The organism is Alphaproteobacteria bacterium, assembly GCA_040218575.1.
Classification (GTDB): Bacteria; Pseudomonadota; Alphaproteobacteria; order JAVJRE01; family JAVJRE01; genus JAVJRE01.
The window spans coordinates 1-57368 of sequence record JAVJRE010000006.1; the positions used below are offsets into that span (position 1 = coordinate 1).

Below are 57368 nucleotides of genomic sequence, written 5' to 3' on the forward strand. Positions count from 1 at the left end.
CGCGACCATCAACGTCAATCCGTCGTCGCAGTACTGGCCGAACTGGACCAAGTTCCCGTTCAGCCTGACCGGCTGGACCCATCGTCCGCTGGCGGTGATGCTGCTGGCCCTGGCCTACAAGTCCGGTGTGCCGTGGAACGAGTCGAACTACTCCAATGCGGAGTTCGACGAGATCCTGGCCCAGGCCGAAGGCGTCCTCGACGCCAAGGAGCGGTCGCTGCTGGTCAAGCGTATGGAAGAGATCATGCAGGAGGACGGACCGCTGGTTCAGTCCTGGTGGCGTGATGCCTATGCTGCCTATGACAAGCGGCTGCTTGGCTACCAACAGCATCCGACTAACTACTGGTCGCTGGAGGAATACGCTCTCGCCACCTAGGTTCGGAGCCGACCGATCGACAGGAAGGGCGTCACCGGCAGGTGGCGCCCTTTCCTTTTGTTCCTCTTTCCTTCTGCGACAATCCTGACCGGGCCCCGGCCAGCCGCCATTGCGGCGACGAGACCCCGGGCCGGCGCCGGCCTGTCGCGCTCACACTATCGCGATCTCGCGCCGCGTTAACCAGATGTTGAACGCCAGGAAACGAGCCGGGGTTGTGGTTGCTGGCCCGGCCCCATAGGCTTGCGGCCTGTGAAACGTGCAGGGGCCCGGCCGGGCCAACAGCAACAAGAATCACGCCGGCCGGATCAATCTTCTTTGCACATGAGGGGGATACCCGATGACAAAGGCTCTTCGTAAGGAGGGGGTTGATCATCCATATGTCGGCGAGCTGAAGCGTCAGCTTGCGGACAAGGAAATCGGCCGCCGCGACTTTCTTCAGACGGCAACCATGCTTGGCATGTCGGCGACGGCGGCCTACGCCTTTGCCGGCAAGGTCACAGGCGAGAAAATGGTGTCGCGCGCCAAGGCGGCGGACATGCCCATGGGCGGTACGCCAACCATCTCGGCCCGTGTGCAGGACTTCACCAATCCCCACGCCGATAGCTGGGGCAATGTGGCGACCCGCACCAACTACGACTATCTGGCCAAGACCCACGTGGACAACATCACCCGGCCCATGATGCTGGAAAGCTGGAGCGCCAGCGACGATCTCCGCACCTGGGAGTTCAAGCTGCGTCCGGGAATCAACTTCCACAACGGCCGTCAGTTCACGTCCGACGATGCCATCTGGAACATCGAGCATATGCTTGATGACTCCACCGGCTCATCGGTGCTGGGCCTGATGAAGGACTACATGCTGAACGAAGTGACCAAGACCGTCGATGGCGAGGAAGTCACCCGCCATGAGATCTGGGACGCCAACGCCTTCGAAAAGGTGGACGATCTCACTTTCCGCATGAACACCAAGGCGCCCAATGTGGGTATTCCGGAACACCTCTGGCACTACCCGGCGGTGATGATGGATCCGGAAGAGGGCGGCGTCATGAAGGCCGGCTCCAACGGCACCGGTCCGTTCCCGGTGGTCGATTTTGAACTCGGTCGCCGCATCCGTGTGGAGGCCAATGCCGACTACTGGGCCCGTGGCATGGACTTCGGCGGCGGCAAGATCGGCCCGTACTTCGATGCGGTGGAGTTTGTCGATCTGGGCGATGACACCTCGGCCTTCGTTGCCGCCATGGCATCGCGGCAGGTGATGGGTGGCGTTCTCACCGACAATGCGCAGATCGCCATTGTTGAGACCCTGCCCCATGTGGATCTCTATCAGAAGACCACATCCATTACGGTCATCGCCCGCGGTCACACGACCACCGCGCCGTTCGATGACCCGCGGGTGCGCAAGGCCCTGCGTCTGGCCACCGATCAGCAGGGCGTCCTCGCCCTGGGTGTCCAGGGTTATGGCAGCGTGGCTGAACATCACCACGTCAGCCCGGTCCATCCGGACTATTACAAGCTTCCCTTCTTCGGGCAGAACATCGAAGAGGCGAAGCGCCTGCTGGCCGAGGCCGGTCATCCCAACCTGGAAATGGTCATCGAAACACGGGCCAATCCGGCGTGGGAGATCAACAGCGCCCAGGCTCTGCAGGAGCAGTGGAAGGCGGTTGGCGTCAATGCCACGGTGAACGTCAATCCGTCCTCGCAGTACTGGCCGAACTGGACCAAGTTCCCGTTCAGCCTGACCGGCTGGAGCCATCGTCCGCTGGCGGTGATGCTGCTGGCCCTGGCTTACAAGTCAGGTGTGCCATGGAACGAGTCGAACTTCTCCAATGCGGAGTTCGACGAGATCCTGGCCCAGGCCGAAGGCATTCTCGACGCCAAGGAGCGGTCGCTGCTGGTCAAGCGTCTGGAAGAGATCATGCAGGAGGACGGACCGCTGGTTCAGTCGTTCTGGCGTGACTCCTTCGGTGCGATGGACAAGCGGGTCCTCGGCTACGCTCAGCATCCGCAGGCTTATTTCTCCCTGGAGGAATACGCCATCGCCGGCTGAGTGCAGGCGACAGACTGACAGGAAGGGGCGCCCCAAGGGGCGCCCCTTTTTTTCCCGGGCCGCCGGCGCCGCCCACCCGATCATGCCCGCCCCCCGCCCCGGAACGCCCCCGCCCCCGGAACGCCATGGCCGGTTTGACGCGGCGGCGCTTCCCGGTCAGACTTCCTCTCCAGACACACAATTCAGCTTCGCACCACCCGACCGGCCTGCACCGGATGACCGTGGTCGCGCGGCGGGAGGCAGAAATGGCAAAACTCAGGGTCGGTGATCTGGCGGCGGTGACGGTGGTGACGCCCACGCCCAAACGCCTCACCAACGAACAGGTGGCGGCCTGGAACCGCGACGGCATGCTCTACATGCCCGGCGTCTTTTCCGGCCATGAGATCGGCCTGCTCAAGGCCCTTGTGACGGAAGATGACGCAATCACCGCGAATATCGGCGGCCCGGTCGATTCAAAGGGCGAACAGGCGCAGCTTTTCAGCTTTGGCGGTCAGCCCGACGACGTCATGGGCGCCTTCGTCCGCATCGCCCGCCTGGTGGAAATGACCGAAGACCTTTTGGGCGGCCGCGAGGTCTATCACTGGCACTCCAAGTTTTCCTTCAAGCCGCCCCACTCCAAGGGCACCTGGGACTGGCATCAGGATTACGGCTCCTGGTATCTGGACGGCTGCCTGTGGCCGGATTCCCTGACCGCCATGATCGCCATGGACGTCATTGATGAAAGCAATGGCTGTGTGCAACTGGTTCGTGGTTCACACCTGGCCGGTCGCGTCGACCACATGCCCGTCGGCAAGGCCATGGGGGCGGACCCGGATCGCGTCGCCCGTATGCTGGAAGGCGGCGATCTGGTGATGTGCGAAATGCAGCCGGGCGACGTGGTTTTCTTCCACTCCAACACCCTGCATGCCTCCGGCCCGAACACGTCGCAGCGCTCGCGGGATGTCTTTCATATTTCCTACAACACCGCGCACAGCGCACCGCCCAAGGGCTTTGGCTATACCCGCCACCAGTACGAGCCACTGAAGATGCTGCCTGATGACGTGCTGACCTCCGGCCGCTATGCGCCGCGCGTGGACCGTGACGCCCTGGCGGCTGATCGCGCTCTTCGCGACAAGGACCGTGAGAGAGTAGGCAATCTCTACGGCTATACCCGCTCGGCACAGGAACAACAGGCATCCGGCAAGGCTGCCGCCAAGTAGCCGGGCCGCGTCTTTCGGGCGCGGCTTCGGTCATCGCTATGGCGCAGGGGTAAACACGCCGCCTGCCGGCCGGCGGCGGACGCCCGTAGCAACACGACGGTGTCCTGGTGTGCGGCCGGATATCGCCTGTATAGCCCTGCCGACGCCGGAGCGCCCTGATACGCCTTCGTCCGGTCAGCCAACCGCACGAAGGCGCAAGAGCAGCGGGCCACAAGCAATCAGAAAGCCCATAAAGGCGAGGGTCCAGGCGACCGCCGCTGCCGTCACCAGGCTGGCCGGGCCGGTCGGCCACAGCGCCGCCGTGACCCGCAGCAGGGCGGCGGCCGTTACCGCCACAAAGACCAACGTCAGCAGCGGCCCGGCCGTCAGTGGACTCCCGCTGTGACCGAGTGTCGCCCGGCTCATCATCGCCAGGGTCATGGTGGCGATGGCGCCGGCGCCCAGTCCGTGGATGGCCGCCGGCGCCGCTTCCGGTCGCGCCGCGCCCAGCGCAATCAAGGCCAACGCCAGAACCAGCCAGCCATATCCCAGATGCAGCACCCACAGCAGAGGCTCGCCGGCTGTCGCCGCGCCCCGCCAACGGGCCAGCCGGACGATGTTAAGACCGGCCGCCAGCGCCGCAAGGCCCATGGTCGATGCCGATGCCGGGACAATCACCCAGCCGGCAAGGGCCACACCGGTGGCCAGCAGGACCATCCGGTCATAGGGTCCGAACGGCCGGGGCAAGCCTGACGCTCCCCGTCCTTTAAGCCAGTTGGTGGTGAAACTCGGCACGATCCGACCGCCGATCAACGCGATCATCATGGCCGCCGCCGCCAGACCCAGGCGAAGCCCCACATTCGCCGGGACAGCGCCTGATGCCGCCGACCCATGCCACAACGCCAACGCCAGCAGCATAACCATCACCCCGGCCAGAACCGGCAGGTTGCGCCAGTTGCGCCCGGCCACCAGTTCGCGCCCCACCACCAGCACCAGCATCGTCAAGAAGGCCAGGTCGGCGGCCACCAGCGCCGCCGGCGGAATGGCCGCGCCCGGACCACTGCAGGCGCCGCCCGTCCATTCCCCCGCCCATCCGGCGACTCGACCGCCGAACCACAACCCCACCAGCAGCCACAACCGCCAGCCGGCCAGCGGCAGTCGCCCGGTCCAGTTGGGAATCGCCGTCAGCAGGAAACCGGCCATGACCGCGGGCACATAGCCGAACACCATTTCACGGCCATGCCAGGCGAAGGGATTCGCCGGCAATGCCTGCCCGGCCAAGGGCGAACCGGCCGCCGCCAGCGCGGTCAGCCCCACGACGCACAGGCCCCACACCGCCGCCAGAAAGAAAAAAGGCCTGAATCCCGTTGCGCGCATTCCTGCCCCCGGTTCTGTCGTCGCTGCGGCCTGTCCCATGCTGCCCCGCGCAAGTGGTCAGGCCAAGGGGACCGACTGCCGCAGCCCCCGCAGCCCGCTCCACCTGGCCCCGCTCTGCCTGCGCGCGCCGGGGCATGACACAGCCATGCCATGATTGACGGCTTCACTCATGGCCTTATCTCGAATCAGCAGTGCGGAGGAATCCCATGACACAGGCTGCGCTCAGGGCAGGGCCCGCCATGGTAGCCGCCGGTTTGTGTGCGGCGGCGCTGCTTGTATCGGCGTGTGTCGCCGCCGCCGTCGGTGGCGCCGGTCTCGGCGCATCGGCGGTCTATACTGCCAGCGAGACACGGACCGTGGACCAGGTGGCCACCGATAACCGCATCCAGATCCATATCAACCGTCAGATTTTTGATGAAAGCGCCGGCCTCTTTGTGGATGTGCGCACCGTGGTCTATCGCCGACGGGTTTTGCTGCTGGGCGCGGTGGAGGCGTCGGATGATCGCGACCTGGTGGCGCAGCTCTCCCGGCAGGTCGAAGGCGTGCGTGAGGTCATCAACGAAATCGACGTGGTGGGCGCGGGCCTGGTCGACGCCGCTGCGGACCGGGTTCTGGAAAAGTCCATCCAGGGCCGGTTGCTGACGGAGCGCGACATCGCCTCGGCCAACTATCGCGTCCGGGTGGCCGGCCGCAAGGTGTTGCTGATCGGCTGCGCCCTGGACAGTGCGGAACTGATCCGTGTCCGCCTGATCATCGCCGAAAAAGCGCCCGACCATGTGCTGCGGGACTATGTGAAAATCGGCGCCGCCTGCGCCTAGGCGGGCGGCGGCTGTCCCGACCTCTTGGGCGTCACGCTGTGCAGGAAGGCTTGCACCTGACGCGGCGAGCGCAGGAACCGTACCCTGGGCGCTACCGCCGGATCGGCCAGCCGGCGGAGGTGGCCTGGCCGGTTTTTCTTCGGCACATTCCAGACATGGCGCAGAAAGCCGAAGTCCAGCCGCTCCGGACAGCCCGCTGCCATATCCGGCCGCACCCGACCCGGATTGAGCACCATGCGTTTGATCACACGCCAGCGACACAGCCATTTTGACATGTCCAGATACAGAACGAGATCGGCCCGCGGCAGACGCAGATCCCAGGTGTTGGAGTAATTGCCATCCATCACCCAGCGCTCGGCCGCCGCCAGCTCGGCAACCTGTCGTCGCCACATTTCCTGCGCCGGCTCGCGCCAGCCCGACCGCCAGTAGTGCTGATCCAGATGAACACACGGCAGGCCGAGACGGCCGGCAAGCGCCCCCGCGACCGTGGACTTGCCGCTGCCCGGCGAGCCCAGAACCAGAATACGGTGCCCGTATGTGGTCATCTCATATGTGTTCATCGCACATGCGCCCGTCGCCAGCGCACCCATCACCTATGGGCTCGTCGCTTCATCCGGTTGTACGCCGCCCGGTCGGCCATCCGGTGACGGCCGCATCATCATGTCACCCTGGCGGGATCGTCAAATAATCAATGGCGTTGCGGCCGGCCGGACCGGCTCGCCTTTTTGGCGCTTTGCCTGCCGCTGGTCTATACTTTCCCGTGACCATCGAAAGCACGGGGCCATGGGACGACAATCAGTAGCGGACAGCCGCCGGGATGGTGTGTTTTCGCACTATGATCATGGTCCCTTTTTCTGCGAGATGTTTGGTCGCCGCGGCCTGTCCCATACCCGCCTGATTCGCCGGCGGCTGGACGAGTTGGACATCCCGACCCTGCGGCGTCGTGCCCGTGACGCGGCGCGCGAGCTGTTCAATCTCGGCATCACCTTCACGGTTTATTCCGAGCGTGAGGCCATTGATCGCATCCTGCCGTTCGACCTTATCCCGCGCGTCCTGTCGAAGGCCGACTGGGCGACTATCGAAAGCGGCGTGCAGCAGCGAGTCACCGCCATCAACCTGTTTCTGCATGATGTCTATCACGGCGAGAAAATCATCCGCGACAAAGTCGTGCCGGAAGAGCTGGTCAAGGGCAATGCCAATTACCGGCCGGAAATGCGCAATGTGGACCCGCCGCACGGCACCTATGTCCATATCTGCGGCACCGACATCGTGCGCGACGAGACCGGTCGCTTTCGTGTGCTGGAGGACAATGCGCGCACGCCGTCGGGTGTCTCCTATGTGATTGAGAACCGTCACCTGATGATGCGCGCTTTCGCTGACCTGGCGAACGGTATTCCCATTGCTGATGTGGATCAGTATGGCAGCCAGCTTGCCCGGACCATGGCCGACGTGGCGCCGGTCGGCGTCGATCAACCGACCATCGCCCTGCTGTCGCCCGGGGTCTTCAACTCCGCCTATTTCGAGCACGTCTTTCTCGCCCGCGAGATGGGCGCGGTTCTGGTTGAAGGCCAGGATCTGGTTGTGATTGACGATCATGTGTTCATGAAGACCACCGGCGGGCTGGAGGCGGTGCACGTCATCTACCGCCGCATCGACGATGATTTTCTCGATCCCAAAGTGTTCCGCGCCGACAGCCTGCTGGGGGTGCCCGGCCTGTTCGAGGCCTACCGCAAGGGCCATGTGACCCTGGCCAATGCCATCGGTACGGGCGTTGCTGACGATAAGGCCATCTATGCCTATATGCCGCGGATCATCCGCTACTACCTGGACCAGGAGCCGATCATCGCCAATGTGGACACTCACATCTGCCGTGAGGCGGAAGGGCTCGCCTATACGCTGGACAATCTGGCCAGCCTGGTGACCAAGCCGGTTGGTGAATCCGGCGGTTATGGCGTTGTGGTCGGCCCGGCCGCCAGCCGCCGCGAGCTGGCCGACCTCCGCGCCAAGCTGCGGCGCAAGCCCGAGAATTTCATCAGCCAGCCGGTTGTCCAGCTCTCGGTCAGCCCCACCTTCACCGGCCGGGCGGTGGAGCCGCGGCACGTGGATCTGCGGCCCTTTGCCCTGACCGGCCGCAAGACCTGGGTGCTGCCGGGCGGCCTCAGCCGGGTGGCCATGCGCCGCGGCTCGCTTATCGTCAACTCCTCGCAGGGCGGCGGATCGAAGGATACCTGGGTCCTTGCCTAGCCTGCTCTCACGCTTCGCCGGCAATGCCTTCTGGCTCGGCCGCTACATGGAGCGGGCCGAGAATCTGGCGCGCATTCTCGACACCAATGAGACCTATGCCCGCGAGGAGCCGACCGGGCCGGACTGGCGGCGGGTGCTGGACCTCTATGCCGATGGCGCGCGCTTCATGACCAGCCATGCCCGCGTCGAGGAGCGCGACGTTCTCCATTTCTATGTGCTGGACACCGCCAATCCGGGCTCCATTCTCAGTGCCGTCATGGCCGCGCGGCAGAACGCGCGAACCATTCGCCATCTCATCAGCACCGAGATGTGGACCCACCTCAACGTCTTTCACAGCCGCCTGTCGCGCCTCACCCGGCGTGATGTGCGGGCCGACAACCTGGCCCGCGTCTGCTGGGACACCAAGCTCGGCTGCCAGACTTTTGAAGGTATTGCCGAGGGCACCTTTCAGCGCGATGAACCGTGGTGCTTCTACCATCTCGGCAAGTATCTGGAGCGCGCCGACCAGACCACCCGGGTGCTCGACATGGGCTGCAAGTGGCTGGGCGAGGCGGCGGACGATGCGCTGGCGCCGGTCAAGCGCGATGTGCTGGTGCGCTCACTCAGCGGCTACCACGCCTTCCGCAGCCGCTACCCCACCGCCAGCGGCCTCGACGACATTGCCCGCTTCCTGCTGCATGATGAACAGTTTCCCCGCGCCGTGCGCCTGTGTATCAACCGCATGAGCGACCGCCTGCGCGACCTCGCCAACCGCCATGGCGCCGACGCGGTGGAGATCGCCGACAGCGCCCGCATGCATCTTCAGTTCACGCTGGAGACCGGCGCTGGTGGCCGCACCACGCCGGCCGCCCTGCATCGCTTCCTCGATGGCTTGCAGGCCAGGCTGGACGGCGTGTCGGACAGCATCGCCGTCGCCTTCTTCGCCCGCGCCTGATACACCACACGCCGTCCACACCCGTTTCCCTGCGAGGCCACGCCGTGCAGCAGCTCTCCGTGCGTCACCGCACCACCTATCGTTATCGTCGGCCGGTTGCTTTCGGCGAGCACCGCATGATGATGCGTCCGCGCGACAGCCATGACCTGCGCCTGCTCGACGCCACCCTCACCCTGCAGCCGCGAGCCAGCCGCGTGCGATGGCTGCATGACGTATTCGGCAATTCAGTGGCCATCGCCAGGTTCGATCAGCCGGCCGACACGCTGATTCTGGAATCGGCCATCACCATCGAACGCTATCCCTTCGTTCAGCCGGACTATCCCATTGAGGACTATGCGCGGACCCTGCCGTTCAGCTATCCCGCACGCGAGGTGCCGGACCTTGGCCGCACCATAGAGCGTCACTATGCCGATCCCGAGCGGCGGGTGACGGACTGGGCGCGGCGCCATATCAATCCGGTCGGCATGACCCAGACGGAAGATTTTCTCATCGCCATCACCCGCGCCATCCAGGCGGAGTTCCGCTATGAAGCGCGATCCGCGCCCGGCGTACAGAGTCCGGTCGAAACCCTCGATCAAGGCTCGGGCACCTGTCGCGACTTCGCCCTGTTCATGATGGAGGCGGCGCGCAGCGTCGGCCTGGCGGCACGCTTCGTCTCCGGCTATCTCTATGATCCGGCGCTCGACGCGCCCGGCCGGAAGAACGACGCCGCAAGCCCCGGTCCGACGGTCGGCGCCGGCGCCTCGCACGCCTGGGTCCAGGTCTATCTGCCTGGCGCCGGCTGGATCGAGTTCGACCCCACCAACGGCGCGCACGGCGGCCACAACCTGGTGCCCATCGCGGTGGCCCGCGAGCCTGGCCAGGCGCTGCCCGTGGTCGGCACCTATGACGGCACGGCCGACGACCTTCTGGGTATGGAGGTGGAGGTGAGTGTGCGCCGGCTTCAGGTGGCGCCGGCCGCCTAACAGTCCACAGCAAACCGGCCCATCGGCTATACTGGCCGCAATGATCGCTCCCGGCCGCCGACTCCTTCGCATGGGCTGCATAGACCGCTTGGGGCCCATGGGCCGCACGGCCCGGCGTCCCCCCGATCGCGCCCGCCGCCGCGCCCACCGCCCGGGGCGTCGCGCCGGACGCCTGGCCCGCATGGTCCTGGCGGCGCTGCTGCCGCTGGCCGGTCTGGCCGCGTGCAGCGGCGGCGATCCGGTCGGCGAGCTCGCCGCCCTGCTGGACTTCGGCCCGCTCAACGGCGGCGGCTATCAGGTGAGCATCAGCGGGCTCGACGATCTGCCGGACATCCACACCCTGGTGCGCGACTCCTCCGCCCTGGTGGAGCGCCGCCGCGAGGCGCCGCCAACGCCGGAAGGGCTGGCCCGCCGCGCCGACGCCGACGCCGAACTCATGCGCCGCATCCTGCGCAGCCAGGGATTCTACGGCGCCGTGGTGGAAACCCGCATCGATTCCTCGACCGATCCCGTGGCCGTCACTCTGGCGGTGACGCCGGGGCCGCCCTATCTGCTGTCGTCCTATGACATCATCTACGAGGATGGCGGGGACGGCCTGCCCGGCGGACCGGCGGCGGTGGACCTGACCCTTGGCGACTGGGCGCGCGCCGCCGACATAGAGGCGGCGGGGCCGACCCTGCTGCGGCGCATCGGCCGCCAGGGGCACCCCTTTGCCACCATCACCCGCCAGGTGGTGGTGGTCGACCATGACGCCATGGCCGTCGCCGTCGCCCTGCAGGTGGCGGAAGGTCCGCATCTGACCTATGGCCCGACCAGCGCCAGTGGCCTGGTGCGGGTGCGGCCCGACTATGTGGCCGGCTTCATCCCCTGGCAGCCGGGCGAGACGGTCAGCACCCGGCAAATGGATCAGGTGGAGGAAGAGCTGCGCCAGACCCGTCTGTTTGAGTTCGTCGCGGTCTCCGCCCAGAGACCGCCGGCCGCGCAAACCGTCCGGGCCGGCGCCGCCCCGCCGGTGCAGGCCGCGCCGATTCTCATTGAAACACTCGAGGCGCCACCGCGCTCCATCGGCCTCGGCGGCGACTACACAACAGAGACCGGCCCCGGCGCCACCGCCACATGGGAGCACCGCAACTTCTTCGGGCGCAACGAAACCCTCGCCTTTCGCGGCCGCCTGACCGGGCCGGAGCAACGGGCCGCGGCGGATTTCGCCAAGCCCCATTTCCGCCACCGCAACCAGTCGCTGCTGCTCAACAGCGAGACCCTGGTGGAGGACGGCGACGCCTTCGACGAAAAAACCATCTCCGGATTCGCCGGCCTGCAGCGGCCCATCGGCAATGACTGGTCGGTCCGCTGGGGCGGCGCCCTGGAATACACCGAGCAGGCCAATAGCGAAGGCGAGGCCGATTCCGTCATCGCCGGCCTGCCCGTGCGTTTTCTTCGCGATACCTCCGACGACCCGCTCGACCCGACCACCGGCAGCCGCGTCGCCTTCAGCCTCATTCCGGCGGTGTCGCTGGGCGATTCCAATGGGCGTTTCCTGACCCTGGAGGAAACCACCAGCCGCTACTGGCCGCTGACCGAAGACCGCTCGCTGGTGGCTGCCGGTCGCCTGCGTCTCGGCGTGGTCCTTGGCGCGGACCGGTTGGACCTGCCGCCCAGCCGCCGCTTCTATGGTGGCGGGGCCGGCTCGGTGCGCGGCTATGGCCAGGACTCGCTCGGTCGTCTCGACGCCAGCGGAGCGGCGGTGGGCGGCAGGTCCATTGTGGAGTTCGGTGGCGAGCTGCGCGCCCGTCTCAGCGAGACCATCGGCGTCGTGCCGTTTCTGGAGGCCGGCAACTCCTATGACCGGCTGGTGCCGCAGGCCAATGAGCGGCTGCAATGGGCCGCCGGTGTGGGCCTGCGCTATTTCACCGTGATCGGCCCGCTGCGCCTCGACCTGGCCTTTCCGCTCAATCGCCGGCGCGAGCTGGACAGCACCTACGAACTCTATTTCAGCATCGGCCAGGCCTTCTGATGAGTCGCCGCCGCCCGTGGTTGTACCGTCCGTGGCTGTGGATCCCCGGCCTGGGCCTGGCTCTGCTGCTGCTGGCGGCAGCCTTTGCCCACACCCCGCCCGGCCGCACCCTGCTGGCGGACGCCATCGGCCAGGCTCTCTCCACCCCTCACATGACCGCCCGCGTCGAAGGCCTGTCGGGCCTGCTGCCCTTCAGCCCGGCCATCGCCCGCCTCAGCCTGAGTGACGCCGGCCGACCGCAGGACGGCCCGTGGCTGGTGGCCGAAGACCTCTCGCTTTCCGTCCGGCCCCTGCCGTTGCTTGGCGGCCGCCTCGATCTGCCGCGGCTGTACGCCGCCACCGTCACGCTTCACCGACCGCCACCGGCGACGGCGTCCACCGATTCCGCGCCGGACCCGGCGGCGCTGCTGGACCAGGCCCGTCGCCTGCGTCGTCTCAACCTCACCCTGCCCCGGGTGGTGCTGACAGAGGCCGTCGCCGGCCAGCCCATGGTCTTTGCCCTTGACGCCCGGCTCCACCAGCCCGATGGCGTCGCCACCGCCCACCTCAGTCTGAGCACCCGTGGCGATGGCGCCGGCGACGGAAGCGAGGGGACGGCAGGAAACCAGGTGGCCGCCTCACGGGCGCGGCTCGATTGGGATGGCGCCGCCGGCCGTTTCGACCTGGACGTGGATTTGCGCCCCGCCTTCACCAGCGGCCTGGCCCGGGGGTTCGCTCTGCCGCTGCTCGACGGCATCGCTCTCCGCCTCACCGGCTCCGGCGATACCGTCGCGTGGGCCGGCGATCTCTCGCTGCACACGGGCGCTGGCGGCCGCCTGAGCGCCCGTCTCGCGGCCGACCTTGCCGGGCCGCCGGCCCTGCGCCTGGATGGTCAGGCGTCCGCCTTCGCCGGCCTGCCGGCCATCGCCCCCGGCCTGCCGGCGGACTTCACCTTCACCGCTGCCGCCGTCCTTGACCCGGCCCACATCCGTTTCAGCCAGGCGACCCTTGACGCGCCAGACCTGCAGGCGACTCTGGTCGGCGCCATCAGCCGCGATCTCGCCGACAGCGATCTCCGTCTGACCGTCCGGCTTAGCGACGATCAGCCGTTTCGCGACCTCGCCGCCTTCGGTTTCGCGACCGCCGCTATTGACCTGCACGCCACCGGCCCGCTGGCCCGACCGGCTCTCGACCTGTCGGCGGAACTGGATGGGGCCAGCCTGGCCGGCATGGCCATCGGCCGTACCACGCTCACCGCCAGCACACGAACGCCCGCCGCCGGCGACGCCTGGACAATCGCCGCGCAGGCCACCAGCAGTGGCGCCCGGCTCGAGTCACCGTGGCTCGCCTTTCTGGCCGGCGACTCCCTGCAGGCCAGCAGCGATCTGCGCCTCGCCGCCGACGGTGGCCGCCTTCGCCTGGCGTCGTGGCGGCTCGCCACGCTGGACAAGGGGGCGCCGCGTTTCGCGGCCCATGGCGACGCTACTGTGGATTTCGCCGGGTCCCGCTTTGACCTGCTGGCGGAGATGCAGGTGACCGCCGCACCCACCGACCTGCTGCCGGCCGCGCTGCACGATGCCACCGCCGATGGCACGGTGCTGCTGCAGATCGCCGGCGGCCGGAGCGCCGCCACCATCTCCGGCCGTCTGATGGCCAACTCGGATGATCCGCTGGTTGCCGCCCTCGGCCGGGCGGTGACCCTGTCGGCCGAGCTCCGCCAGGCGGACGATGGCGTCTGGCAGGCCGATGATGTGCGGCTGGATTCAGACACGGCCCGCCTTACCGGCCGGCTCCACTTCGATCCCGCCGCCGACCATCTGGCCTTCAGCCACCGTCTGGATGTGGCCGCCCTTCCCGCTGATCTGCTGCCGGCCGCGACCGCATTGGGCGGGCTGACCCTGGCCGGCGACCTGACGCTCAGTAGCGATGATCTCAACTGGTCGGGAGCCGGCGAACTGCGTCAGGTGGCGGCCGGCCCAATAGCGCTTGCCCGGCTTAACCTGTCCGGCGAAGCCGCCTTGTCGGGCGATATTCATTCCGGTCGTCTGACTCTCACCCAGCCGCATACCGGCGGCGATGATCCGGTGTTGCCCGGCCTCACTCTGGTCTGGCGCGGCGACGGTGCCGGCGCCAGGTTTGATGCCACCGCCGCACCCGGCCCCGTCCTTGCCGGCACCGCTTCCGCCACCCTTGCCCGCCATGGCGGGCTACGCGCCGCATCGGCCGATATCACCCGGGCCGATCTGGCCTTGCTGACGCGACTGGTGCCGGTGGCGACCACGGAAGGTGCGGCGAGCGCGGAAGGCATCGTCTCGCTGACCGCCCGGCTGACCCCCCATGGCGAGAGCGGGGGTCTGCGGCTGACCCTCGACGCCGCCGCGGATCACCTGGCCCTATGGCCCGGCGGTGCCACCGGTCAGGCGCCGATCATCGGAGCCGGGCGGGTGGGCCTGACCGCCGCCCTCGACCTGCCGGCCGCCGGCGCGCCCGCCCATGCGGTGGCCGGCCGCCTCGACCTGCAGGCATCCAACGCCTCCCTGGCCGGGGTTTCCGTCGCCACCCTGTCGGCCAGCCTCGATGGCGCGGCCGACGGCTTTGCCTTTGCCCTCGACCTGTCGCCGGTCTTCGCGCCGGCCGACCCGAACCGCGGCCCGACCCGAATCGCGGCGCGGGGTCAGGCCAGCGCCACCGGCCAGCGTTGGGCCATCGCGCTCGATAGGCTCAGCCTTGCCCATGGCCGGCGCAGCGGAGAACTGACCCGACCGGCCCGGCTTGTGATTGCGCCGGACGGGGCGGGCCTCGGCGCAATGGAACTGGCCGATCTGGACTTCGCCGGCGATGCCGGCCGCCTCTCCGCCAGCTTCGCTGTGTCGCCGGACTCGCTGGCCGGCACACTGGATCTGGCCGATCTGGATCTGGCGCTTCTGGAGTTGGTCAGCCCCGGCTGGCCCCTGGCCGGTCGGCTGGACGCGGCCCTGACCCTGGCCGGCACCCCGGCCAGGCCGCTTGCCACCCTCAGACTCGGCTCGTCGGACCTGCATGGGGTGCTGGTCAGCACACCATCGCCAAACGTCACACCACAAAGCGTCATGGCCCGGCTCGACGCCAGTCTGGACTATGCGGACGGCGCATTGGCGGTGGATATCAGCGCCAGCCGTATTGCCCCCTCCGGTGCGGACATATCTGACGAAGCCCGGTCGGGCAACGCTTCGTCTGCCGTCGCCCTATCCGACCCCGCCCGCCCGGACGAGGCCGCCTCCGCCACCGCCGCGCCGTCCACGGGCCTCGCCATTGCCGATACACACTCGCGCGATGACGACACCGCCCGCCTTGACCGCCTGACGCTGGCCGGTACCGTGCCGCTGGACTTCGCCATCGATCCCTTCGTCCTGGCGCCGGCCGGCGACCGCGCCCTCGCCCTCACCGCCGATGGCACCGTTTCCGCTGGCTGGCTCGGCGACCTGCTGCTCGGCCCCGACCACCGCCTGGCCGGCCGCATCGAACTGACCGGCCGCGCCGAGGGCACGCCTGACAATCCGCGACTGGACGGCCGCATGGCCATGGCCGATGGCGCCTATATCAACACGGTGGCGGGGCTCAGCCTGACCGCGCTGAACGCCAGTGTGGTGGCCAGTGAGAGCACCGCGCAGGTCCAGCTTACCAGCCAGACCGCCGGCGGCGGCGCGCTGGAAGCCAGTGGCCACATGCGCTTTGCCGCCGCCGGTGCCAGCAACGATGTGAGCAACGGTGTGACCGCCGGTCTGAGCGAACCGGTGTTCGATGTGCGTATCGGTCTCGATGAAGCGCGTCTGGTCAACCGCGATGAGGTCACCGCCCTGGCCAGCGGCGCCCTGTCTCTGGCCGGGCCGCTGTCGGGCCTGCGTCTGTCGGGCGCGCTGGTGATGGAGCCGGTGGAGGTGAGCCTGGCCGGCCGCCTGCCACCCGGTGTGGCGGAGCTGGCGGTGGTGGAGATCGGCGGCGCCGAACGCCCGCAGGTGGCCGCGCCCGATGACCCGGCGAGCGATGGCCTTTCCCTGGCGCTCGATCTGACCCTGCAGTTTCCCCGCCGCCTGTTCGTCCGTGGCCTGGGCCTCGATTCCGAATGGCAGGGGGCGCTGGAAGTCAGCGGCGATATCGGCCAGCCGCTGGTTGACGGCGATCTGGCCTTTGTTCGTGGCAGCTATAGCTTTGCCGGACGCGCCTTCTCACTGGACGGCAGCACCATCCAGGTGCGGCCAGTGAACGGTGTCAACCAGCTCAGCCTCGGGGTGCGCGCCACACGGCAGATTCCCGGCGGCACCGCCATCATCGACATCACCGGCCCGCCCAGCGCACCGCAGCTTGCGGTCAGTTCCGATCCGCCCCTGCCGCAAGAGGAAGTGCTGTCGCGGGTGATCTTCGATCGCGCCAGCGCCCGGCTGACCGCCATAGAGGCGGCGCAACTGGCTCAGTCCGCCGCGGCCCTCTCGGGCAGCGGTGGGGCCGGGCCCGACGTGCTGGGCTGGGCGCGACAGATCCTCGGCGTCGATCAACTGGATATCACGCCCGGCGACGGGAATGGCGGTGGGCCCGGCCTGCGCGCCGGCCGCTATGTGGGCGAAGGCATCTTCATCGGCGCCCGGCAGGGGACCGATGCCGGCAGCACCGCCGCCACAGTGGAGATCGAGGTCACGCCCAACATCTCGCTGGAAAGCGATGTGGGCCAGACCGGCTCCGGCCGCGTCGGCTTCCTGTGGAACTGGAGCTACTAGAGAGGGAGGTTGGATGGCTGGATTTCTTGGCCGGAGCAACGGTAGAAACCCGGCTTGCTGGTAGCCGTTTGGGCTTTGTGAAGAAAAAAAAGGGGGGGAAAGTCATGGCCAGGGGAAAGCTGAAGGATTCGTCCACTAGCAGAGATGTTCTGAAGAGTGGCGCAATGGTTGTAGCGGTCGGAGCCGCTGCGCTCTCCATCCCCACGGCCGTGGAGGCCGCGACGGACATTCCCGCTTCAGCCCAGGGGAAATGCGCGACATGTCGCTATTGGGGTGGAGTGCGAAAGATATCGACCGACGGCCAGACCGTCAGCGCTGACGGCAAGGGCTGGTGCAACAACCCGGACAGCCCCGTTTATCAGAAGCAAACTGGCCCGACCCAGGGCGCGCCCGTATGGACCAGATGGGATGCGCTGAGCTGACCAGTACCACGCGTAAGTTCGGACGCTTCCCGCCAAACGCCTGACCCGCCATTCGTCGCCGCCACGGACTGTATTGTGACCGTGACGGCTTGACCGGACCGGGCTCGCGACCGCGCCATTCTAACCGCACTTGGCGGAAAGTTGCTCCTCCGCGAGGGGCCCCTACATCCGGAACGGATCGTCGTCCTTCAGCGGTTCGTCATCGCCATCATCATCCGCGTCATCGTCGAAGCCGCCCGGCGTCGGGCCCTCGCTTCGTGCGCCGCTCGCCGCCGCCGCGCCACCTGTGCCCGGCCCGCGCCGTCCCGCACCGTCGGTGCGCCCGCCGTCCAGCAGTTTCAGCGCCTGCTCGTGGCTCATGGGGCCGCCGCGCTGCAGCCGGCGCAGCACATCGTCGAGCTGTTCCAGCGTCTTGTAGTGAATGATGAGCTCGCCGCGCTCCTGTCCGCCGCCGGGCTTGCCCAGCAGCCGCACGGTCACTCTGAGGCCCAGAAGCGCCGACAGATCCTGTTCCAGCCGCCGCGTATCCGCGTCCTTGACCGGCCCCTGGCCGCTGGCGCCGCGCGGCGCGCCGGCCTTGCGGTCGGCCTGGCGTCGGGCCAGGCCCTCGGTCTGCCGCACCGACAGGCCGCGCCGTACCGCCTCCATGGCCAGCGCCGTCGGGTCCGGCGCGCTGATCAGCGCCCGGCCGTGGCCGGCGCTCAACCGCCCTTCATCCACCATGCGCCGCACCGGCTCCGGCAGGCTCAACATGCGCAGCGCATTGGCCACGTAGCTGCGGCTCTTGTTCAGGTCACGGGCCAGGGCATCCTGGGTGTGGCCGAATTCATCCACCAGCCGCTGATAGGCCTCCGCCTCTTCGATGGGACTCAGGTCCTGGCGCTGAATATTCTCGATCAGCGCGAATTCCAGGGCGTCGGAATCCTCCAGCTCACGCACCACCACGGGGATCTCGTGCAGGCGGGCGCGCTGGGCCGCGCGCCAGCGCCGCTCGCCGGCGACAATCTCGAACCGTCCCACCTGCCCTGGCAATGGCCGCACCAGAACCGGTTGCAGCACGCCGCGCTGGCGCACCGAGTCGGCCAGCGCCTTCATCTCTTCCTCAGCAAAGGCATGACGCGGCTGAAAGCGTCCCGGCTGCAGCAAATCCACCGCCAGCATTCTGGCGCCGCGCGCCGTCGGGCCAAGCGCGCCATAGCGGGCATCGGCCACGCCCGCCACCGCTGGTGCGACCGGTGCCGGCGGCGTCGCGGCGGCAGCCTTACCGTGTGCGCCGGCGCCGGACGCAGTTCCGGCTGCGGGCGCGGGAGTTTGTTCGGCCGGGCGGCCGCTGGCCGGCTCACCGCCGCCTGCGGGCAGCCCCGGCGTCACCGGTGCCTCCTCACCCAGCAGGGCAGAAAGACCGCGTCCCAGGCGCTGCGCCGGCCGGTTGCCGCCGCCGCCTGATGCTGACGGCTTGTTGGTGTCGGAGGTGTCGTCAGGAGTCATGGCGCGGTGTGTCCTGCCAGCCGTGGATCGTTGAGGGTCAAAGCGGGTGGGTGCGGCCTGTTGTTCATGCCGCCAGGCCGCGTCCGGTCTCGCCGGCGCTGCCGCGGCGCAGCATTTCCTTCGCCAGGTCCAGGTACGAGCGTGAGCCGACGCACGCCATGTCATAGAGCAGCACCGGTTTGCCGTGGCTCGGCGCTTCGCTCACCCGCACGTTGCGCGGAATGACCGTGGCATAGACCTGGTCGCCGAAATGATCGCGCACATCGGCCTCCACCTGTCGGCACAGATTGTTGCGGCCGTCATGCATGGTCAGCACGATGCCCTCGATCACCAGGTGGGGATTGAGTCCGCGCCGGATGCGTTCAAGGATGCGCACCAGATGGCTCAAGCCTTCCAGCGCGAAGAACTCACACTGGATCGGCACCAGCACCGCGTCGGCCGCCACCAGGGCGTTGAGGGTCAGCAGGCCGAGCGCCGGCGGACAGTCGATCAGCACATGGTCATAGGCCTGCGGCAGGCGAGCCAGCGCCGCCTTCAGGCGATGCTCGCGCTGCGGTACGTCGATCAGCTCCAGCTCCGCGCCGGAGAGATCAAAGCTGGCCGGCATCACATGCAGCCCCGGCACCAGGCTCTCGATGATGGCCGTTGCCGGCTCGGCCTCGTCCAGCAGCACGTCATAAGTGCCGCGACCCCGCGCCTCCGGTGGTATGCCGAAGCCGGTGGACGCATTGCCCTGGGGGTCGAGGTCAACCACCAGCACGCGGCGGCCGATGGCCGCCAGCGCCGTCGCCAGGTTGATCGCCGTGGTGGTCTTGCCGACGCCGCCCTTCTGATTGGCCACCGCCAGTATGCGGGCCGGGCCGGGCCGGGCCTCCGTGCGGGGTTCGGCGCCTGGTTCAGTGCGTGGTACAGCGCCCGTGCCCGTGTCCGTGTCCGCGTCCCTGCCCTTGTCCGGCGCGGCCGATGCCTGCGGCGTTGGAGATGGTTGAGGCGCGGCGGCTGGCTCGGCTGGCTCGATTGATGGCCATCGCGATGGCGAGCCGGGTGTGGTGGCCGGCGATGAGCCGGGCCAGACATCATCCGGAGTATCAGCCGCGCCGCAGTGTGCGCTGTCGGGCGCGTCCTGCACCGCGTCGCCTCCTGCGCCGGCCGGCGTATTGATCGCTGTATTGCCGGCGGTGCTGGCGGGGTCCTGCATGGTGCCGCCCAGCGCCGTATCGTTCCGCGTCGTATCGCTTCGCGTCTGCTCCCCTGTTTGCCCTGTGTCCGCTGTGTAGCCAACCGCGCCGGCGGCGGCGTCCTGCATGGTGTCGGCCGGCGCCGTATCGCTTCGCGCCGTATCGCTTCGCGGCTCGTCCCCTGTTTGCCCTGTGTCCTCTGCGTAGCCATCCGCGCCGGCGGCGGCGTCCTGCATGGTGTCGGCCGGCGCCGTATCGCTTCGCAGCGCGCCCCCTGCGTCCGCTGGGTCCGCTTTTGCGCTATAGGCCGTGCCCTGTCCCGTGCCGTTCGCGCCGGCCGCGCCGGCTGCCCTGGCGTGTGCCGGTTCAGGTAACGATGGCGCGGCGCGCGCGGCGCGGTTCGCACCGTCGCGGCCGGCGGCGGCGCCGAAGTACCAGCCTGTGCCGGCAGAGGCGGTCACCGGCGCGCTGCGGCCTGCTACGCTTTCCGCCTGGGCCGTTGTTAGCTGGGCCACTTCTTGCTGGGCCACCTTTGGCCGGGCCTTGCTTAAAGAGCCGGTGATCGGGTCGGTCCTGGTCTCATAATGGTCATTTTGCGACATGACTATCCCTTTTTCACCGGTTTGGTGGATTTCGGTGAGGCAGGCAGCGACCTGGCCGTCTGCTGATTGGCCGCCTGCCGGCCAGTTTCCTGCCGGCCTGCCTCTCTCCGGCCAGCCTCCTTCCGATCAGTGGCATGGCCCGCCGGTGCGCTGGCCAGGGTGCGGACGACCGGGCCGCCACTGTCGCCGGGGTCCATGTGGTCCTGCCGTGGCGCCAGTGCCTCGACCACCAGGATGACACCCTGCGAATCTGACCGGCTGGTCTCCTTACGCATCTGGAATGACCACCCATCACGCCCGGCGGAGAGCTCGCTATCAACGGATTTTCCCTTTAGAAACAATCCTATACCGTCCCTGGCCAGGAGTGGGGCCGCGACCGTGAAGAGGCGCTCCACAGGGGCCAGCGCGCGGGCTGTCACCACGTCGAACGGCTCGTCGGGCATTTCCTCGGCGCGGGTCTCGTGCACCGTTGCGGAAACCCCGAGCTGGCGGATGGCGGTGCGCAGGAAGGCGCATTTCTTGCTGTCGGACTCCACCAGGTGGATATCCGGTAAGTTATCGCGCTCGCTCCCCATGATGGCCAGAACCAGTCCCGGCAGGCCGGCGCCGCTGCCAATGTCAACAAGCCGCCTGGCCCGTGCCGGGATCAGGTCACAGATCTGGCCGCAATCCAGGATATGGCGGCGCCACGGATCCGTCAGAGTGCTGTCGGCTACCAGATTGATAGCCTTCTGCCACTCCGCAAGAAGCGTCAGATACTCCTCGAACAGGTGGATTGTTTCACGTGAAACATTGAGCAGATGCGCACAGGCGGCCGGGTCCAGCGGCGTCGCCGTGCCATCATCGCCCTTGCCGTGCCGCTTGCTTCGTTTCGCCATGGAAGGAATCTACGCCGGAACGGATTCTCTGGCAATGTTTCACGTGAAACATCGGGGGCGGAACCGACCGCAATCGGCGCCGACAGGGCAGGAATCAGAAAAATACCAATGTTTTCAATTGTTTCACGTGAAACGGTCGGCTTCGCCCCGCTTCACATGGCGCAACAACGCCGCCAATGCCGCCGGCGTCAGTCCTGGTAGCCGCGCCGCCTGACCCAGGGTAGCGGGCCGTGCACAGGCCAGACGCTCGCGCATCTCGGCCGACAGGCTACCGACGGCGCCATAGTCCAGATCGCTCGGCAAAGCGAGGGCTTCGTCACGACGAAAAGAGCGAATGTCGGCGTCCTGCCTGGCCAGATAGGCCCCGTAGCGTGCCTCGGTGACCAGCAGGGTGGCGATGGCCGGTGATACCTCCGGCGGTGGCGCGGCGAGCCGGCCAATGTCCGGCAGGGTAACACCCGGCAGGGCCAGCAACTCCCGGCCGCTGCGGCGACGGCCGTCCTGACGCACGGCGATGCCGGCCCGGGCGAGCTCCGGCGGGCTGCAGCTCAGGCCGTCCAGCCAGGCACGGCCCGCCTCCAATGCGGCGCAGTGAGACACAAAATGTTGTGCTCTCTCCACTCCAATACACCCGATATTGATGCCAAGGCCGGTCAGCCGTTGGTCCGCATTGTCGGCCCGCAGGTGCAGACGATACTCCGCGCGGGCCGTGAACATGCGATAGGGCTCGTCCGCCCCGCGCGTCACCAGATCGTCAATCATGACCCCCAGATAGGCGGTGGCCCGGTCCAGTACAAAAGGCACCGCCAGGGCACCCCGGCTATCGCCTGCCCCGCCGCCTGCCCCGCCGCCTGCCCCGCCGCCCGCCGTGCCGCCCGCCCCGCTGCCGGCTGTGCCGGCCCGCCGCGCCGCGTTGATGCCCGCCACCAGCCCCTGGCCGGCCGCCTCCTCATAGCCGGTGGTGCCGTTGATCTGGCCAGCCAGAAAAAGGCCCGGCAGACGGCGGGTCTCCAGGCCGGCGGTCAACTGGCGCGGATCCACATAGTCATATTCAATGGCATAGCCCGGGCGCAGCATACGGGCCCGCTCCAGACCCGGGATGGTGGCCAGAAACGCCGCCTGCACCTCTTCCGGCAGTGCGGTGGAGATGCCGTTGGGATAGATGACCGCGGCATCGGGCCCGCCCGGCGCGCCTTCCGGCTCCAGGAATATCTGATGGCTGTCACGCTCCGCGAAGCGCACCACCTTGTCCTCTATGGACGGGCAGTAGCGCGGTCCCGGCCCGGCGAAACGGCCGGCATGGATGGGGCTGCGGCCGATATTGTCGCGGATCACCCGGTGAGTCGCCGGCGTGGTGCGGGCGATGTGGCAGCACACCTGCGGCGCCGTGACGGCGGTGGACAAGGCGGAGAGGAAAGCCGGCTCCGCATCGCCCGGCTGCTCGTCCAGCGCGGCGAAATCAATGGACTCACGGGCGAGGCGCGGCGGTGTCCCTGTCTTCAACCGACCAAGCGAAAAACCTTTTTCTTTCAATATCTTAGACAGGCCAAGGGCGGGCGCCTCACCGACCCGGCCGGCCGCCCAGTGACGCTCGCCCACATGGATCATGCCGCCGAGAAAGGTGCCGGTAGTGAGCACCACCGCACCGCACCGCACCACCGCGCCGTCGCCCAGTACAATGCCGGCGACGTGCCCGGCACTGTCCAGCAGCAGGGACTCGACCGCCCCTTCCAGCACCGCAAGGCCGGACTGCTCCGCCAACAGCGCCTGGATGGCGGCGGCATAAAGGGTGCGGTCGGCCTGGGCCCGGGGGCCGTGCACGGCCGGCCCGCGGGACCGGTTGAGCAGGCGGAACTGAATGCCGGCGCGGTCGGCGGCGCGGCCCATGAGCCCGTCCAGCGCATCCACCTCGCGTACCAGATGGCCCTTGCCGACACCGCCGATGGCCGGGTTGCAGGACATGGCGCCGATGGTGGCGACCTGGTGGGTGACAAGCAGCACCGACGCGCCCATGCGGGCGGCGGCGGCGGCGGCCTCGGTGCCCGCATGACCGCCACCGACGACGATAACGTCAGGCGGCGAGGCGGGCGGGGCGGAAAGAGGGCGAAGGGACATGATCTGTATATAGCAGAGAAACGAGACGAACCGCTTGATAGCGCAATCCAATCCGTGTGGTTAGGCTTGTGTGCAAAGACGCACCGCCAGTGGCCAGGACAGCCGAAAAAAGCGTCTGGCCGACGACGTCAATCCGGTGGGGGCTCTATGGCGGCACTGATCTACGCAGGCGACGGGAGCCGCGCCGACGACCGGCCGCGCCTTCATTCGTGAATCCACAACATGCACCGGAGCAGGCCGGCGAACACTGGAGATACAACCATGAACAGTAAACCCCTGGGCCGGCTGGAGCGGGTGGATCTACGTCAGGCGTGGGTCAATGAAGCATCCGAGTTCACGCCATGGCTGGCTCAGGCCGAGAACCTGCAGATTGTCGCCGAGACGATCAGCATGGAGCTGGAACTGGAAGCCCAGGAAAAGAATGTCGGACCGTTCCGCGCCGACATCCTGTGCAAAGACGTGGAGTCCGACCAGTGGGTACTGATCGAGAATCAGTTGGAGCGGACAGACCACACCCACCTGGGACAGCTACTGACTTACGCATCCGGACTACAGGCCGTAACCATCATCTGGGTCGCCGCCAGATTCACGGAAGAACACCGTGCGACGCTGGACTGGCTAAATGAAATCACGGACACCAGTTTTCGCTTCTTTGGCCTGGAGGTCGAACTCTGGCGCATTGGCGGCTCGCCGGTTGCGCCGCGGTTCAATGTCATCTCAAAACCAAACAACTGGACAAAATCAGTAGCGTCGGCGGCCCGCAAGATCACTGGTGAAGGGGTCAGCGAAACCAAGGCGCAGCAGCTCCGCTACTGGCAGGCCTTCCAGGATTATCTGGAAGCCCACAACAGCCCGGTGCGAATCCAGACGCCACAAGCCCACCACTGGGCTGTATCCTCCATTGGTCGAACCGGATTTGGTCTGTTTCTGAAGGTCAACACGTTCAAGAGCGGTCGAATCAGTGCGGAGCTGTTCATCCGTTTCGACGATGCGAAGTCATACTTTGCCCTGCTGCATGAACAGAAAGACACCATTGAAAAGGAACTTGGCGAGTCGCTGAGCTGGGAAGACCTGCCGGAACGCATCGGCTGCAGGATTGCCCTGTACAAAACCAATGTTGATCCGACAGACGAAGACGACTGGGCCAATCAGCACGCGTGGCTGGCAAGCGCCCTGGAACGATTTGACCGGGTGTTCCGGGCTCGTGTTCGCCTGCTTGACCTGACCGAGCCAGAAGAAAACCCCGAAGACTGAACGGGTCGGCCTAAAGGCCGGCGAAGTCGCCGCCGGTGCAGGCCACGGTGAAGGCGCGGGCCAAGGTGGTCGCCTCCTGCTCCAGATTGCGCCGGCTGGTGACCGGCGGGAAGAGCTGCCGCACACCGTCGAGGAAAGCCCTGAGCGGCGGCGCCGGCAAGCGCTCATTGGCCGCCAGCACCTGGCTGGCCTTGACCGACAGGACGGTGAGACAGGCATCCAGCGCCTCGCCGGCCTCGCGCTCTTTCTCCCACGCGTCCCAGGTGGGGACCGTGGTATCGGTCTGCGGGATGAAGACCAGATCGCCGCTAAGTAGCGTCGGCGTGGCCAGCAGGCGGGCGCGGCGGGCGTGGCTGCGCTGACCGCCGTCCAGGGCGAAGCCCAGACCAAAGTCCGGATTGCCCGCGGACAGCCGGGCGTCGAGGCCGGTCACCTGGGGCATTTCGAACTTGGAGATATGGATGCCGGCGAGCACGGCCAGATCGGCCCACGCCTCGGCCAGACCGTTCATGGCGGGATAGGCCATGCCGTTGTGGAATCCACCATTGTGCACCGCGCGGCCCGCCGGGTGAGTGTCGTCCGGCGGCAGGATCATGGGGTTGTCGGTAAAGGCGCGGAGGCTGGTGGTGGCCGCCCCGGCCATGCGGTCGGCAGCGCGATACGCGCCGGCCAGGACCCGCGGCAGCACACGATAGCTGACCGGTGCCTGGTAGGTACGGCGTGCCGCGGCGTCGCCGCCGGCCAGCAGGTCGGTCAGTGCATTCAGAACCCGGCCTTCGGTTTCATCACCCCACAGGGCGGCCAGGGCCGGATCAAAGTGCTCCAACGGTGCGCCGATGGCATCGGCCGACAGGGCAAAGACGCGGGTGGCCAGGCGGACGCGGTTCGCCGCCACCAGGGCGCTGTCAGCAGCCAGCGCGGCGGCGCACGGCGAGCCGTTGACCAGGCAGTTATTGTCCTTCTCGGCGCAGTCCTCCCCCAGCAGGTGCCAGAACAGGTTGTAGAGATTGGCCGTCTCGCCGGACGCGTCCTGACCGGCACGGGGCACCACCGGCAGGGGGCGGCCGTCCAGCATGTCGGCGACGCGCTGCGCCATGGGCGGGCTGATGGCGGAGTAGCCCTCAACATAGTTGGCGAGGCGGGCCAGGATGATGCCGCGCACCACCCGGTCGGGCAGGGGCTCGCCCATGCCGAGGCCGGTGGTGTGGGCCGGCTCCTTCGCCATTTCGGCGCGGCCGGCGGCGTCCAGGATGGTCTTGGCGCCCTCGCCGTAGCGGGTGGTGACGCCGTAGACGAAGAGGTTGGGGTCCGTCTCCAGCATGGCGAGAAAGCGGCGGCGCGCCTCTTCCATGACGCCCCGGCAATGGGAGGTGAAGGCGACCGGCTCTCCCTGCCAGGCGACGCGGCGGAAGTTCTCAAGGGAGAAGTCGCTGCGGTCGTTGAGGGAGATGGGCATGGGTGGAGTTCCGAAACTGCGCGGACAAGGGCTGGCTAACAGGTTAGCCTTGGATGAAAGCGGTGGGGAGGGCGTAGAGCGTCCGAGCGCCGCTCGATCTGAGTTCACTTGCCGATGCAGAACTCGCGGAAGATGAGGTCCAGCAGGTCCTCCACATCGACCCGGCCGGTGATGCGGCCGAGCGCCCGGCTGGCCAGGCGCAGGTCCTCCGCAATGAGTTCGGGGGCGTCGCCTTTTGAGTCTGTCGCGTCAATGGCGTCAGTATCATTGTCCGGTCCGCCTTCACCCGCCGGGTTGGCCGCCGTGTTGTGCGCTGTGTTGCCCGCCGCCGCCCTGCCGGTAGCCAGCGCCGTGGCGCGGTTGAGGGCGGCTACCGCCTCTTCCAGCGCCCGGCGGTGGCGGGCGCGGGTCAAGGCCGGCGCCGGGCCGAGGGCCAGGCGGCGCGCCGCCTCATCCTGCAGTGCTTTCAGGAAGGGCATCAGTCCTTCGCCGGTCAGAGCCGACAGGCACCAGGCCGGCCGGCCGGCCGCCTCCAGGGGCCCGGCTGAGGTGGCGCCCCCGGCACCAGCCGAGTCGGCGGCCGGGGCGTCGGCCGGCGCATCGGCCGGCGCATGGCGCTGCCGCAGCGGCGCTTCGGGCGGCACCCGGTCCAGCTTGTTGAAGACCACCAGCGTCCTGTCGTCCACCAGCTCGCGGGTGGCCCCGTCGAGGCTCGGCCAGCGGGTCGCATCGAACACCGTCACGGTAAGGTCGGCGCTCGCCGCGCGGGCGCGGGCGCGGCGCACCCCCTCGGCCTCGATGGCCGCCTGCTCGTCGCCATAGAGCACGGACGGCCCGGCCGCTCCGCCATGCCCGGCGGCGGACGGCGTGGCGCCCAGCGGGTCGGGCGGCGGCGTGTCCATGCCCGGCCGCCATTCCTCCACCCCGCCGATGGGAAAGGGATCGTCCGGCCCGAACCAGGTGATACTCGCCTTGTCGCCGTGCGGCGTGGTCCGCCGTGATTCGTCTGGCCGCGCTACCGGCACCTCGAACTCGGTGCGTGGCTGCGAGCGCGGCCCGGCACCCGTGTCCCGCCCTTCGCGAAGCCCCGCCGTATCGGCCAAAGTGACCGGCCAGCCACCCAGATCCATATGCACCTCCACCACGTCGCGGGTGGTGCCGGCGGTGGCCGAAACGATGGCCGCCTCGCGCCGGGCCAGGGCGTTCAGCAGGCTCGACTTGCCCACATTGGGGGCGCCGACAATGGCTACATGGAAGCCGTCGCGAAGCCGCTCGCCGCGCCGGCCGTCGTCCAGATGGCGCTGCATCTCCGCCGCCAGGGCCGTCGCGCGCGGGCCGACATCGGCCAGCAGGGTGCCGGGCAGCGCCTCCTCGGCGAAGTCCAGCTCCGCCTCCACGTGAGCCAGCAGGCGGGTCAGCCGCTGCCGCCAGTCGTCATAGGTCTGGGACAGCCCGCCTTCCATCTGACGCAGGGCCTGGCGACGCTGCGCCTCGGTCTCCGCCGCCACCAGGTCGGCCATGCCCTCGGCCTCGGTCAGGTCCATGCGGGAATTGAGAAAGGCGCGGCGCGAGAACTCGCCGGCTTCGGCCGGGCGCAGGCCAGGCAGGCCGGCCAGGGCATTGAGCGCCGCGGCCACGGTGGCGCGGCCGCCGTGCAGGTGCAGCTCGGCCATGTCCTCGCCCGTATAGCTGCCCGGTGCGGGAAACCACAGCAGCAGGCCGCGGTCGAAGGTCTCAGTGGAGCCCGGATAGCGAAAGCGGCGAAGCGCCGCGCGGCGGGGCGGCGGCAGCGCCACATGGGTCATGGCCCGCACCGCATCGCGCACGCCGGGCCCCGACAGGCGCATGACGGCGACGCCGGCGGTACCGGCGGCGGTGGCCGGGGCATAGATGGTGTCGGCGCCGCTTTCGCCGCGCCCCTGTCCGCCACGGGCGCCGGTGGCCGGGCCGGCGGCGGCGGGACGGCCGGCCACCGTGGCCAGACGGGGCCGGGACGGGGCGGGCCTGTTGCCTGGCCTGTCGGGGGTATCAGAGGTGTCGGGCGGGCGGCTCATGACGTGCCAGTATATAGTGTGACCGTACCTACCCGACACGGGGCCACCCGGAGCCAGCCATGCGCACGACATCCTCTGCCGACCGGCAATCGACTGTCCACCAGGCGGCCAGCGCGACCGGCAACCCGACTGGCAACCAGGCGGCCAGCGCCAGCCCGGCCACGGCCAGCCGCCACACCGCCAGAAAGCGCGCCAGACCGCCCCTGGTGCGGCGACGCCCCACACCACCGGGCACGGCGCCAGGCACCCTGACCGCCGACCCGGCGGCGCACGGCACCCGTGTTTCGGCCCTGGTCTATGACAGCGCCGGCGTCGTGGCCCATGACGGGCTGTCCGCGGAGCAGGCGGCGGCGCTGCGGCAAAGCGAGAAGATTCTGTGGCTGGACGTGGTGGGGCTGGCCGATACGGCGCTGATTGGCCGGCTGGGCACGGTGTTCGGTCTGCATCCGCTGGCGCTGGAGGATGTGGTCAACGTCCACCAGCGGCCCAAGGCGGAAGATTTCGACGACACCCTGTATGTAGTGGTGCGGATGCTGCGGCTGGTGGCGGACGAGGCCAATGACCGGTCCGCCCCCATGGCCGGCGGCGGCCGCGACGGCCCGCTGCTGGACAGCGAGCAGGTGTCGCTGTTCCTGGGACGCGGCTTTGTCATCACCTTTCAGGAGCGGCCCGGCGACTGTTTCGACGGGGTGCGCGAAAGGCTGGCCAGCGGCCGAACCCGCATCCGCTCGCGCGGCGCCGACTATCTGGCTTATGCCCTGCTGGATGCCATCACCGACCACTTGTTCCCGGTGGCGGAGGCCTATGGCGAGCGTCTGGAAGCCATCGAGGATCAGGTGCTGACAGAGCCATCGGCGCGACCGATCCAGGTCATCCACGCCATCAAGCGCGACCTGCTGATGATCCGTCGCGCGGTGTGGCCGGAGCGTGACGCGCTGGCGGCGCTGGCCCGCGGCCACGACCTGATTACCGAGCAGACCCAGCTTTATCTGCGCGACTGCCACGACCATACGGTGCAGCTCATGGACATGGTGGAGACCTATCGCGACGTGGCCTCGGGACTGGTGGAGCTGACCCTGTCCAGCCTGTCCCACTCCATGAACCAGGTGATGAAGGTGCTGACCGTCATCGCCACCGTCTTCATGCCGCTGGGGTTCATCGCCGGCGTCTATGGCATGAACTTCGACACCGCCTCGCCCTGGAACATGCCGGAGCTTGGGTGGCGCCTCGGCTATCCCTTCGCACTGGCCCTGATGGCCGGCGTAGCGGTGGTCCTGGTGCTGTGGTTTCGCCGGCGGGGCTGGATGGGCGGCGGCTGAAGCCTATGTTGGGCGCATGATCCCGCCCCACACCGCGCGCCATACCGCGCCCGGCACCCCGTCTTCGTCCGACGCCCCTGCCGGCGGCATCCTGCCGGCGGAAAACCTGCTGCGTCACGAGGCCAGCCCCTACCTGTTGCAGCACAGGGACAATCCGGTGCACTGGCGGGCCTGGGGCCCGGCGGCGCTGGGCGAGGCGCGGGCCAGCGGCAAGCCGATCCTGCTGTCGGTCGGCTATGCGGCGTGTCACTGGTGCCATGTGATGGCCCACGAGAGCTTCGAAGACCCGGCGACGGCCGAGGTGATGAATCGCCACTTCGTCAATATCAAGGTGGACCGCGAGGAGCGGCCGGATCTGGACCAGATTCATCAGCAGGCCCTGTCCCTGCTGGGCGAGCAGGGCGGCTGGCCGCTGACCCTGTTCCTGACCGCTGAGGCGGAGCCCTTCTTCGGTGGCACCTATTATCCGCCGCAGGCACGCTGGGGCCGGCCGGGCTTCCGCGACGTGCTGGAAGGCATCGCCCACATTCACGGGCAGGAGCCCGACAAGGTGCAGACCAATGTGGCGGCGATCCGCCAGGCGCTGCACCGTATCAACCGGCCCGAGCCCGGTGCGCCGCTGAACGCGGACGACCGGCGGCGGGCGGCGGATGGATTGCTGGCGGCGATGGACCTGACCAATGGCGGCATCGGCGGCGCGCCAAAGTTTCCCAATGTGCCGCAGCTCCTGTTCCTGTGGCGCGAGGGGCGGCGGAGCGGCGAGCCGGCGCTGACCAACGCGGTGACGCGGACGCTGGACGCGCTGTGTCAGGGCGGCATTTATGACCATCTGGCCGGCGGCTTCGCCCGCTATGCCACGGACGACCGGTGGCTGGTGCCGCATTTCGAAAAGATGCTTTACGACAATGCGCTGCTGCTGGAACTGCTGGCCGAAGCCTGGGCGGTGACCGGGTCGCCCCTGTGGCGCCAGCGGGCGAGCGAGACCGTCGCCTGGCTGACGCGCGAAATGAGCGCGCCGGCGGTGATTGTGGCGGACGGTCAGCGGATCGATGGCGGCTTCACGGCGGCGCTGGACGCCGATGCGGGCGGCCGGGAGGGCGCCCATGCGGTGTGGAGCCTGGACGAGGTGCGTGACGTTCTCGCCGCCGCCGGCCGCGACCATGACCTGTTCGCCCGGGTCTATGAGGTAAGCGCCGGGGGCAACTGGGAAGGACACACCATTCTGCACAGACGACATGAAGGCGGGCGACGGGCGGGCGCCGGCGGCGGCGGCAGGGGTGACGGCGAATTGCTGGATGCGGCAAGCGAGGCGGAGCTGGCGCTCTGTCGCGAGGTTCTGCTGCAGCGACGGCAGACGCGGGTGCAGCCCATGCGCGACCACAAGGTGCTGGCCGACTGGAACGCCATGGCGATCCGCGCCCTGGCCCGGGCCGGCGCGATCCTGGACGAGCCGCGCTGGATCGCCCGGGCGGAACAAGCCTTCGCTTTCGTCGAGGCCGCCCTGCAGCAGGACGGTGGCCGGCGGCACAGCGGAGCCTGTGATATGGCGGACGTTATGGCGGGCGGGGCGGAGGACGGCCGCTGGCGGGTGGGGCCGGGCGCCATGCTGGACGACCGGGCCTGGCTGGCCAGCGCCGCCCTGGCGCTGCACCAGGCCAGCGGCGAGGCCGACTGGCTGGCGCGGGCCGGGACGCTGGCCGACGAGGCGCTGGCCCATCACGCCGACAGCGACGGCGCCTGTTTCATTGACGATCACGACGCCGGCGACCTGACGCCCAGACCCAAGAATGCCTTCGACAACCCCAACCCGTCCGGCAATGGGGTGCTGATGGATACGCTGGCGCGGCTGTTCTGGCTGACCGGTGATGGGGCGCGGCGCGACCAGGCCGACGCCATCGGCCGCGCCTTCGCCGGCGAGGCCCGGCGCAACGGTTTTGCCCACGCTACGGTGCTGGATGCCAGCGCCCGCACGGAAAGCCTGACTCAGGTGGTGGTGGCCGGACCACCGGGGGCGGCGGCCGACGGGCTGGTGGCGGCGGTGCGCCGCCATGACGGCGGCGATGTGGCGTGGCTGCGGGTCAAGCCGGACGAGGCGCTGCCGGCCGGCCACCCGGCCTGCGGCAAGACCGGCGGGGGCAAGAGCGGCGCAGCGGCGGCCTATGTGTGCCATGGCCCGGTGTGCGGCCTGCCGCTGGAGGATGCGACGGCTCTGACCGACCAATTGGCGCAAAGGCACGAGCAGGCCTAGACTGGTCACCTCACGGCAGAGGGGGAGACCATGATCTGCTACGCCATCGGCCTGAACACGGCCGGCCACACCAACTGCGTAACGGTGGAGGCGGAGGACGCGCTGATTGCCGCGCTCAAGGCCAAGCACGAACATCCTTCGGCGACCATCACCTATGTGCGCAAGGCCAATTCACGCGGCGACCGCCGCCACCCGCACCGCAGCCTGGCGGAGAGCGTACCGCCCGCCTGATCCGCCGCCGCCTGTTGGGCCGGTCGCCGGGGCCGGGCTAGACTTGGGGCCATGAGCGCGCGCGCCACCATCACCCGTCTGTCCCTGACCAGCCCGGTCGGCGACCTGACCATAACCGCTGAGGACACGGCGGACGGCCAGGTCCTGACGCGGCTCGACTGGGGCTATGCGGCGGACAGCCGCGAGAGCCCGATCCTGAGCGATGCCCGCGACCAACTGAACGACTATTTCGCCGGCCGCCGGCACGCTTTCGACCTGGTGCTGCGGCCGGCCGGCAGCGCCTTTCGCCAGGCGGTGTGGCGGACGCTCGGCACAATCGGCTGGGGCCAAACACGGACCTATGGCCAGGTGGCGGCGGCGCTGGCCACCGCCGCGCGCGCGGTGGGCGGTGCGTGTGGCGCCAACCCCCTGCCGATCTTCATTCCCTGCCACCGGGTTCTGGGGGCGGACGGCGCACTGCACGGCTATTCCGGCGAGGGCGGTCTGGCCACCAAGGCGTGGCTGCTGCAGCACGAGGGGGCGGCGTGGCTGGATCAGCCGGGCCTGGCGCTGACCGGCGGCGGGCGGTTCACAGGCGAACACCACATAAGAGGAGCGCAAACATGAGCGCTGGCAAGAGCGACGTCATGATCGACGGGCCGGACGGCACATTCAGCGCCTATGTGGCGGGCGATAGCGGCGGCCAGAAGCCCGGCCTGCTGGTGATCCAGGAGATTTTCGGGGTCAACCAGGTGATGCGCGACCTGTGCGACGGCTATGCGGCGGCCGGTTATGTGGCGCTGTGCCCGGACCTGTTCTGGCGGCAGGAGCCAGGCATCCAGTTGACCGACCAGAGTGAGGCGGAGTGGGGTCGGGCGTTCCAGTTGTACCAGGGCTTTGACGAAGCGGCGGGCGTACGCGACCTGGTGGCGGCGCTGGACCATCTGCGCGGGCTTGTATCGTGCAGCGGCGTTGCCGGCACCATCGGCTGGTGTCTCGGCGGCAAGCTGGCCTATCTGATGGCCACGCGCTCGGACGCGGACGCCAATGTGGGCTATTACGGCGTGGCTATCGAGGCGGCGCTGGACGAGGCCGACCGCATCACCCATCCGCTGATGCTGCACATGGCCGGCAAGGACCAGTTCTGTCCGCCCGAAGCCCAGGCGCAGATCCGGGCCGCCCTGGACGGCAATCCCAATGTGACGCTGCATGCCTATGAGTCATGCGACCACGCCTTCGCACGGCTCGGTGGGGCGCATTATGATGCGGCGGCGGCGGCGCTGGCCAACGACCGCACGGCGGCGTTTCTGGCCGAGCACCTGGCGCTCTGACGGAAGCCGGCGACCGGCAACACGCAGCATATAGCGGAGAGTCCCATGGCAAAGGCGCAGCTTCTGTTCGAGACCGGCGGGCCGGAGGTCTTTACCTGGAGTGACATCAAGGTGGAGGCGCCGGCCGAGGGTCAGGTGCGGCTGCGCCACACGGCGGTGGGCCTCAACTATATCGATACCTATCACCGCTCTGGCCTGTACCCGATCGATCTGCCGACGGTGATCGGCAGCGAGGGCGTCGGTGTGGTGGAGGCGGTTGGCGCCGGCGTCAGCCTGGTCAAGCCCGGCGAGCGGGTGGGTTATGCCGGAGTGGCCGGCAGCTATGCGGAAGAGCGGCTGATTCCCGCCGACCGCCTGGTGAAGATCCCCGATGGGGTCAGCGACCGCGACGCCGCGGCCCTGATGCTCAAGGGCATGACGGTGGAGTATCTCTTCCACCGCACCTACCGGGTGGGCGCCGGCCAGACCATCCTGTTCCATGCGGCGGCGGGCGGCGTCGGCCTGATTGCCTGCCAATGGGCGAAGGCGCTCGGGGTGCGGCTGATCGGCACCGCCGGCGGGCCGGACAAGGTGGCCCGGGCGAAGGCCGCCGGCGCCGAACACGTGATCGACTACAACGCAGAGGACTTCGTCGCCAGACTGATGGAGCTGACCGACGGGCGCGGCGTGTCGGTGGTCTATGACTCGGTCGGCAAGGACACCTTCGAGCGATCCATCGGGTGCCTGGCGCCGCGCGGCATGCTGGTCAGTTTCGGCCAGTCGTCGGGGCCGGTGCCGCCGGTCAATCTGGCCGTCTTCGCGCCCAAGGCTGCCTATTACACGCGGCCGTCGCTGGCGGTCTACAACCGCGCCCGCAACGACCTGGAGGCCAGCGCGGCCAAGCTGTTCGAGATGGTGGCGTCGGGAGCGGTGAAGGCCGATATCGGCCAGACCTGGCCGCTGGCCGAGGTGCAGGCGGCGCATACGGCGCTGGAGGGCCGGCGGACCCAGGGGGCGACAATCCTGACAGTGGGTGATTAAAGAGCAACCCGGCGGCAGAGTCCTAGTTGCGTCCGCTGTCGCCGGTGCCGCCGGTGGCCGCGGCGGGTGGCAGGGATGACGCGGGATCGGCCTTGCCAGACTTGACGCCGGTCTTGGCTTCGGACGCGGCACCGGACGCGATGGGCGCGGCCGGGACCGTTGACGGGGCGTCGGCGGTCACGAAGTCGGTCAGGGATTCGCCTATGCCAAGGGCCGCTACCGCAGCGGCCACCTCCCCATCGAGCCGCGCGGCGGTGGCCGCGTTGATCGCCCGGCGGGCCCGGCGAACGGACGGCGTCAGCACCTGATCGGCCAGGCGGTCCACGCCGTCGAGCTGTTCCGGCGAGGGAGCGAACAGCGGTGCCTGGCGCAGGGCGGCGGTGGCCGTGCGGTTGAGCAGCAGAGCATAGCGCCACCAGTAATAGGCCTGGTCGGCATCGGCGGTGCCGCCGTGATGGCCTTCATTCACTTCGGCGTTCAGGATCACCGCCGTGAAACTGCCCCGGGCGGCGGCCTCGGCCAGCCAGAAGTGAGCGACGGGGCTGACCGGCGCACCAGCCACGGCGCGGCGACCGGACACGGCGAAAACCGGAGTCATGGAATCCGCCCAGGTATCGGCCAGCGCAATGACCGCATTCTCCTCGCCATAGCGGGCGAGCTCCAGCAACACGGCGCGGCGACAGCCGCGACTGCGCAACCGGCACTCCGCCGCGAACGAGTCGGCCGCCGCGGTATAGGCGGCGGCAAAGCGCGCCGCTGCCGCATCATCGACCGGCGGATCGAGAACCAGCCCCTGGGCCAGATTGTGCCGGGCGATAAGCGACGGCACCTGAGCCATGGCCTGCTGACGGGTCATGCCGGAGCGGAGTGTGGGGTCGCGCAGCAGAGCGAGCAGCGCGAAATCCGCCGGCAGCACCGCTTCGCCGCCGTCACTGCGCAGAATGGACGGCAACGACCCCACCGTGTGATTGAAGAAGCCGACCGCGTGCAGAAGCTCGTGCGCCGTGCATTCCGGCCACAGCGCCTCGGGAATATCGGCGCGGCCGACCACCAGCGGCGAGGCGACGCCGCGGATGCGCACGGTGACGCAGGAGAAACCCGGATCCAGCTCGCGCAACCGTCCGTCGCGACCGGAGAGGGACACCGGCAACAGGGTGACGCCCGACCGCTTGCCGCCGGCCGACCCGCCGGCCGCGCCGGCGACGGCGCCCGGAGCCGGCCGGTCGAGACCGAGGGTGTCGCGGGCCACCTCCAGCAGGGCGATGAAGCGGCCAAGCGCGGCGCGGTCGCCGGCGGCATCCACCGGCACGAAGGAGAGCGGCCCGTCGAGCCGCGCCAGCGGGCGTATCTCGTCATGCTCGTCTTCCTCGAAGAACGCCAGCCACTCGAACAGCGCCGCCAGATGGCGGGCCTCGGGCGTGACGGACGGAGTGGCGGCAGCGGACTGGGCGCGAGCCTCGATGGTTGCGGCAACCAAAAGAGCCAGGATCAGCAGGCTGGCAGCGGCGAAGCGCGTGACGTGGCGTACAGAGAGCATGGAACCGGCAACGGTTGTGGTCCGGTTCAGCCTGTCACAACCGCCGGTTCAGGGCCAAGCCAGTGATCCGCAAAGATGTGTGAAGACAGGATTTCAGAGGCTCTGACTTTCCCGCCACGCCAGCAGGGTCGCCACCGCCTCCACGGTCAGCAGGCCGGACCAGGCGGTGTGCGCCATGGCCCACAGGTCCGCATTGACCTCGGCCCATGACCAGCGCGGCCGCCACAGGCCTGCGGGGTCCTGCTCCGCCAGCAGATGGTCCAGGTTGCGGGCGATGAGGTCGGCCGGCACGGCGCCGGCAAGAGGGTGGTCAGAGGTGGTCAACACGTCCAGCGGGCGCAGGCCATAGCCGGACCATTTGGCCGGATCGGGTTCAATGGTTCGCGGCAGCAGGTGGTTCAGGCGCCCGGCGAGGCGAAGCCTGAGTGATTCCTCGGCGCCGTCGCCGCCGGGATGGGCCGTCACAGCCTGCAACAGCCGGGCGGCGCACAGCATCTCGTGCATTTCCATTTCGTCGCGCCGCGTTTCTATGGCCGCCGTGGCGCGGGCGGCGGCCTCGCCGGCACATCCCGCCGGCAGATCCTGCGGCCGGTGCGCCGCATGAGCCAGCAGGTGGGCCGCCACTTCAGCCGCCGGATTGATATGACCGCCGGCGAAACGGACCTGAAGTTCGCGGAGCGACGCCGCCTGCCACCACGGGGCGGAGCGATCCGCCGCCGGCAGGCGCGGGCGGATCCACCAGGCGCTGATGCGCCGGTCACAGGCCCCGGCCAGATAGCCGATGGCCGCGGTGCGCAGGGGATGCTCCGCCGGCACCCCCGCCAGATCGGCCAGGCGCAGGGCGACGGTGGTGTCGAGAACGCTGGACCACGGATCAAAGGCGTCCGGCTCCATGGCGTGGCCGAAACCGCCATCGGCATTGCGACAGGCCATGAGGCCGGCGATGACCGGGGCAAGCGGTGCGGCGGGATCAATCAGCCGGGCGAGGAGGGCGCGGGCCAGCGGCGTACCATGGCGGGCCAGCCCATCACGGGCGCGAACGACGGCCTTCGCCACGGCGGCGGGATCGGCAGCGGGGAGCAGCGGTTCGGCCATGGCGACAAGTCTGGACTGGCCGGCGCGCAATGACCAGCATGGCGCGCCATGGGCACAGGATATTTCGCCACTCCGCCGGCCGGCCCGGATGCGGTCGTAAAGGCCGCCACATGAGCGCCGACTGGCTGGCCGGCCTGACCGTTCTGCTGCCCGATGCGGTGCCGCCGCTGTGGGGACTGGTCTTCGTCATTGCCGCCTTCTTCACCTCGGCCCTGACGGCGGCGGCGGGGCTCGGCGGCGGCGTCAGCCTGATCGCCATCATGCTGATGGCGCCCCTGTCGCCGGCGGTGGTGATCCCGGTGCATGGGGTGGTGCAGCTCGGCTCCAATGCCGGGCGCACGCTGATCATGGGCCGCCACATCGCCTGGCCCATCCTGCTGCTGTTCGTCGCCGGGGCGGCGGTCGGCGCCGTCGTCGGGGCGCAGATGGTGGTCGCCCTGAACAAGGTGTGGCTGCAACTGGCGCTTGGCCTGTTCATCCTGTGGGCGGTGTGGACGCCGAAACTGAAGCCGCGGACCATGCCGCTGTGGGGCATGGCGCCGGCCGGCGCCGCCACCACTTTCGCCAGCATGTTCCTCGGCTCCACCGGACCGCTGGTGGCGGTGCTTCTCAACGCCGAGACGCTGGGCCGGTTCCGCACGGTGGCCACCTTCGCTGGCCAGATGACGGCGCAGCACGGCCTGAAGGTAGCCGCTTTCGGCCTGGTGGGCTTCGCCTATGGCGAGTGGCTGGCCCTGATGGCGGCCATGGTGGGCATGGGCTTCCTCGGCACCCTGGCCGGGCGCTGGCTGCTGGGCCGCATCCCCGAAGCATGGTTCCAGTGGGGCTTCAAGGCGGTCATCACCCTGCTGGCGGCGCGGCTCATTGGCCAGGCGCTGGTGTAGGGCGCACGGCGCACGGCTCAGCCATAAGGCCTGAGCCCCACCGCGTCCGGCACATCGTCCAGTGGCCATACCGGCCGGCGCACTTTTGTGAACGGCAACCGCGTCAAGTCACGGGTGCACAGGCTGCCGCTGTCCACCGTAGCGATCTGACGGGCGAGCGGCCCGAAGGCAGCGCGGAAATGGTGCGAGGATTTGACCACCAGAGTGGCACAGGCCGCCGGATCGAGACCGAGGCCCGTCACCATGGCGCGATCAAGCATCTGCAGCAGATTGGAATTGACGATGACGATGACGTCGGCGCCATTGTCGCGCCGCAGGCGCACAACCGCGGTCGGACCGAGCGTGCCGCGAGTGCCGGCATACATGGGGCCGTCATAGGTGAAGGCACCGTCATGCAGGCTCTCGACGGTGGCGTGAACGGATAGCGGCGGGCCATAAAGCGCCGGGTCAACCTTGCTGCCAAGGATGAGATCGAGGGCCGCGCCGACACCGGCGGCGTGGCAGGCGGCGGCGCATTCGCGATCGCAGATGCTGGCGACGAGCGCGTCGCTGCAGCCGGCGTCCAGCAGGGCGGCCAGCGCCCGCACATTGTCGCCATAGCTGCCGCCGCCGGGATTGTCGGTGGAATCGGCGACGAGCAGCGGTCCCCTGGCGCGGTCGTCCGCGGTTTCGCCGGCGCGGGCATGACGCGCCATTTCCTGTGGCGTCCACATAACCTCTGTCTTGTCCGCCCGGCTTTGCCAGATGAAGCGCCAGAGATCCCTGCCCAGCGCATCGGCGCGCGAAGCACCGCCATGGCGGCTGTCGTCCCAGGTGACGGTGACGCCTGGCCCGGCGTCGCCGATGTCGGCATAGGTGAAGCCGGCGGCGAGCGAGACGACAAGCAGGCGGTCGTCGGCCGCCACCGCATCGGCCGCCATTTCCAGCGCCGTGGTCATGGGCGGAGACTGGGTGCGGCCATGATTGAGACCGTCCAGCGCGGCGCCGCGATAGAGCCGGGTGTGCGGCCGGATCTCGCCGGCCATGGCGCGATGAACCAGGCGTGACGCCTCCTGCGCCACCTCGCGGGCGTCCACGTGGGGATACGTGCGATAGCACAGGACGATGTCGGCGTGGCGGGCCATGGCCTCGGTCAGGTTGGCATGCAGGTCAAGGGTGATGGCCACCGGTACGCCGGGACGCAAGCGCTGGCGCAGGCGGGCCAGAAGATCACCCTCCGCATCCTCCACGCCATCGCACACCATGGCGCCGTGCAGGCCCAGCACCACCCCGTCGATGGTGGAATCGGCCGCATCAAGAATACGCCCCGACAGATGTTCCCAGGCCGCCGCGGTGACCAGCCCCGACGGGGTGGCGGAGGCGGCAATCGTAGGAACCAGAGTCCAGCCGTGCTGCAGGGCGACGTCCTGAACGCCGGCCAGCTCGCTGGCGGTGCCGGCAAGCGCCGCCAGGCTTTCATCACTTTCCAGATACTGGCGGGCGCGAAAGGCGGCGAGCGGTGTGGCCACCCGGCTGAAGGTGTTGGTTTCGTGCTGCAGTTCACCGGTCAGAACACGGAAGGCCATGGCGACACCGCCGTCTTTTCAGGGTCCCGGAAAATGACGATGCTAGACCGGATTGCCCGTCCCGCCACCCCCGGAGGCCATCCCATGGCAAGCCCAGACAAGACACCCGACCTCACGCTCTATCATCACCCGCATTCACGCAGCCCCATAGTCCGCTGGATGCTGGAAGAGGTGGGCCAGCCCTATGCCATTAAACTGATGGATCTGGCGGCGGGCGATCAGCGGAAACCGGATTTTCTCAAGCTCAACACCATGGGCAAGATCCCGCTGCTGGTGGCCGACGGCGTGCCCATCGCCGAAGGGCCGGCGATCTGCCTGTGGCTGGCCGACCGCTTTCCGGCGAAGGGGCTGGCGCCGGCGCCGGATGCGCCAGACCGCGGGCCCTGTCTGCGCTGGCTGTTCTTTTCCGGCAGTGTGCTGGAGCCGGCCCTGATGGACGCCCACCACCAGCGCGAGTCGCCACCGGCTCAGGCCGGCTGGGGCGATCTGGAGCGCGTGCTGAACACCCTCGAGGAAGGGCTGGCGAAGCACGGCGAATGGCTGCTGCCGCGCTTTTCCGCCGCCGATGTGATGATCGGTTCGGGCCTGCGCTTCGCCATGATGTTCGGCATGCTGGAGAAGAGGAAGAGCTTCACCGATTATGTGGCGCGGCTGGAGGCGCGACCGGCGCTGCAGCGCACGCTGGCGAAAGACGCGGCACTGCTCGAAGCAAAACCGGCCTAGAGGTCGCCATCGGCCCGCAACATGCGCAACGCATCGGCGAAGGCGGCCACGGTGGCGGCCACGTCCTCCTGGCTGTGGGCCAGGGTGAAGAGGCCGCCGGGCCAGCCCGACGGATCGATGCCGCCCAGATAGAGCGCCAGCCGCAGCTTGCGCATGAGCTCCGGCGGTTTGGTCGCCAGCACGGCGCGGCTCAACGCCTCTGGCGCGAAGCCGTCAGGGTCGCTGACCGGGTGCTCCGGATTGAGAAAGATGTGGAAGGCGGAATAACGGCCATAGCAGGCCCATGGCGTCGCCGTGTCGCGGAACAGCCGGTTGAGGCCATGGCGCAGATCCGCCGCCAGCCGGTTGACGTGGTCGCAGGCGCCGGTGGTCGGGATCAGCTCCAGGGTGGTGGCGCCGGCGGCGGCGGCCAGCGGATTGCCGTTGAAGGTTCCCGGATGGTAGATGCGTTCAAACCCCTGCCGCGCCGCGGCGTCATAATCCAGTCGCTCCATGAGCTCGTGGCGGCCGCCGATGGCACCGCCAGGCAGACCACCGGCAACGATCTTGGCCCAGCAGGTGAGATCGGGAATGACACCTTCGGCCTCCTGCAGGCCACCGGGAGCGCAGCGGAAGCCGGTAATCACTTCATCGAAGATGAGCAGGCTGCCGGCTTTCTCCGTGGCGTCCCGCAGAAAATGCAGGAAGTCGCTCTGGATCGGCACCTGGCCGGTGGTGGAGCCGAGCGGCTCCAGAATGACCGCCGCCACACGGCCGGTGGCCAGCGCCTCGGCGACCGCCTGACGGTCGTTGGGATCCACCAGCAAGGCATTGGCGGTGGCCCCGGAGGTGACGCCCGGCGCCGGCGACAGATCGAAGTGCGAGCCATAGCCGGCCACCATTTCATCGTGCCAGCCGTGGAAGTGGCCGCGAAAGCGCAGCACCTTGTCACGGCCGGTGGCGGCGCGGGCGATGCGCACGGCCAGCAGGGTGGCTTCCGTGCCGGAGGCGACGAAGCGCACCCGCTCCGCCGCCGGCACCAGGGCCTGAATCGCCTGGCCCCAGCGAATCTCCCAGCGGTGATTGCCGTTCATGTGGGTGCCGTGGGCCAGGGCGTCGGCCACGGCGGTCTGCACCTCCGGCCGGTTGTGGCCCAGAATCAGCGCGCCATGGCCGGCGAAATAGTCGATGTAGCGACGGTCATCCGCATCCCATTTGTGAGCACCGGCGGCGCGTTCGATATAGGGGCCGTAGGGCTGGACATAGCGGGAGTCATGGACCACGCCGGAGGGGAAAAGGCGCCGCGCCTCGGCGGCCAGGGCGGCGGACTTCGGCGTCGCCGCCAGCCAGTCGCGGTCGATGGCCGAGTTGGTGGCGGCGACAGGCCCGTCGCTCATGGGTCGGCTCCGGTCTGGCCGGTGATCGGTTCATAGGCGGCGGGCTGCCGGTTGGTGGCGAAGTCGAAGAAGGTCTTGTAGCGGCGCGCCAGGGTCAGGTCGGCGTCGTGGGTAATCACCTCATCGCCCTGGCTGGTGGTCATGGCCACCACCTCGCCGGAGGGGGCGATGATGGTGGAGACGCCGAGCATGGGCACGTCGCCCTCGACGCCCGCCTTGGCGGCGGCGGCGATCCACAGGCCGTTCTCATAGGCCCCGGCCTGCATGGAGACCAGGTGGTGAAAGCCGCGCAAATGGTTCATCTCCGGATAGTCCGGCAGTTGCACCGGCGTATTGAAGCCGAGCCCGACCACCTCCGCCCCCTTGAGCCCCAGCACGCGCCATGTCTCTGACCAGCGGCGGTCATTGCAGATGGCCAGGCCGATGCGGGTGCCAAGCAGCGGCCAGACGGGAAAGCCCTTGTCGCCAAAACGGAAGTAGCGCTTCTCCATGTGCTGCACCGGCAGGCCCGCCACCGGCTCGATGGTGCCCGGCACGTGCACCTTGCGGTAGGTGCCGGTGACCCGCGCCTGATCATCCACCAGAGCCATGGTGTTGTAGTGGCGCGGATCGTCGCCGGGCTGACTGTGATCGGCCCGTTCGCCATAGCCCAGCGCAAAGGCGGTGCCCAGCGCGCGCGCCCGCTCGAACAAGGGCTGCACATCCGGGTTCGGCATATCGCTCTCGAAACAGGCGTCCAGCTCCGCCGGATCATTGATCACCCAGCGGGGAAAGAAGGTGGTGAGCGCGATTTCCGGAAAGACGCAGAAGCGCGCGCCGCGCGCCGCCGCCGTTTCCAGCAGGCTGACCAGGCGGGCGACGGTGTCGCGCTTGGGCGTGCCGCGCTCGACCGGTCCCATCTGGCAGACGGCAATGACGAGACGGTCGGCGGCGGCCATGGAGCGACTCCCACAGGCAGGACGAGGGATGGGACAGGAGCGGACGAGAGGGAAACAGGCGAGGACTTTCGCACGGGGCTGTCGTTGCGCCAAGACGGTCGCCTCTGCGACAATCGGCCCATGGCGAAAAAAGTCATGCGCGGCGAGCCTGAACTGGCGGCGGCCGATCCCGAAGGCATCATGCGGGCGGCGCTGGCCGGCGCCATGCCGGCGACGCGGGAAAGCCGCGACCTGCTGATGCCGTGGGCCATCAGCCTGGGTGACGGAGCCAGCCCGGCGGCGGCGGCGAAAATCCTTCTGGCGGCGGACGCGACAGCGAAGATCGTCGCCGACCCCGACCTGCCGGGCGACGAGGCGTGGCGCGCGGCGGTGCGCGACCTGCTGCGCGAGGTGGCGCGGCATGACCAGGCGCAACTGGCGCCGGGTCAACGGCGCGGCGGCCGGCGGCGGCGGGCCGAACGGGGCAACTAGAACCATGACGACGCCAGACCCGGCGGCGGGACAGGGCTTCACCCTGTTCGGCGACCGGCGGTCCGGCAATTGCCTGAAGGTCAGCGCAGTCGCCGACCATCTGGGTCTGGCCTATCGCTGGCACGAGGTGGACATTCTCGCCGGCGAAAGCCGCACGGCGGCCTTTCTGGCGCTCAACCCCATGGGGCAGGTGCCGGCGGTGCGTTTCGCCGACGGCCGTACGCTGGCCCAGTCCAACGCCATCATCCGCCACCTGGCGCGGGGCAGCGACCTGCTGCCGGACGACCCCTATGCGCAGGCGCAAGTGGACGAATGGCTGTTCTGGGAACAGTACAGCCACGAGCCCTACATCGCCGTGTGCCGCTTTCACATGCTCTATCAGGGCCGTCCGGCCGATGCCCGCGAGCCGTGGCGGGTGGAGCGCGGCGAGGCGGCGCTGGACCTGATGGAACGGCGGCTGGCGGAGCGGCCATGGCTGGTCGGCGACGGCGCGACAGTGGCGGACGCGGCGCTGCTGGCCTATACGCGGCTGGCCCATGAGGGCGGCTTCGATCTGGCCGGGCGGCCGGCGGTCCGGGCGTGGATCGACCGGGCGCAGGCGGCGCTGGGCCTGACTGCGGTGGCCTAGATCAGGCGGGCCAGCGAGTCCACCACCGCCAGGCCGGCGCGCGGCGGCGTCCGGTCCTGGTGGTGCCAGACCAGCGACACCGCGTTGAGGACCAGACCCCACATGGCTAGGCGCTGGCGGTCATAGCCGGTGGTCTCGGCCAGGATGGCGAGGCGGCGGGCCAGCGCCGCCGGCCCGAACAGATGAGCCGCTGCAGGGCCGTCCGGGTTTTGCAGCAGGGCGGCGCCATCGGCCGCGCCCTCGCCGGTGACACCCCAGGGATCAATGGCGATCCACCGCCCGCCGTCGCCATCGTCGTGGCGCAACACATTCTCATGGTGCAGATCGCCATGCAGAAGCAGCGGCGGCGACGGCGGCGACGCCAGCAGGTCATGGCAAAGCGATCGCGCCCGGTCCAGCAGGCCGGACCACGGGGCAAGCGCCGGCGCGGCGGCCGGGCGATGGAGGGTGGCGGTGACATCGGCCAGGGTCTGAAACGGCGGGGCGCCGGCACCAGCCGGTGGCGGCACGTGCAGTGCTGCCATCAGGCGGCCGAGAATTTCCGTGGCCCGGTCGTCATTGCCAGCGCGCGACAGCGTGTCGAGGCGCTCGCCGGGAACCAGCCGCTGCAGCACCTGGGCCGGACCGGCGTCTGTCTCCACCATACCCACCAGCCGCACCATGGCCGGACCGGCGAAGGCGGCCAGCGCCGGCGGACCGAATCGCGCCTCGTCGCTGCCGCGACGGGGCAGTTTCAGCAGCAGCTTGCCGCCCGACGGGCCCCGGCCAGTGCGCCGCACCGGCCGCAGCCGGCTATTGAGACTGGTGAAAGCCGGTCCATCGGCCACCAGATCGAGGGCCGCAAGCGCCGAGTCGGAGAGGGGGTCGAGGGGGTCGGAGAGGGACGCCATCAGCCATGCTACCCCATGCCGCAGCGCCACACAGCGACGCGGCGCTAGAGTGCGGTCATGCCCGATGACGCCACGGCCGACAGCACTGCCGCGACCTTTCTAGCCTGCCTCCGCGAGGCGGCGGCCTTCGCCGACCCCTTCGACCACTGGCTGCTGCGCGAGGCGGTCAGCCGGCAAACTGCGGCGGCCATCTGTGCCCTGCCCTTCGCGCCGCCGGACGATCCGCGGCACGTGGGCCGGCGCGAGGACGACAACGAACGGCGTGTGTTCTTCAGCCCGGCCAATCAGGCGCGGTTCGCCGTGTGCGCCGGACTGGCGGCGGCGTTCGACAGTGCGCCGGTGCGTGACAGGCTGTCGGCGATGACCGGCGCGCGCCTGGACGGCGCCCGTCTGCGTATTGAATACTGCATGGACCGGCCGGGCTTCTGGCTGGAGCCACATACCGACATCGCCGTCAAACGCTTCACCATGGTGATCTATCTGGCGGATGATCCGGCCCTGGCGGACGCCGGCACCGATATTCTTGAAGGCCCGCCGGACCACGTCCATGTGCGCACCGCCCCCTATGGCCGGGGCCGGGGCGTCATCTTCGTGCCGGCAGCGAACACCTGGCACGGCGTCGGCCACACGCCCATAAGGGGCGAGCGCCGCTCGCTGATCGTCAATTATGTAAGCCCCGACTGGCGGGCGACCCACGAACTCTGCTGAGCTATTGGTTCATCGACTGGAAGAAATCGGCGTTGGACTTTGACGTGCGCAGCTTGTCCAGCAGGAACTCCATGGCGTCGCTGGTTCCCATGGGCGAGAGGATGCGCCGCAGGATGAATATCTTCGACAGCTCATCGCGGGGCATCAGCAGCTCTTCCTTGCGGGTGCCGGACTTCTGAATATCCACCGACGGGAAGACACGCCGGTCCGACAGCTTGCGGTCGAGAACGATTTCCGAGTTGCCGGTGCCTTTGAACTCTTCAAAGATCACTTCATCCATGCGGCTGCCGGTGTCGATCAGCGCGGTGGCGATGATGGTCAGTGAACCGCCTTCCTCGATATTGCGCGCCGCACCGAAGAAGCGCTTTGGCTTCTGCAGGGCGTTGGCGTCAACGCCGCCGGTCAGCACCTTGCCAGAGCTTGGCACCACGGTGTTGTAGGCGCGGCCGAGACGGGTGATGGAGTCCAGCAGGATGACCACATCGCGCTTGTGCTCCACCAGCCGCTTGGCCTTCTCCAGCACCATCTCCGTCACCTGCACGTGGCGTGTCGCCGGCTCATCGAAGGTGGAGGAAATAACCTCGCCCTTGACCGAGCGGGCCATGTCGGTGACTTCCTCCGGCCGTTCATCGATCAGCAGGACGATGAGATAGACTTCCGGATGATTGGCGGTGATGGAGTGGGCAATAGCCTGCATCATCACGGTTTTGCCGGTACGCGGCGGGGCGACGATGATCGCCCGCTGGCCCTTGCCGAGTGGCGCCACCAGGTCAATCACCCGCGCCGTCATGTCCTTGGTCTTTGACGGCTTGTCGCTCTCGCTCGGCTCTACTTCCAGATTGATGCGCTCGTCGGGATAAAGCGGCGTCAGGTTGTCGAAGTTGATGCGGTGGCGCACCTCTTCCGGCTCCTGGAAGTTGATGCGATTGACCTTCATCAGGGCGAAATAGCGCTCGCCGTCGCGCGGCGCGCGAATCTGCCCCTCCACCGTATCACCGGTGCGCAGGCCGAAGCGGCGAAGCTGGGTTGTGTTGACGTAAATGTCGTCGGGCCCCGGCAGATAATTGGACTCCGGCGAACGAAGGAAGCCAAAGCCGTCCTGTAGCACCTCGATGACCCCGGCGCCGAAGATCGGCACGTCATTACGGGCCAGTTGTTTGAGGATCGAGAACATCATGTCCTGGCGGCGCAGGGCCGAGGCGTTCTCGATTTCAAGTTCCTCGGCGAAGGACAAGAGGTCGGCCGGAGACTTGAGCTTCAGTTCTGTAAGATCCATGGAGGGGTCAGCAATTCTGTAGTGGAAAGGGTGGTGGGGCGAAAAGGGCGTCAGGCGCAACAGCGGACGGTCGGCCCGATAGGACTCCCGTCAGGACACCACTCAAACCGGCATACCCGTGATCGCAAGACGTCAGATGCGCGGACGCAGGGAAGCAGAGAGGTCAGAGCGGGAACGCGGGAAGAGGAGGGAAGCGGCCTCGGACGAAGCGCTGAACGAAAGGCGCGGAATAGAGAGCGTCGCGCCGGTTGCCCCTCTCTTAAGCCGCCGGCCGGTCCCTGTCAAAGGCAAAAAGCACGGAATTCGCGGGACATCCGGGGAATCCACCCGCGGCCACCGCCTGATCCCGGCCACACAGGGCCGCCGGCAGCAGCGGCCGGCGGAATCGTTATCGGGCCCTAGAACGGCTTGACCACCGCCATGATGACGATGACCACCATGAGCAGCGCCGGCGCCTCGTTCCACCAGCGATAGAAGCGCGCCGGCCGCCGGTTACGGCCATCGCGAAGGGCCTGGAACCACGCCGCATAGACATGATGCAGGACGGTGAGAGCGACCACCGCCAGCGCCTTCACATGAAACCATGGCTGGGTCCAGGCCTGGATATTGATCATCATCCACAGGCCGAAGACCCAGGCGGCGATCATGGCCGGGTTCATGATGGCGCGCAGCAGGCGACGCTCCATCACCGTGAAGGTTGCCGCCTGGACGGAGCCCGGCTCCGCCGCCGCATGATAGACGAACAGGCGCGGCAGATAGAGCAGCCCGGCCATCCAGGCGATGACGCTGATGATGTGCAGGGCGCGCAACCAGTCATGATCCATGGGTCTGTTCCTCAGGTCGGCCGGACAGCGCCGGCGCCGCCGGCCGGGGCTGTGCCGGAAGGCGGGGCGGCAGGTAGGGCAGCAGACGGCAGGACGGAAGCCTGGCAGGGGCAGCGGCCAAAGCCGGCCGGGCACAGACGCCCGCCCGCCTGATTGACCGGCTGCGTCGTGTGGCGGGCCAGGGCCTGGCGCACCACGCCGGCGAGCCCGGCGATGAACGTCGGGTGGGTGGCCACCACCGGCACCCGCACATAGGCCGGCACGGCGGCGGCCTCGGCCGTCGCGCGATACTCGATGTCCAGCTCCACCAGGGTCTCGGAATGGTCAGAGACGAAGGCGACAGGGACCACCACCAGGGCCCGGCCGTCAGCGCCGGCGCGGGCGATTTCCGCCTCGGTATCAGGACCGATCCAGGCCAGCGGCCCGACCCGGCTCTGATAGCACACCTGCCAGTCGCGGCCACGCTCCAGTGGCCGGGCCAGCGACCGCGCCGGCTGCGCCTGGCCAAGGCCGGCGACAATCGCGGCGGCGGTCTGTTCCACCTGCCAGGCATAGGGATCGCCGCCGGCCACGATCTTTTCCGGCAGGCCGTGGGCGGAGAAGAGGATACGCGGTTCAGCGCCCGGCGCCTGACGAGCGGCTTCGGTCAGGCCCGCGGCCAACAGGTCCGCGAGGGCGGCAATCCAGCCGCCATCCAGCGGCCAGCAGCAGACCCGGCGGGTTGGCGCCTGCAGGCCGGCCCGCCGGGCGGCACGGTCCCAGTCGGAGAAGGAAGAGCCGGTGGTGGTGGTGGAGAATTGCGGATAGAGCGGCACCAGCAGTATCCGGTCTGGCTGCCAGCGGGCGACCTCCTGCGCCACCGCATCAGATTGCGGTGCCCAGTACCGCATGCAGACAAAGACGCGACAGGTCGGCGGGTCGCTCAGGGTGGGGCCTGTTGGGGCGCCTGGCGTGGCACTTGTCGGGACGCCTGGCGCGGTGGGGGGCGCGGTGGAGAGATGGGACGTTTCCGGCGGCGTTGAATGCAGCGCATCCTGCAACGCGCTGGCCTGGGCCCGGGTATTGGCCAGCAGTGGCGAGCCGCCGCCCAGATGATCATAGATGGCGCGGGCCACCGGCGCGCGACGGCGGCTGATCAACTGCGCCAGCAGCCAGCGAACCGGTCCCGGCGCGCCGATGATCGCCGGATCATTGAACAGGTTGAAGAGGAACGGCTGCACCGCCCGCGGCCCATCGGGGCCACCCAGATTGAACAGGACGATGGCTGTGCGCTCCGCCTGGCCATCCGCTGACGGGCCGGCCTTCGTCATGGGGCCGGTCCGAAACCGCTCACCGCATGAACCCGGTCGACCACCTGCGCCACATGCTCCGGCGGTGTCTGCGGCACGACTCCATGGCCAAGGTTGAAGACGAACGGACCTCCGGCCAGGGCGCCGGTGATGTGATCCACCGCCCGGTCCAGCCCGTCGCCACCGGCGACCAGACGCATGGGGTCCAGATTGCCCTGCACCGTCACCTGCGGTTGCAGAGTGTCCGCCGCCCAGTGGACCGCCAGCCCCTGGTCAATGGAGATGCCGGAGACGCCGGTATCGTTTGCATAGGTCTGGTAGCCGATACCGGCCCCCCGCGGAAAGCCAATGATCGGCACGTCCGGTACGGCGGCATGCACCCGCGCCACCAGCCGGCGGGTCGGCGCGATACACCAGGCGGCGAAGTCCATGGCCGGGATGGCGCCGGCCCAGCTATCGAATATCTGCAGCACCTGGGCGCCGGCCCGCACCTGTCCGATCAGATGATCGGCGATGGCGTCGGCCAACCGGTCCAGCAGTCGGGCAAAGGCCACAGGGTGGCGCAGGGCGAAGAGACGGGCCACGGCCCAGTCGCGACTGCCACTACCTTCGATCATGTAAGCCGCCAGAGTCCATGGCGCACCGGCAAAGCCGATGAGCGCGACCGGCGGCTTGAGCTCCGCCCGCACACGAGCGATAGCCTCATAGACCGGCGCCAGATCATCCGCCAGGCGCGAAGACTCCAGCCGGTCCACATCAGCCGGATCGGACAAGGGCGCAAGCTTTGGCCCTTCACCTTCCACAAACCAAACCTTGCGGCCCAGCGCCTGGGGCACCACCAGAATGTCGGAGAAAATGATCGCCGCATCCAGATCAAAACGATGCAGCGGCTGCAGCGTGGCCTGTGCCGCCAGCGCCGGCGAATAGCAGAAATCCAGAAAGCCGGAGGCCTGCTGACGGGTCTGGCGATATTCCGGAAGATAGCGTCCGGCCTGCCGCATGAGCCACACCGGCAGGCGCGACGGCCGGCGACGGGCCAGAGCATCGAGCAGGGGATAGGGGCCGGGTGGGGTCATGAAACTGTGTGCTGTCTGTAGCAGAAAAGGCGATGCCGGAATGTGGTCGGTCGCTGTCTTACCATACAGGCAGACCATTGTGCATGAGCCGGCAAACCCGGAAGGTGGGCGGGCGATAGCGTGTTTGTCGTTTGACCACGAAGCGGCGTTGGCCCGGAACTATGCGATCCCCCTCCTTACTAGACTCTTATATATAGAGTTAGGTTGAAGATGTTGTTGGACGCTGGAACAACGGGGATCAAACGCTGCCCGGTCGATTGTCCCGATGCCAGGCGGGTTAGCTGCTGTCTGGAGAAAGCCGGGAACGAGCCGAGGATAAGGGTGGTCACGAGGCCACGCCATAAACGGGAGTCCCGGGCATAACCTGATCCCATGCCGGAGTCGCACAGGGGCCGCGCGGGATAGTCCACAGGCTGAATACCGGCGGTGCAGCGATGACGGAGTGGGGATGTAATTTCAGGGCTATGGTGAAAAGCGCGACTTATCCCGGCTCTCACGATCCTATTCACAGGCCGGACCCTACGGTGTTCCGGACAAGGCGACAGGCGGGACAATGAGTGATCAGGACGGGACAGCCGACTTAAGAGTGAGCCCGGATAAACCGGTCCACTTTCATCTGGTGTCGGATGCCACGGGCGAGACCATTTCCAGTCTCGGCAAGGCGGTTATCTCGCAGTTCGATATCAAGGCCCAGGAACATCTGTGGCCTCTGGTGCGCAATCGGACCATGGCCGACCGGGTGCTGGCCGGGGTGCGCCGCAACCGTGGCCTGGTCCTCTATACGATTGTCGAACCGGAACTGGATGCTTATCTGCGCGCCGGATGCGCTGACCTGAAGGTGCCGGTGCTGCCGGTTCTGGAACCTCTACTGGGAGCGCTGAGCCACTATCTGGGTTTGCCGCGCAAGCCCGCGCCCGGTCGCCAGCACGCCATGGACGCGGAGTATCACCGACGCATCGAGGCGGTCCATTTCACCATGGCCCATGATGACGGACAGGGACTGGACAGTATTGCCAGCGCCGATGTGATCCTGGTGGGCGTATCGCGCACATCCAAGACGCCGACCTGCATCTATCTGGCCAATCGCGGGATCAAGTCAGCCAATGTGCCACTGGTGGAGGGGATCGCTGCGCCGCCGGGCCTGCCGGATGGCGGGTCGCCGGGGCCGCTGGTGGTTGGCCTGACCACCGAACCCGGTCGGCTGGTGCAGGTGCGTCGCGCCCGTCTTGCGACCATGGGGCAGACCACGGAAACGGACTATGTGGATGCGGACGCGGTGCGAAAGGAACTGGCGGCAGCCAGGCGCTATTTCCAAAGTCGCGGTTGGCCGGTGATGGATGTGACCCGCTGGTCCATCGAGGAAACGGCGGCGGCGGTGCTGGGGCTGCTGAACGAAAGACGGGACGCCGCGGGGCATTCATGACTCACGCGCCACGCCTGATCCTGGCGTCGACCAGCGCCACCCGTCAGCAGATGCTGCGCCAGGCCGGCGTGCCCTTCACCACGGATACGCCGCGCGTGGACGAGGCCATGCTGCGTGACAGTCTGCAGGCGGAAGGGGCGAGCCTGGAGGATGCGGTGGCCGCGCTGGCCGAGGCGAAGGCGATGAGCGTGGCACGGCGTCTGGATCACGGGCAGGCACTGGTCCTGGGCGCCGATTCCATTGCCGCCGTGACCATGACGGCCGCCGCGGACGGGTCCGCGGGGGATATGTGGCTGGAGAAGGCCAGCGACCGGGCGATGGCGCGGCAGGTCCTCGATCGGCTTAATGGCAGAACCCACCGCCTGGCCAGCGGTGCGGTGGTGGTGCGTGGCGACACCGCCATCTGGCGTCATGTGGCGGTGACCCGTCTGACCATGCGGCAGTGCTCGGCCACGTTCCTGGAGGCCTATCTCGACCGGTTGGGGGAGGCCGCCTTTGACACGGTCGGCTGCTATCATCTGGAGCGGCAGGGGGCGCAGCTCTTTTCACGGGTGGACGGCGATCTGTTTACGGTTCTGGGCCTGCCCTTGCTGCCGGTACTGGGCTTTCTGCGCGAGCACGGCGTAATCGACACATGAGTGGTGAACCATGAGCGGTGAGGGCGGACAAAAGCGGGCGGCGGTCATCGGCTGGCCGATAGACCATTCCCTGTCGCCGGTGATTCACCACTGGTGGCTGGCGGCGGAGGGGCTGACCGGCACCTACGAGCGGATCGCCGTGCCGCCGGCTGACCTGGCCGCTTTTCTGGATCGTTTGCGCGGCGAACCCGGATGGGCCGGGGTCAATGTGACGATTCCCCACAAGGAAACAGTAGCGCGGCTGGTTGACGAGGTGTCGGACGGCGCGCGCGCCACCGGCTCGGTCAATACGGTGGTGGTGCAGGACGGCCGGCTGACAGGCCATTCCACCGATGGGCCGGGGTTCATGGCGGGTCTGGACGAACAGGCGCCAGGCTACTCGCCGGATGCGGGTGGCGTGTGCCTGGTGGGCGCCGGTGGCGCAGCCCGTGCCGTGGCGGCGGCGGTGCTGATCGGCGGCGCCAGCCAGTTGATGATCGTCAATCGCACCCACCAGCGGGCGCTGGCCCTGCGCGATGCGCTGCTGGCCTGGCTGCCGGAACGCCAGCGCCAGGAGCCGGGCGGCGATGACCGTATTCTGGTGTCGCGCTGGGAAGATCGCGGCCGGGCCCTGACCGAAGCCCGGTTGCTGGTGAACGCCACCAGCCTCGGCATGACCGGACAGCCGGCCCTGCACCTGCCGCTTGGCCGGTTGCCGCCGGAGGCGGTGGTTTGTGATCTGGTCTACCGGCCGCTGGACACGGAGCTGTTGCGTCAGGCGCGGGCCCGCGGCAACCGGACGGTGGACGGGCTGGGCATGTTGTTGCACCAGGCGGCGCCGGCCTTCGAAATGTTCTTTGGCCGGCCGGTCAGGGTGACGACGGCGCTGCGCGACCACGTGCTGGCGGCGGCCGCTGTCGCCGCCGGCGAGAGCTGAGCCGGCGCGGTGATCCGCCTCGGCCTGACCGGCTCCATGGCCATGGGCAAGAGCAGCGTGGCGGCCATGCTGCGGCGGGCCGGCGTGCCGGTCTTCGAGGCGGACCAGGCGGTGCACCGTCTGCTGGCGGCAGGCGGCGACGCGGTGGCGGCGGTGGCGGCGGCGTTTCCCGGCTGTGCGGCATCGAGCGGCGCGGCAGCCGGCGGCATAGACCGGCGGGCGCTGGGCCAGCGGGTCTTTGGCGACGGTCCGGCCCTGGATCGGCTGGAAGCCATTTTGCATCCGCTGGTGCGCCGTATGCGCGATGATTTCATCGCCCGGCAGAAAGCGTCCGGCGCGGACCTTGTGGCCCTGGACATACCGCTGCTGCTGGAAACCGGCGGCGCGGAACAGGTGGATCTGGTGGTGGTGGTCAGTGCCGATGCAGCGACCCAGCGGCAGCGGGCGCTGGCCCGGCCGGGCATGACGGAGGAGCGGCTGGCCTTTGTCCTGGCACGTCAGATGGACGATGCGGAGAAACGCCGGCGGGCCGATGTGGTGATCGATAATTCAGGCACACCGGAAGCCACCGAAGATCAGGTGCGGGCCCTGCTCCACGCGCTGGCGGCGGCGGGCCATGACGTGGCAGTGTTCAGACGCAATCACAGGCCGGACCAGAGCCGGGACCGGCGTCGGGATGGGGCGGAATACAGTGATAGGTGAGACCGGCCATGCGTGAAATCGTTCTGGACACGGAAACCACCGGGTTGCGCGCCGATGGCGGTGACCGGCTGGTGGAAATTGCCTGCCTGGAACTGGTCAATCATCTGCCGACCGGCGAGCACTGGCAGGCCTATATCAATCCAGAACGGGACATGCCGCCGGAGGCCGAACGCATTCACGGCCTGTCCGCCGCCTTCCTGTCGGACAAGCCACGCTTTGCCGAGGTGGCCGGACCCTTTCTCGACTTTATCGGCGACTCGCCGCTGGTCATCCACAATGCGGGATTCGACCTGGCGTTCCTCAACATGGAGATGGGGCTGTGCAACCTGGAGCCGCTGCCGCCGCACCGCGCGGTGGACACGGTGCAGTTGGCGCGCCGGCTCTATCCGGGCTCGCCGGCCAGTCTGGATGCGCTGTGCCGGCGTTTTGCCATCGACACCACCGAGCGCAGCCTGCACGGCGGGCTGGTGGATGCGCGGCTGCTGGCGGAGGTCTATCTGGAATTGATCGGCGGTCGCCAGCCGGGGTTGGGGCTGGCCGCCAAGGCCGGCAAGCGGGTGACGCCGGTGGCGGAGCGGCCGGTGCGACCGGCCAGGCCGCACCAGCCGACGGCGGCGGAAGAGGCGGCCCACGCCGTATTCGTGGCGCGGCTGGAGAATAGTCTGTGGGAGAAGGGCTGAGCGCCTAGCCGCCGGCCGGCGTCGGCGGCACACCGCCGTCATCGGAATCGCCCGCCGCCGCTGCCGGGGGCGATGCTGTCTGGCGCGTCTTGTGGGCGCGATACATGGCGACAAAATCCACCGGCTGCATCATCAGCGGTGGAAAGCCGCCGTCGCGGCTGGTGGTGGCGATGATCTCGCGGGCGAAGGGAAAGAGCATGCGCGGCGCCTCCACCAGCAGCAGGGGCTCCATCTGGTTGGCCGGGATGTTTTCCGCCGTAATCAGGGCGGCATAGTCCAGCTCCACCATGAAGGTGGTTTCTTCGCCACGCTTGGCGGCGGCATGGATCACCAGCACCACTTCGTAGCGGTTGCTGCCCAGAGTCTTCGCCTGCACATCCACGTTCAGCTTGACGTCCGGATTGCCATCGGTGCGGATCAGGGATTGCGGCGCATTGGGATTTTCAAAGGAGAGATCCCGCACATACTGAGCGTTGATGAGGAATTGCGGCCGGGGCTGGCCTTCCGTTGGCGCACCCGCCGGCGGGGCACTGGCAGGCGCGGCGCCTTCATCGTTCGACATCGCTCGATTCCCCCGTGTGGCGTGGTTGTTGTGTGGGTGGCCGGTCGGGCCATGGTGCGACGGGACTTGGCTAGCACGGAACCGGGTTCGCACGGAACCGTGCCGACCCGGCCTTGCTCCCGGTCTTGCTCCCGGTTTTGCTCTATGGCTTGCCCGGGCGATCATCCGGTGGCGGCCGGTCTTCTTCCACCCGCCAGTCGCCTTCGATGATTTCAGCCTGGCGCGGCCGGCTTTGGCGCGGCCGGTCCTGACGCGGCCGGCTCTGGCGCACCACCAGGCGACCCAGCAGCAGGCGGACCAGGCCGGCCCTGAGGGGCGGCACCAGAAGCATGAAGCCCAGGGCGTCGCTGGCGAAACCGGGAAACATGAGGAACAGGCCGGCGACCACCAGGGCCGCTCCTTCCAGGGCCTCCATCACCGGCGGCTGGCCGCTGGCATAGCGCTGACGGGCGGCCATCAGCAAGCCCACCCCCTGCCGGCGCACAAGGGCCAGACCCAGCGCCGCGGTGGCGATGCAGGCGAGCACGGTCCAGGTGGCGCCGATGACGCCGCCGACGGCGATCAGCAGCCACAATTCGCCCAGCGGAATGGCGAGAATGATGAGGAGGATAAGCAGGGGCATGACGGGGCGCGGGGCGTGGCCGGGGTGCGGAGCGGGGAGCGGAAAGCGGGCGAGACGGGGCGGGACGGTCGGTTGCGACGATGGGTCAGGGTGCAGGCTAAGGCAGACGTGACAAGGATTCCTCGCCCCAGACCCGATGGCACCCTAGAGTGGCGGCGCGGGAGGCGCTAGGGTAAGGGCGTTCCGCGACGGGCGGAGCAGCCGGACGGCGGGCGGGGCCGCCCGGCCCATCAGGCAGATGCCGGGACATCCCATGGACGTGCCCTTTCTCGATATTGTGGTGTTCGGCGCTATCGCCGCTTTTCTGGTGTTGCGCCTGCGCAGTGTGCTGGGCCGGCGCACCGGCCACGAGCGGCCGCCCACACAGGGCCTGCCGGCGGCGCGTCCTGGCGTGAGCCGGCGAACGGCGGAAGAACCGGCCCGGGCCAATGGCAGCGAACGGCCACCGGCCGCGGCCCCGGCGAACGGCAGCACCGCCATGGCGCCGGCCGCGGAGAGCGGGCTTGCCCGCATCAGCCTGGCCGACCGCTCTTTTACGCCGGATTCGTTCCTGGCCGGTGCCAGTGCGGCATTTACCGCCATCGTCACCGCCTTCGCCGCCGGTGATCGCGATACCTTGCGGGACCTGCTGTCGGAATCGGTCGCGCGGGACTTCGAGGCGGCCATCGACGCCCGTGAAAAAAATAACGCAACCCAGCAGACCGAGATCGTCGCCATTGACCGGGCAGAAATCGCCGAGGCCGGCATGGACGGTACGCTCGCCCGGGTCGTCGTGGCCTTTACCTCCCGCCAGAAGAACGCGACGCTGGACTCCGAGGGCCGCATCATCGCCGGCGATCCCAACGAGGTGGTGGAGGTGGCTGACGAATGGACCTTCGCCCGCGACACCCGCTCGAGCGATCCCAACTGGGCCCTGGTCGCCACCCGCAGCCCGGCCTGAGCCGGCGGTGCCCGGTGCGGGAGTGTGCGCGGGGTCCCGCATCTGCATGCCCGCCTTTCTGCGGTTGCAAACGATCATCGCCGGGGCCGCGGCCGGCCTGCTGGCCGGCCTGTTGGTGGGTTGCGCCGTGCTGACGCCCGACAGTGACCGACTGGTGCTGCGCGCCGCCACAGTGGCGGGGCTGCCCGGCTGGAGCGACGATGACATCGCCGCCGCGGCGCCGGCCCTGGCCGCCAGTTGCGGGCGCCTGATGACGCTGGCCGCCAACTCGGTCGTCGGCGACGGGGCGGCGGCCCGCCCGGCGACAGCGTGGCAGCGCGCCTGTCGCACCTTGCCGGAGGGCGTAGCAGGCGATGGGGCGGCATTGCGCCGGTGGCTGACGGCGCACTTCGATCTCTACGAGGCGAGCACCGGCGGCGGCGCGGCAGACGGCCTGTTCACCGGCTATTTCGAACCGGAGTTGCGCGGCGCGCGGACAAGGGGCGGGGCTTATCAGTGGCCGCTCTATGGCCGGCCGCCGGAACTGGTGAGCGTTGATCTGGGGCTGTTCCGGCCGGCGCTCAAGGGCGAGCGCATCGCCGGCCGGGTCGAGGGCGGCCGCCTGGTGCCCTTCGCCAGCCGGGCCGAGGTGCGGCGCGGCGCGCTGGCCGGTCGCGGGCTGGAGATCGTCTGGGTGGACGACCCGGTGGACGCCTTCATGCTGGAGGTGCAGGGCTCGGGCCGGGTGGTGCTGCCGGATGGCGCGATTCTGCGTCTTGGCTATGACGGCCAGAACGGCCATGCCTATGTGGCCATCGGCGCGGTGCTGGTGCGGCGCGGCGACCTGCGCCGCGAGGACGTGACCCTGCCGGCAATTCGCGCCTGGCTGGCGGAGCACCCCGACCAGGCGCTGGCCCTGCTGGACGAGAACCCGTCGGTGGTGTTTTTCGCCGAGCGCGGAGAGGGGGGACCGCTGGGCAGCCAGGGGGTGGCGCTGACCGCCGGCCGCAGCCTGGCGGTGGATCGCCGTTTCGTGCCGCTGGGCACGCCCCTGTGGCTGGCGGCCGAGCATCCCCTGGCGGGCGAGGGCGCGGCGGAGATCCGCCGCCTGGTGGTGGCGCAGGATACCGGCGGCGCGATCAAGGGGCCGGTGCGCGGCGACCTGTTCTGGGGGGCGGGAGAGGCCGCCGAACGGGCGGCCGGTCTGATGAAATCGCCGGGCCGGTACTGGTTGTTCCTGCCGAAGGGGGACTAGGCCGGCGCCGCCGGTCAGGCCGGATCCGGACCGCGTGCCGCGCCGTCGCGCCGGTCCGCCGCCAGCACCATGAGTGCCGCCGCCAGGGCCATGAGAGTGCAGAAGAGCATGGCGCC

Annotated in this window: 49 protein-coding genes (1 of these 49 running past the window's edge); 28 read left to right on the plus strand and 21 right to left on the minus strand. The window is 68.6% G+C overall.

The annotated features are described in order from the left end of the window. The 3 genes from RIE31_07690 to RIE31_07700 form a co-directional block, all read left to right on the plus strand. Positions 1-376 (plus strand): ABC transporter substrate-binding protein (locus RIE31_07690; protein MEQ8640466.1); only part of this gene is annotated, 376 nt, incomplete at its 5' end. A 337-nt stretch (positions 377-713) separates the two neighbouring features. Next, positions 714-2420, plus strand: a complete 1707-nt coding sequence (locus tag RIE31_07695; protein MEQ8640467.1) for an ABC transporter substrate-binding protein — start codon at positions 714-716, stop codon at positions 2418-2420. A 245-nt stretch (positions 2421-2665) separates the two neighbouring features. Further along, positions 2666-3619, plus strand: coding sequence for a phytanoyl-CoA dioxygenase family protein (locus tag RIE31_07700; protein ID MEQ8640468.1), 954 nt, complete (start codon positions 2666-2668; stop codon positions 3617-3619). A gap of 174 nt (positions 3620-3793) precedes the next feature. Here the strand turns inward: RIE31_07700 and RIE31_07705 are convergent, their stop codons facing one another. Then, positions 3794-4975: an NnrS family protein gene (locus tag RIE31_07705; GenBank protein MEQ8640469.1), complete on the minus strand. Its 1182-nt coding sequence runs from the start codon at positions 4973-4975 to the stop codon at positions 3794-3796. Between the two features lie 206 nt (positions 4976-5181). Between RIE31_07705 and RIE31_07710 the strand changes: the two genes are divergently transcribed. Continuing rightward, positions 5182-5793 (plus strand): BON domain-containing protein, encoded by a 612-nt coding sequence (locus RIE31_07710; protein MEQ8640470.1) that lies wholly within the window; start codon positions 5182-5184, stop codon positions 5791-5793. On the opposite strand, the gene RIE31_07715 is transcribed toward RIE31_07710, so the two are convergent. Continuing rightward, positions 5790-6338 (minus strand): hypothetical protein, encoded by a 549-nt coding sequence (locus RIE31_07715; protein MEQ8640471.1) that lies wholly within the window; start codon positions 6336-6338, stop codon positions 5790-5792. The genes RIE31_07710 and RIE31_07715 overlap by 4 nt on opposite strands. A 238-nt stretch (positions 6339-6576) precedes the next feature. Between RIE31_07715 and RIE31_07720 the strand changes: the two genes are divergently transcribed. The 5 genes from RIE31_07720 to RIE31_07740 all read left to right on the plus strand — a co-directional run bounded on the left by RIE31_07720 (position 6577) and on the right by RIE31_07740 (position 16680). Continuing rightward, positions 6577-8037, plus strand: coding sequence for a circularly permuted type 2 ATP-grasp protein (locus RIE31_07720; GenBank protein MEQ8640472.1), 1461 nt, complete (start codon positions 6577-6579; stop codon positions 8035-8037). Beyond that, entirely contained in the window at positions 8030-8971 is a 942-nt protein-coding gene (locus RIE31_07725; protein MEQ8640473.1) for an alpha-E domain-containing protein, read from the plus strand. The genes RIE31_07720 and RIE31_07725 overlap by 8 nt, the downstream gene beginning before the upstream one ends. A 44-nt stretch (positions 8972-9015) precedes the next feature. Beyond that, positions 9016-9936, plus strand: a complete 921-nt coding sequence (locus RIE31_07730; GenBank protein MEQ8640474.1) for a transglutaminase family protein — start codon at positions 9016-9018, stop codon at positions 9934-9936. A gap of 181 nt (positions 9937-10117) precedes the next feature. Next, complete coding sequence (locus RIE31_07735) at positions 10118-11950, plus strand: BamA/TamA family outer membrane protein (GenBank protein MEQ8640475.1); 1833 nt, start codon at positions 10118-10120, stop codon at positions 11948-11950. Further along, positions 11950-16680, plus strand: coding sequence for a translocation/assembly module TamB domain-containing protein (locus tag RIE31_07740; protein MEQ8640476.1), 4731 nt, complete (start codon positions 11950-11952; stop codon positions 16678-16680). The genes RIE31_07735 and RIE31_07740 overlap by 1 nt, the downstream gene beginning before the upstream one ends. Before the next feature lie 584 nt (positions 16681-17264). On the opposite strand, the gene RIE31_07745 is transcribed toward RIE31_07740, so the two are convergent. From RIE31_07745 to mnmG, 4 genes are all read right to left on the minus strand, one after another. Continuing rightward, on the minus strand, positions 17265-18590 hold the full coding sequence (locus RIE31_07745) for a ParB/RepB/Spo0J family partition protein (protein MEQ8640477.1): 1326 nt from the start codon (positions 18588-18590) through the stop codon (positions 17265-17267). A 64-nt stretch (positions 18591-18654) separates the two neighbouring features. Next, the gene (locus tag RIE31_07750) at positions 18655-19440 is read right to left on the minus strand and encodes a ParA family protein (GenBank protein ID MEQ8640478.1); all 786 of its coding nucleotides are present in this window, start codon (positions 19438-19440) and stop codon (positions 18655-18657) included. Positions 19441-20372: 932 nt separating this feature from the next. Then, the gene (gene rsmG / locus RIE31_07755) at positions 20373-21248 is read right to left on the minus strand and encodes a 16S rRNA (guanine(527)-N(7))-methyltransferase RsmG (protein MEQ8640479.1); all 876 of its coding nucleotides are present in this window, start codon (positions 21246-21248) and stop codon (positions 20373-20375) included. A gap of 123 nt (positions 21249-21371) precedes the next feature. Continuing rightward, a complete protein-coding gene (gene mnmG, locus RIE31_07760; GenBank protein MEQ8640480.1) occupies positions 21372-23363 on the minus strand; it encodes a tRNA uridine-5-carboxymethylaminomethyl(34) synthesis enzyme MnmG in 1992 nt (663 codons plus the stop codon). A gap of 261 nt (positions 23364-23624) precedes the next feature. On the opposite strand from mnmG, the gene RIE31_07765 reads away from it, so the two are divergent. Further along, positions 23625-24617, plus strand: coding sequence for a DUF4268 domain-containing protein (locus RIE31_07765; protein MEQ8640481.1), 993 nt, complete (start codon positions 23625-23627; stop codon positions 24615-24617). A 10-nt stretch (positions 24618-24627) separates the two neighbouring features. Here RIE31_07765 and RIE31_07770 read toward each other — a convergent pair whose 3' ends face one another. Then, positions 24628-26073 (minus strand): aromatic amino acid lyase, encoded by a 1446-nt coding sequence (locus tag RIE31_07770; protein ID MEQ8640482.1) that lies wholly within the window; start codon positions 26071-26073, stop codon positions 24628-24630. 104 nt (positions 26074-26177) lie between these two features. After that, the gene (gene mnmE / locus RIE31_07775; GenBank protein ID MEQ8640483.1) at positions 26178-28199 is read right to left on the minus strand and encodes a tRNA uridine-5-carboxymethylaminomethyl(34) synthesis GTPase MnmE; all 2022 of its coding nucleotides are present in this window, start codon (positions 28197-28199) and stop codon (positions 26178-26180) included. Between mnmE and corA the strand changes: the two genes are divergently transcribed. From corA to RIE31_07805, 6 genes are read left to right on the plus strand one after another with little or no spacing between them, the layout of a single operon-like run. Then, positions 28187-29446: a magnesium/cobalt transporter CorA gene (corA, locus tag RIE31_07780; protein ID MEQ8640484.1), complete on the plus strand. Its 1260-nt coding sequence runs from the start codon at positions 28187-28189 to the stop codon at positions 29444-29446. The genes mnmE and corA overlap by 13 nt on opposite strands. A gap of 16 nt (positions 29447-29462) precedes the next feature. After that, positions 29463-31694 (plus strand): thioredoxin domain-containing protein, encoded by a 2232-nt coding sequence (locus RIE31_07785; GenBank protein MEQ8640485.1) that lies wholly within the window; start codon positions 29463-29465, stop codon positions 31692-31694. Positions 31695-31724: 30 nt separating this feature from the next. Continuing rightward, positions 31725-31925 (plus strand): hypothetical protein, encoded by a 201-nt coding sequence (locus RIE31_07790; protein MEQ8640486.1) that lies wholly within the window; start codon positions 31725-31727, stop codon positions 31923-31925. Positions 31926-31976: 51 nt separating this feature from the next. Next, the gene (locus RIE31_07795) at positions 31977-32531 is read left to right on the plus strand and encodes a methylated-DNA--[protein]-cysteine S-methyltransferase (protein MEQ8640487.1); all 555 of its coding nucleotides are present in this window, start codon (positions 31977-31979) and stop codon (positions 32529-32531) included. After that, positions 32528-33235, plus strand: a complete 708-nt coding sequence (locus tag RIE31_07800; protein MEQ8640488.1) for a dienelactone hydrolase family protein — start codon at positions 32528-32530, stop codon at positions 33233-33235. The genes RIE31_07795 and RIE31_07800 overlap by 4 nt, the downstream gene beginning before the upstream one ends. 45 nt (positions 33236-33280) lie before the next feature. Next, complete coding sequence (locus RIE31_07805; protein ID MEQ8640489.1) at positions 33281-34255, plus strand: quinone oxidoreductase; 975 nt, start codon at positions 33281-33283, stop codon at positions 34253-34255. Between the two features lie 22 nt (positions 34256-34277). Here RIE31_07805 and RIE31_07810 read toward each other — a convergent pair whose 3' ends face one another. After that, a complete protein-coding gene (locus RIE31_07810) occupies positions 34278-35792 on the minus strand; it encodes a DUF2927 domain-containing protein (GenBank protein MEQ8640490.1) in 1515 nt (504 codons plus the stop codon). Positions 35793-35885: 93 nt separating this feature from the next. Next, positions 35886-36887, minus strand: a complete 1002-nt coding sequence (locus RIE31_07815; protein MEQ8640491.1) for a hypothetical protein — start codon at positions 36885-36887, stop codon at positions 35886-35888. Positions 36888-36997: 110 nt separating this feature from the next. Between RIE31_07815 and RIE31_07820 the strand changes: the two genes are divergently transcribed. Beyond that, positions 36998-37771: a TSUP family transporter gene (locus RIE31_07820; GenBank protein ID MEQ8640492.1), complete on the plus strand. Its 774-nt coding sequence runs from the start codon at positions 36998-37000 to the stop codon at positions 37769-37771. Between the two features lie 17 nt (positions 37772-37788). On the opposite strand, the gene RIE31_07825 is transcribed toward RIE31_07820, so the two are convergent. Further along, positions 37789-39336, minus strand: coding sequence for a M81 family metallopeptidase (locus tag RIE31_07825; protein ID MEQ8640493.1), 1548 nt, complete (start codon positions 39334-39336; stop codon positions 37789-37791). A gap of 84 nt (positions 39337-39420) precedes the next feature. On the opposite strand from RIE31_07825, the gene RIE31_07830 reads away from it, so the two are divergent. After that, a complete protein-coding gene (locus RIE31_07830) occupies positions 39421-40059 on the plus strand; it encodes a glutathione S-transferase family protein (protein MEQ8640494.1) in 639 nt (212 codons plus the stop codon). On the opposite strand, the gene RIE31_07835 is transcribed toward RIE31_07830, so the two are convergent. Then, a complete protein-coding gene (locus RIE31_07835) occupies positions 40056-41435 on the minus strand; it encodes an aminotransferase class III-fold pyridoxal phosphate-dependent enzyme (protein ID MEQ8640495.1) in 1380 nt (459 codons plus the stop codon). The two genes, RIE31_07830 and RIE31_07835, sit on opposite strands and share 4 nt — an antisense overlap. Next, the gene (locus RIE31_07840) at positions 41432-42373 is read right to left on the minus strand and encodes a nitrilase-related carbon-nitrogen hydrolase (protein MEQ8640496.1); all 942 of its coding nucleotides are present in this window, start codon (positions 42371-42373) and stop codon (positions 41432-41434) included. Before RIE31_07840 ends, RIE31_07835 begins: the two co-directional genes overlap by 4 nt. A gap of 120 nt (positions 42374-42493) precedes the next feature. Here RIE31_07840 and RIE31_07845 point away from each other — a divergent pair, with 120 nt between their 5' ends. Together RIE31_07845 and RIE31_07850 are read left to right on the plus strand one after the other, a co-directional pair. After that, positions 42494-42844, plus strand: a complete 351-nt coding sequence (locus RIE31_07845; protein MEQ8640497.1) for a hypothetical protein — start codon at positions 42494-42496, stop codon at positions 42842-42844. A 4-nt stretch (positions 42845-42848) separates the two neighbouring features. Further along, positions 42849-43472: a glutathione S-transferase family protein gene (locus RIE31_07850; protein ID MEQ8640498.1), complete on the plus strand. Its 624-nt coding sequence runs from the start codon at positions 42849-42851 to the stop codon at positions 43470-43472. Here the strand turns inward: RIE31_07850 and RIE31_07855 are convergent. Continuing rightward, on the minus strand, positions 43469-44362 hold the full coding sequence (locus RIE31_07855; protein ID MEQ8640499.1) for an aminoglycoside phosphotransferase family protein: 894 nt from the start codon (positions 44360-44362) through the stop codon (positions 43469-43471). The genes RIE31_07850 and RIE31_07855 overlap by 4 nt on opposite strands. 57 nt (positions 44363-44419) lie before the next feature. Between RIE31_07855 and RIE31_07860 the strand changes: the two genes are divergently transcribed. Continuing rightward, positions 44420-45070 carry a 2OG-Fe(II) oxygenase gene (locus RIE31_07860; GenBank protein ID MEQ8640500.1) on the plus strand — a complete coding sequence of 217 codons (651 nt, stop codon included), beginning with the start codon at positions 44420-44422 and terminating at the stop codon, positions 45068-45070. A gap of 1 nt (position 45071) precedes the next feature. Here the strand turns inward: RIE31_07860 and rho are convergent, their stop codons facing one another. From rho to hemE, 4 genes are all read right to left on the minus strand, one after another. After that, on the minus strand, positions 45072-46346 hold the full coding sequence (gene rho, locus RIE31_07865; GenBank protein ID MEQ8640501.1) for a transcription termination factor Rho: 1275 nt from the start codon (positions 46344-46346) through the stop codon (positions 45072-45074). A gap of 398 nt (positions 46347-46744) precedes the next feature. After that, a complete protein-coding gene (hemJ, locus tag RIE31_07870) occupies positions 46745-47170 on the minus strand; it encodes a protoporphyrinogen oxidase HemJ (GenBank protein MEQ8640502.1) in 426 nt (141 codons plus the stop codon). 11 nt (positions 47171-47181) lie between these two features. Next, complete coding sequence (hemH, locus tag RIE31_07875; protein ID MEQ8640503.1) at positions 47182-48480, minus strand: ferrochelatase; 1299 nt, start codon at positions 48478-48480, stop codon at positions 47182-47184. Continuing rightward, the gene (hemE, locus tag RIE31_07880) at positions 48477-49535 is read right to left on the minus strand and encodes a uroporphyrinogen decarboxylase (protein MEQ8640504.1); all 1059 of its coding nucleotides are present in this window, start codon (positions 49533-49535) and stop codon (positions 48477-48479) included. The genes hemH and hemE overlap by 4 nt, the downstream gene beginning before the upstream one ends. A 586-nt stretch (positions 49536-50121) precedes the next feature. Here hemE and RIE31_07885 point away from each other — a divergent pair. From RIE31_07885 to dnaQ, 5 genes are read left to right on the plus strand one after another with little or no spacing between them, the layout of a single operon-like run. After that, on the plus strand, positions 50122-50958 hold the full coding sequence (locus RIE31_07885; protein ID MEQ8640505.1) for a pyruvate, water dikinase regulatory protein: 837 nt from the start codon (positions 50122-50124) through the stop codon (positions 50956-50958). Continuing rightward, positions 50955-51596, plus strand: coding sequence for a Maf family protein (locus tag RIE31_07890; GenBank protein MEQ8640506.1), 642 nt, complete (start codon positions 50955-50957; stop codon positions 51594-51596). Before RIE31_07885 ends, RIE31_07890 begins: the two co-directional genes overlap by 4 nt. Positions 51597-51606: 10 nt before the next feature. Continuing rightward, positions 51607-52512 carry a shikimate dehydrogenase gene (locus RIE31_07895; protein ID MEQ8640507.1) on the plus strand — a complete coding sequence of 302 codons (906 nt, stop codon included), beginning with the start codon at positions 51607-51609 and terminating at the stop codon, positions 52510-52512. Positions 52513-52521: 9 nt separating this feature from the next. Then, positions 52522-53214: a dephospho-CoA kinase gene (coaE, locus tag RIE31_07900; protein ID MEQ8640508.1), complete on the plus strand. Its 693-nt coding sequence runs from the start codon at positions 52522-52524 to the stop codon at positions 53212-53214. A gap of 8 nt (positions 53215-53222) precedes the next feature. Further along, positions 53223-53894: a DNA polymerase III subunit epsilon gene (dnaQ, locus tag RIE31_07905; GenBank protein ID MEQ8640509.1), complete on the plus strand. Its 672-nt coding sequence runs from the start codon at positions 53223-53225 to the stop codon at positions 53892-53894. A 4-nt stretch (positions 53895-53898) separates the two neighbouring features. Here dnaQ and secB read toward each other — a convergent pair whose 3' ends face one another. Together secB and RIE31_07915 are read right to left on the minus strand one after the other, a co-directional pair. Then, entirely contained in the window at positions 53899-54456 is a 558-nt protein-coding gene (secB, locus tag RIE31_07910; GenBank protein ID MEQ8640510.1) for a protein-export chaperone SecB, read from the minus strand. Between the two features lie 142 nt (positions 54457-54598). Beyond that, positions 54599-55078, minus strand: a complete 480-nt coding sequence (locus tag RIE31_07915) for an FxsA family protein (GenBank protein MEQ8640511.1) — start codon at positions 55076-55078, stop codon at positions 54599-54601. Positions 55079-55331: 253 nt separating this feature from the next. Between RIE31_07915 and RIE31_07920 the strand changes: the two genes are divergently transcribed. Continuing rightward, complete coding sequence (locus RIE31_07920; GenBank protein ID MEQ8640512.1) at positions 55332-56018, plus strand: Tim44/TimA family putative adaptor protein; 687 nt, start codon at positions 55332-55334, stop codon at positions 56016-56018. Between the two features lie 46 nt (positions 56019-56064). Then, positions 56065-57252 (plus strand): MltA domain-containing protein, encoded by a 1188-nt coding sequence (locus RIE31_07925; protein ID MEQ8640513.1) that lies wholly within the window; start codon positions 56065-56067, stop codon positions 57250-57252. 14 nt (positions 57253-57266) lie between these two features. Here the strand turns inward: RIE31_07925 and RIE31_07930 are convergent, their stop codons facing one another. Further along, positions 57267-57368: the 3' portion of a hypothetical protein gene (locus tag RIE31_07930; protein ID MEQ8640514.1), read on the minus strand. 45 nt of this gene lie beyond the right edge of the window; 102 of the gene's 147 nt are visible here — the last part of the coding sequence; its start codon lies off the right edge, out of view; it ends in the stop codon at positions 57267-57269.

Bases quoted from the DNA above. Each gene is read 5' to 3' on its own strand.
- RIE31_07695 (MEQ8640467.1), top strand. From the start codon at position 714: ATGACAAAGGCTCTTCGTAAGGAGGGGGTTGATCATCCATATGTCGGC.
- RIE31_07700 (MEQ8640468.1), top strand. From the start codon at position 2,666: ATGGCAAAACTCAGGGTCGGTGATCTGGCGGCGGTGACGGTGGTGACG.
- RIE31_07705 (MEQ8640469.1), bottom strand. From the start codon at position 4,975: ATGCGCGCAACGGGATTCAGGCCTTTTTTCTTTCTGGCGGCGGTGTGG.
- RIE31_07710 (MEQ8640470.1), top strand. From the start codon at position 5,182: ATGACACAGGCTGCGCTCAGGGCAGGGCCCGCCATGGTAGCCGCCGGT.
- RIE31_07715 (MEQ8640471.1), bottom strand. From the start codon at position 6,338: ATGACCACATACGGGCACCGTATTCTGGTTCTGGGCTCGCCGGGCAGC.
- RIE31_07720 (MEQ8640472.1), top strand. From the start codon at position 6,577: ATGGGACGACAATCAGTAGCGGACAGCCGCCGGGATGGTGTGTTTTCG.
- RIE31_07735 (MEQ8640475.1), top strand. From the start codon at position 10,118: ATGGTCCTGGCGGCGCTGCTGCCGCTGGCCGGTCTGGCCGCGTGCAGC.
- RIE31_07740 (MEQ8640476.1), top strand. From the start codon at position 11,950: ATGAGTCGCCGCCGCCCGTGGTTGTACCGTCCGTGGCTGTGGATCCCC.
- RIE31_07745 (MEQ8640477.1), bottom strand. From the start codon at position 18,590: ATGACTCCTGACGACACCTCCGACACCAACAAGCCGTCAGCATCAGGC.
- rsmG (MEQ8640479.1), bottom strand. From the start codon at position 21,248: ATGGCGAAACGAAGCAAGCGGCACGGCAAGGGCGATGATGGCACGGCG.
- mnmG (MEQ8640480.1), bottom strand. From the start codon at position 23,363: ATGTCCCTTCGCCCTCTTTCCGCCCCGCCCGCCTCGCCGCCTGACGTT.
- RIE31_07765 (MEQ8640481.1), top strand. From the start codon at position 23,625: ATGAACAGTAAACCCCTGGGCCGGCTGGAGCGGGTGGATCTACGTCAG.
- RIE31_07770 (MEQ8640482.1), bottom strand. From the start codon at position 26,073: ATGCCCATCTCCCTCAACGACCGCAGCGACTTCTCCCTTGAGAACTTC.
- corA (MEQ8640484.1), top strand. From the start codon at position 28,187: ATGCGCACGACATCCTCTGCCGACCGGCAATCGACTGTCCACCAGGCG.
- mnmE (MEQ8640483.1), bottom strand. From the start codon at position 28,199: ATGTCGTGCGCATGGCTGGCTCCGGGTGGCCCCGTGTCGGGTAGGTAC.
- RIE31_07785 (MEQ8640485.1), top strand. From the start codon at position 29,463: ATGATCCCGCCCCACACCGCGCGCCATACCGCGCCCGGCACCCCGTCT.
- RIE31_07790 (MEQ8640486.1), top strand. From the start codon at position 31,725: ATGATCTGCTACGCCATCGGCCTGAACACGGCCGGCCACACCAACTGC.
- RIE31_07795 (MEQ8640487.1), top strand. From the start codon at position 31,977: ATGAGCGCGCGCGCCACCATCACCCGTCTGTCCCTGACCAGCCCGGTC.
- RIE31_07800 (MEQ8640488.1), top strand. From the start codon at position 32,528: ATGAGCGCTGGCAAGAGCGACGTCATGATCGACGGGCCGGACGGCACA.
- RIE31_07805 (MEQ8640489.1), top strand. From the start codon at position 33,281: ATGGCAAAGGCGCAGCTTCTGTTCGAGACCGGCGGGCCGGAGGTCTTT.
- RIE31_07810 (MEQ8640490.1), bottom strand. From the start codon at position 35,792: ATGCTCTCTGTACGCCACGTCACGCGCTTCGCCGCTGCCAGCCTGCTG.
- RIE31_07815 (MEQ8640491.1), bottom strand. From the start codon at position 36,887: ATGGCCGAACCGCTGCTCCCCGCTGCCGATCCCGCCGCCGTGGCGAAG.
- RIE31_07820 (MEQ8640492.1), top strand. From the start codon at position 36,998: ATGAGCGCCGACTGGCTGGCCGGCCTGACCGTTCTGCTGCCCGATGCG.
- RIE31_07825 (MEQ8640493.1), bottom strand. From the start codon at position 39,336: ATGGCCTTCCGTGTTCTGACCGGTGAACTGCAGCACGAAACCAACACC.
- RIE31_07830 (MEQ8640494.1), top strand. From the start codon at position 39,421: ATGGCAAGCCCAGACAAGACACCCGACCTCACGCTCTATCATCACCCG.
- RIE31_07835 (MEQ8640495.1), bottom strand. From the start codon at position 41,435: ATGAGCGACGGGCCTGTCGCCGCCACCAACTCGGCCATCGACCGCGAC.
- RIE31_07840 (MEQ8640496.1), bottom strand. From the start codon at position 42,373: ATGGCCGCCGCCGACCGTCTCGTCATTGCCGTCTGCCAGATGGGACCG.
- RIE31_07845 (MEQ8640497.1), top strand. From the start codon at position 42,494: ATGGCGAAAAAAGTCATGCGCGGCGAGCCTGAACTGGCGGCGGCCGAT.
- RIE31_07850 (MEQ8640498.1), top strand. From the start codon at position 42,849: ATGACGACGCCAGACCCGGCGGCGGGACAGGGCTTCACCCTGTTCGGC.
- RIE31_07855 (MEQ8640499.1), bottom strand. From the start codon at position 44,362: ATGGCGTCCCTCTCCGACCCCCTCGACCCCCTCTCCGACTCGGCGCTT.
- RIE31_07860 (MEQ8640500.1), top strand. From the start codon at position 44,420: ATGCCCGATGACGCCACGGCCGACAGCACTGCCGCGACCTTTCTAGCC.
- rho (MEQ8640501.1), bottom strand. From the start codon at position 46,346: ATGGATCTTACAGAACTGAAGCTCAAGTCTCCGGCCGACCTCTTGTCC.
- hemJ (MEQ8640502.1), bottom strand. From the start codon at position 47,170: ATGGATCATGACTGGTTGCGCGCCCTGCACATCATCAGCGTCATCGCC.
- hemH (MEQ8640503.1), bottom strand. From the start codon at position 48,480: ATGACGAAGGCCGGCCCGTCAGCGGATGGCCAGGCGGAGCGCACAGCC.
- hemE (MEQ8640504.1), bottom strand. From the start codon at position 49,535: ATGACCCCACCCGGCCCCTATCCCCTGCTCGATGCTCTGGCCCGTCGC.
- RIE31_07890 (MEQ8640506.1), top strand. From the start codon at position 50,955: ATGACTCACGCGCCACGCCTGATCCTGGCGTCGACCAGCGCCACCCGT.
- RIE31_07895 (MEQ8640507.1), top strand. From the start codon at position 51,607: ATGAGCGGTGAGGGCGGACAAAAGCGGGCGGCGGTCATCGGCTGGCCG.
- dnaQ (MEQ8640509.1), top strand. From the start codon at position 53,223: ATGCGTGAAATCGTTCTGGACACGGAAACCACCGGGTTGCGCGCCGAT.
- secB (MEQ8640510.1), bottom strand. From the start codon at position 54,456: ATGTCGAACGATGAAGGCGCCGCGCCTGCCAGTGCCCCGCCGGCGGGT.
- RIE31_07915 (MEQ8640511.1), bottom strand. From the start codon at position 55,078: ATGCCCCTGCTTATCCTCCTCATCATTCTCGCCATTCCGCTGGGCGAA.
- RIE31_07920 (MEQ8640512.1), top strand. From the start codon at position 55,332: ATGGACGTGCCCTTTCTCGATATTGTGGTGTTCGGCGCTATCGCCGCT.
- RIE31_07925 (MEQ8640513.1), top strand. From the start codon at position 56,065: ATGCCCGCCTTTCTGCGGTTGCAAACGATCATCGCCGGGGCCGCGGCC.